Source organism: Enterobacter cloacae complex sp. BZL2005, from assembly GCF_049238885.1.
GTDB lineage: Bacteria > Pseudomonadota > Gammaproteobacteria > Enterobacterales > Enterobacteriaceae > Enterobacter > Enterobacter roggenkampii.
Genome location: NZ_JBMKGI010000014.1, coordinates 1 through 57,671, shown reverse-complemented (window position 1 = coordinate 57,671; position 57,671 = coordinate 1). Strand labels below are relative to the sequence as shown.

The following is a 57,671-nucleotide window of genomic DNA, read 5'->3' as shown; positions in this document are numbered from 1 at the left end:
GACGCGCTGATCGCGGCAAGAGAAAACCTCTCCGTTACAGCGACATCGTTGCTTAACGACGCCTCAACCATTCAGGCCGGTAGCCTGACGCTCGATCGCGTCAGCACCGTCGATAACCTTAACGCCGCCACGCTGTATGCCAGCAAGACGCTGCAACTTACCCATCTCAACACGCTGAATAACACCGGCAGTTTTGTGATTTCTGACGGCACGCTGTCACTGTCCGATGTGAACACCCTCAATAACACTGAAGGTGCAACGCTATTCGGTGCTGGAAATACCACGCTGAGAAACGTAGGTACCCTTAATAACAGCGGCGCATCGATGATTAAATCGGATAATGCGCTCTCGATCGCGACGACCACGACGCTTAATAACAGCAGCGATGCAGTGATTGCCTCTGAGGGCAATCTGAATATCAGCGGCGTGAAGACGTTAAACAACCGCTCGGTGATCATCGGCAATGGCAATATCGCGATCGATGCCGTTGAGGAGCTGAAAAACGACGGTGTGGTTCAGGCAGGTCTGGATCTGATTATTCGCAACGTCAAAAACCTGGCCAACACAGGTGAAGGGCATGTTTTAGCTGCACTGCGTAACCTGACGATTGAAGACGTTGAGTCGCTCATCAACAGCGACGGCGCGGTCATCTCCGCCAATATGCAGACGGTGCTGAACGCCATCGGCGTTCTGACCAACCGCACGGCCGGTGTCATTCAGGCTGTAAACGGCCCGCTGGAGATTGTCGCCAACACGTTGAGCAACATTGGCAGCCTCACCGCAGAGGACGGGCAGCAGTCGGTGTCCACTCTCGTGGCGGGCGGCGACATTACGATCAATGCGCAAAACATGCTTAACACCGAACAGGCGGTGATTGTGTCGACGCAGAGCGATCTGTCAGTTAATGTCGCTAATAATCTGATCAACGCCAATGCAGCGGTACTATCGGGTGCCAACAATACGAACCTTAACGTAGCGGGCGGGACGATTAGCAACGAAAAAAATGCCCTGATCGCCGGGAATAACATCACGATTAATGCCTCGCAGCTGAATAATCATGATTCCGGCACGACCTCTGCCAGAAACGACCTCAACATCCATACCGGTTCATTCAATAACATCAATGGCATCCTCGAAGCGGGTCATGATTTATTGCTCAAGGTAAAAGACTCCATCGCGCTGAATGACAATAACCGCAGTATTCGTGCAGGTCATGATATGACGCTCAGCACGGAAGGTACGCTGTACAACAACACCATGATGGAAGCCATCGGCAACCTGACGCTCCAGGCAGACGGTAAAGTGATCAACAGCAAGTCTGTGGTCACGGGGGGTGATTTACACATCAACGCTAATGAGGTAATGAACAACAGCAACAGCCTGCTCTGGTCGTTAGGGAAGATGGATATTAATGCCCACGACGGTGCCTTTGTTAATGACTATAACGGTAACGTGCTGAGCATGGGTGACATGTCGCTCATCGCGAAAACGATTATCAACTCCGCCGGGATCATTCGCTCCGAACAGAACATCAATATTGATGCGGCCTCTCTGGAAAACCAGAGCACCTATACGGGTGGCACCATTTCGCAAACCCAAACGCAGGATGCCGTGGGTCAATGGGCCGGTATTGATAATGTGATGACGCAGGTCAGGATTACCACGGTTCTGCACATCCCGGTTCTGGCGTCAGATATCGCTATGAGTAAGCTCGGCGAAATCAGCGCCGGGAAAGATATTAATATTAACCAGCGCGGCATTTTCGACGAAAAAGAGGTTAAAAATAACGGCGGCCTGATCCAGGCGGGACGTGATATCACCATCACGGGTAATCTGCTGAACTCGCCAACCTATACCTCCGAATCCATGTATGACTATCTGAATCTCATCCTTGAGCAACCGATAGTACTGACCGACTACTGGAAGGTGGCAGCAGAGCACTACACGACGCTGACCTTCAACTCGCTCTATCAATACCTTGATTTCATCTTTGGTGACGGCGCACCTGCAACCAAAAGCGGTACCCAGGATCCAAACAGAGAGCGTAGCTATAAATCGCTTCTCGACGCCGCGAATGACTCAACCCAGCTCAACTACGTCATGAGCAAAGTGTTTGGTGAAACGTGGAATTCGCAAGATTACGCGACCCTGAACACGGCATGGCATAACCTGGTAAGCAATGACACCAGCATTACCCCTCTGAAGACGAATATGATCTACTTCGTGCCTTCAGAAAAAGGTGAAATCACGGCGGGTCGTAACTTTACGCACAATGGCGGCACGCTGGATAACGGCCTGGCTAACGCTGGCACAATCAAAGAAAACGCCAAAATTGAGAATATCGACGTGGGTGACTACACCATCGACACCGCCGTCGCGGGCTATGATGTTGCCATCAATACCAAAAAGCTGAATGAACTGGCCATGGGGATCAGCCCACTGCCGACCATCAAGGATTTGGTCTCTCTGCCGGGCATGTTTGAAGTCACTGACGAATTCAAAAAAGCCTCTGAGGCGGCGAAAAACGGTACCGAATACAGCGGCCCGGCCAACCACATCATTCCGATTTTCGAAACGCGCCCGGAAATGATCGATCAGAGCAAGTACAGCGGCTCTGACTACTATTTCGACAAGGTGGATTACACTACCACCGAAACCGTTAACGTCATTGGCGATAACTACTTTATCTCCGAACTGATTCGTCGAGAGATCAGCCGCTCCGTAGGCAGCATGTTTGCGATACGAGACGGTCTTGAAGGCGATGCGCTGGTACAAAACCTGATGGATAACGCCGGTATTGCGGCGAAAAACAGCGATCTAAATCTGGTGGTGGGGCAGCCTCTGAGCGAAGAGCAGCGCAATGGGCTAACCCAGGATATCGTCTGGTTCGTGAGCCAGAACATCAAAGGGACGGAAGTGCTGGTGCCGGTGGTCTACCTTTGCCCTGAAACCCTTAGCCAGCTGGCTAACGGTGATATCAGTAAAGGCACAGCGTCCATTGCAGCCGGAAATAGCCTTTCAGTTGATGCCACCGCCATTAACAACGTGAACGGTACCCTCTCCTCTAAGGGTGACGTCACGCTGAAATCCAAAGGGGATATTAACAACATCAGCAATGCGACAGATGCTGGCATCTCGGCGGGCGGTAACGTCTCAATGACGTCGGAAAATGGCAGCATTGCCTCAAACGGCGCGGCAGTGAACGCCGGTGGCGACATTGACATGAAGGCTGAAAAGGGCGACATCACCCTGACCGCATCTGTCGGACACGGCGAAGACGGCAAGCAGAAGATTCATGCGCACGATGATGGCGTCACCGCAGGCGGCAGTATCAACATGCAGGCGAAAACCATCACTTCCAACGCGGCTGATATTACGGCAGGCCAGGACGTGAATATGAAGGCGAGCGAAGGTGACGTCACCTTCAACGACCTGCATCAGATTGATTCTAACCGTACCATCAATACCGAGATCAACGGTCTGTCCAGCTATACCACCACCGACACCAAAACGGTGACCGGCGAAGCTATCGGCGCAACCGTCAAGGCTGGCGGCAATGTGCAGATTGATGCCAGCAAGAATGTGGTCATCGAAGGCGGCAGCATTGACGCGAAAAGCGGCTCCATCAACGCGGCAGAAAACGTTGAGATAAAGACGTCTGAAAACGTGTCCGCTGAGGAACACACCACACAGTCTCGCCAGTTTGTTGCTGAGGCCGGCATCAGCGGCGCCGGTAAATCCGCCTCGGCTTCCTACGGCAAAAACGACGGCACCACAAAAAATACCACCTCTGGCGACTACACCAGCGCAGGCGGTAATTCTGAAACCTCCGCGATTGGTGCCAAACCGGGCCGCGCACCGATCACCGATACTGCCGGTTTCAGGGTGGGTATGGAAGACACAACCGATACCGTGTCGACCCAGAGCAAGCAGAACACCAACGCGTCCATTAATTTTACCGATTCCGGCTCCGTAAATGCAGGAAAAACGGCGGATATTGGCGGCGCTGACCTCTCCGCCGGAGATAAGCTCAGCATTAACGCGAAGGATGTCGCAAGCACCAAATACGAGGATGAAACCAAAACCACCGTCGCACATAAAGACCGCTTTGTCGGTGTTTCAGGTGAGGCCCACAGTGCGGTAGTTGATGCGATCGACAAAACCGGGAATCTCATTGATAAATCGCAGCAAGGCCAGTCGATTAACAGCGGAACCACGACGGCGGAAGTGCTGGGCGATGTGTCCAACATCATGCTAAACGATCTTGCTGGCGGCTCCGTCACTTTCGGCGGGAACACGACAAAAACGAAAGAAACGCGCACCGCAACGGCGGAAAATACCACCAATATTAATGCTAAAAACGTCAGCATTAATTCGACCAACGATACCACGCTCAACGGCGTGAACGTGAACTCGCAGAATACGGAGATCAATGCGGGTGGTAATGTGGACATTAACGCAGCGAAATCAACGACCTCTTACACCAATGAAACCGAAAAACACAAAGGCGGTCTTACCGCAGGCGTGGGAGTGGATATAACCGGCGCAAGCGGCGGTATTTCAGTCGATTACAACGGCAGTACGGAACACGGCTCGGGTAACTCTACGTCGTATAAGAACAGTACTATCAACGGCAACACGGTGACAGTGAACGCTGGCGGTGATATGAACATGAAGGGCGCTAACATCGATGCAGAAAAAGCGGATGTTAACGTTGCAGGCGATATGAATATCACCTCCGTGCAGAATCCCGAGCACACCGAAAGCAGCCGCGGTAACTGGGGCGCTTCTGTGGGCATCTCCGTCTCGGCAGCGGGCATCATCCCGAACGCGTCCGTCAACGGGGGCGGCGGCTCTGAAAGTTACGATTCGTCTAAAACAGCGAAGCAATCCGGTATCAATACCAGCGGCGAGCTGAATGTGAAAACCGGAGGCGACCTCAATATGACCGGGGCTAATCTGGTATCTCAGGATGGCACCGGATCGGTGAACGTTGCGGGTGATATCAATGCGAAAACGCTGGAAGACCACGTTGAGCAGGATGGTCTGTACGGCGGTGGCGGCATTGGCCTGAGCAATGGCGTAGTGCCTTCCGGTAACATCTACGTCGACACCGTGGATGAAATTCACTACAACGAAACGCAGAAATCCACTATCGCCGTGGGTGACACCACCAGTGCGGCAGTGAATGGCGATCTCAATACCAATAAAGATGAAATGTCGGTTGTCACGCGTGATGAGAAAGAAGCAGGAAATAACATTTCCTACACGCTTGCCGATCCGGGGATTCGTAAGAAGAAGAAAAGCGGCGCTGACGCAGACAGCGATACTCCAGCGAAGCCGGATGACGGCCATACGGACGATGGCGGCTGCCCTCAGAAGTGTACGCCGACTAAGCCAGGCTCAACGCAGCAGCAGACGACAACCACGACGCGTACAACGTCTGATTCTCAGCATATGACGATTGAGAAAACGACGGCGACAACGACCTCCACGTCCGCCTCTTCGGTGGTCCATAAGGAGGCCGTCGCGTCTGAAACCGCACGCAGTGAAGCCGTGCCAAACGTTGCGCCGTCAACGTCCCAGCCGCTGACGCCAAAAGCGAAACCAGAGGCCGCAACGGTTACACCAAAAGCGAAACCAGAAGCCACAACGGTTACGCCAGTGAAGAAATGGGCCGTACCGGAAACTAACTATCCGGTGCTCTCTCCTGGCTCTGCAACGGGTAAAACCGGTAAAGACATGCCGAAAACACCGGACCACAGGAAGTGGAATGGCGACATGACCAACGGCGTTGCGCCATCCAGCAACACCAAAGGCGATGACGTCAAGCTCTCGCCGGGTTCGTCCACCGGTCAGACCGGGATGGATATGCCGAAAACGCCGGAACACAAGCAGTGGAATGGCGACATGACCAACGGCGTTGCGCCATCCAGCAACACCAAAGGGAATGACGTTAAGCTTTCTCCGGGGTCGTCCACCGGTCAGACCGGGATGGACATGCCGAAAACGCCGGAACACAAGAAGTGGAATGGCGACATGAGCAAAGATGCGATGAACGCGCGTCCACAGTGGAAGGCGTTGCAAATCGATCGACCGATTGATATCTATGCTCCGGTAACCATTACCTTCACCGACGAGCAGTACAGCTAAAACAAAAGGGTCTGACTTTCGTCAGACCCTTTTTTTAACGCCCCTTTCGAACGTTATTCGTCTTCCAGATACGTATATCCGTACAGACCCGCTTCAAACTCTTCCAGGAACTGCTGCTGCAGCGCATCGTCCAGCCCGGTGTTTTTCACCTGGTCGCGGAACTGCGTGAGCAGGGTTTTCGGATCCAGCTGAACGTATTCCAGCATGTCCGCCACGGTATCCCCTTCGTCAGACAGCTCAACTTCCACGCTGCCGTCAGGGAAGACAAACACGTCAACCGCCTCGGTATCGCCGAACAGGTTGTGCATGTTGCCGAGGATCTCCTGATACGCGCCGACCATAAAGAAGCCCAGCATTGGCGGGTTCTCCGGGTCGTATTCTGGCATTGGCATCGTCGTGGCGATACCGTCGCCGTCCACGTAGTGGTCGATGGCGCCGTCAGAGTCGCAGGTGATGTCCAGCAGCACCGCGCGACGTTCCGGGGCATGATTCAATCCTTCCAGCGGCAGAACCGGGAACAGCTGATCGATACCCCAGGCATCCGGCATCGACTGGAACAGCGAGAAGTTGACGTAAATCTTATCCGCCATACGCTCCTGCAGCTCGTCGATTATCGGACGGTGGGCGCGGTTGCTCGGGTCGAGCTGCTTCTGCACTTCATGGCACATATTCAAATAGAGCTGCTCTGCCCACGCGCGCTCCTGCAGGCTGAAGGTGCCTGAAGAGTAGCCGACGTGAATGTCGTGCAGATCCATCTGGCTGTCGTGCAGCCATTCGCGCAGGGAACGACGCGTGCCCGGCTCGTGCATCTCCTGCCAGGTTTCCCACATGCTTTGCAGGGAACGCGGGGCATCGTCTGCCGGCGGCGTCGCTTCGGTGGTTTCGCTGCGCTCAACGCCGATAATGTTAGAGACCAGCACCGTATGGTGCGCGGTCACCGCGCGACCGGATTCGGTAATCACCGTCGGGTGCGGCAGGCCGTTCTCTTCACAGGCGTCGCCGATCGCCCAGATGATGTTGTTCGCGTATTCGTTCAGGCCATAGTTCACGGAACAATCAGATTGTGAGCGGGTCCCTTCATAGTCCACGCCCAGGCCGCCGCCCACGTCGAAGCACTGAATATTCACGCCAAGCTTGTGCAGCTCAACGTAGAAACGCGCCGACTCTCGCACGCCGGTGGCGATATCGCGAATGTTGGCCATCTGCGAGCCGAGGTGGAAGTGCAGCAGCTGAATGCTGTCCAGACGACCACGCTCGCGCAGAATTTCTACCAGCTGCAGCACCTGGTTGGCCGCCAGGCCGAACTTGGATTTTTCACCGCCGGAGGACTGCCATTTTCCGGAACCCTGTGACGCCAGACGCGCACGCACGCCAAGGCGCGGCACCACGTTCAGACGCTCGGCCTCTTCCAGCACGATGGCGATTTCAGTCATCTTCTCGATAACCAGATAGACCTTGTGGCCCATCTTCTCGCCAATCAGCGCCAGACGAATGTATTCGCGGTCTTTATAGCCGTTACAGACGATCACTGAACGGGTCATCCCCGCATGCGCCAGCACGGCCATCAGTTCGGCTTTTGAACCTGCCTCCAGCCCCAGCGGCTCGCCGGAGTGGATCAGCGATTCAATCACGCGGCGGTGCTGGTTTACCTTGATCGGGTAAACCAGGAAGTAGTCGCCTTTATAGCCGTAGGATTCACGCGCGCGTTTGAACGCGGCGTTAATCGAACGCAGGCGATGTTGCAGGATCTGCGGGAAGCAGAACAGTGCAGGCAAACGCTGGCCCTGAGCCTCACGGGCTTTCACCAGTTTGGCGAGATCCACGCGCGCTTCAGGGACGTCGGGATCCGGGCAGACGCTGATGTGGCCCAGTTCGTTGACGTCGTAGTAGTTATTGCCCCACCAGGCAATATTGTAAGTGCGCAGCATCTTGCTGGCTTCCTCGGAGCTCATCGCAACCTCCTGCATAGAACGTAGTACACCCTGTTCGCCCGCTGACGAAGGCGAAAAAGAAGACATGTCGTCAGACATAGCGAACCTCAACTCTTTGTATTAAGTGTAAAACAGTTGACTACTATCGCAGCGTTATACGGCGATAACAACCCATAAACGGCTCCGTTTCCCAGCAGAGTATGCTGAAATCCAGACCGTGCGACCGGTTTCTTATTCATATCATTGTAAAACACGTATCCGAACTCTGTATGACAAGGTTCGGCGAAACCACGAGAAAACTCTTGTATTAACAAGAGCGCCCTTGTTCAGTTTTCACAAAGCGTGACCGGCCCTGGAATCCTGAGAAGCGCCGAGATGGGTATAACATCGGCAGGTTTGCAGACTAGAAATGCGGGTTGCGGGAATCAAATGCGCGCCAGAACGGCTGCGCTGAATTAGCGGAAAACGATGGTTCATTATCTCGTATCACCTCCACGGCCGCCTCTGCTGAAACGGACCCCAAGCCAAAGCTAAAAGTTCACTGCTTTACCCGGCTGGAAGTGGCGACACGATGAGTTCATCGAGCGCTTATTTTATATGAGCCGCGCGCCGCGTTTTATACCGAGAAGGGGGCTAAAAAGCAAAACAAAAATGCGCGTGTTGCCAGCACCGTCAGGAATTTTTGCCAGCAGCAATTTCAACTGAGTGAGAGATGAGTCAAAAAAAACTGGAAATCGGGTGAAGAAGTGACCTAAAATAGCCATCCAGATGTTAATCCATCTATACTGATTAACACTCATACTGCCAGTGTCAAAAACCTGCAGGCCTTGGTAGAATTATCTCCTTTGGCTATTCCACACAGCAGCTTGAGCTAACCAAATTCCTCTTAGGTGAAATAAAACATGGCAAAACACCTGTTTACGTCCGAGTCCGTATCAGAAGGACATCCTGATAAAATTGCTGACCAAATCTCCGATGCGGTGCTGGATGCGATCCTCGCGCAGGATCCAAAAGCACGCGTCGCGTGTGAAACCTATGTCAAAACCGGCATGGTTCTGGTTGGCGGTGAGATCACCACCAGCGCATGGGTTGATATCGAAGAGATCACCCGTAACACGGTGCGTGAGATCGGTTATGTGCATTCTGATATGGGCTTTGATGCCAACTCCTGCGCGGTACTGAGCGCAATTGGCAAACAGTCTCCAGACATCAACCAGGGCGTTGACCGTGCCGATCCGCTGGAACAGGGCGCGGGCGACCAGGGCCTGATGTTCGGCTATGCAACCAACGAAACCGACGTGCTGATGCCAGCACCGGTCACCTACGCACACCGTCTGGTGCAGCGTCAGGCTGAAGTGCGTAAGAACGGCACCCTGCCGTGGCTGCGCCCGGATGCGAAGAGCCAGGTCACCTTCCAGTACGACGACGGTAAAATTGTCGGTATTGACGCGGTGGTTCTGTCTACCCAGCATGCCGAAGATATCGATCAGAAATCCCTGCAGGAAGCGGTGATGGAAGAGATCATCAAGCCGGTTCTGCCAACCGAATGGCTGAGCAGCGCCACCAAATTCTTCATCAACCCGACCGGACGCTTTGTTATCGGCGGCCCAATGGGTGACTGCGGCCTGACCGGTCGTAAAATCATCGTTGATACCTACGGCGGCATGGCGCGTCACGGTGGCGGTGCATTCTCCGGTAAAGATCCATCAAAAGTGGACCGTTCTGCAGCGTACGCGGCACGTTATGTGGCGAAAAACATCGTGGCTGCCGGCCTGGCTGACCGCTGTGAGATTCAGGTTTCCTATGCTATCGGCGTGGCTGAGCCCACCTCCATCATGGTGGAAACCTTTGGTACCGAGAAAGTGCCTTCAGAACAGCTGACCCTGCTGGTGCGCGAGTTCTTCGACCTGCGTCCATACGGCCTGATTCAGATGCTGGATCTGCTGCACCCAATCTACAAAGAAACCGCTGCATACGGTCACTTTGGTCGTGAACATTTCCCATGGGAAAAAACCGACAAAGCCGCCCTGCTGCGTGAAGCTGCCGGTCTGAAGTAATCGACTGACATCGCTTTTAAAAGGCCAGCCTTCGGGCTGGCCTTTTGCATTTGTGCGATCATCCTTGCCCGGCGGCGCTTCGCTTGCACGGGCCTACGAGTTTTGGGCATTTGTAGGCCGGGTAAAGCGCAGCCGCCACCCGGCTGAAAGGCGCACTATTTGGAACCGATTACACCGCACCGGCAGCTCTCCGCTTTCAGACTATTCTCTTTGCATGATCGCCATTCTTCTGCTGTTACATTCCCTTTCAGTTAAGTCTGAAATATCTCCTTTCGCGATGCGCCTCACTTCATTTACCTCTATATTTTCAAAGCTTTAATTTTATTTACGGTTGCACACGAGTGTAACCGATTACACCTATGTGATTAATCTCACATATTTTTACGGGTCGCTCACCTACCCTTACCATCAATAAAACTGATAACCCAACTGGAGGGCATAATGCCTGACAATAAAAAACAGGGGCGTACGTCCAACAAGGCGATGACATTCTTCGTCTGTTTCCTCGCCGCCCTGGCAGGATTACTTTTTGGCCTGGATATCGGCGTGATTGCCGGTGCATTACCTTTCATCACTGACGAGTTTCAGATTAGCGCTCACACCCAGGAATGGGTGGTCAGCTCCATGATGTTCGGTGCGGCCGTTGGGGCCGTCGGCAGCGGCTGGCTCTCCTTCAAACTCGGACGTAAAAAGAGCCTGATGATTGGCGCGATCCTTTTCGTGGCCGGCTCACTCTTCTCCGCTGCTGCACCTAACGTTGAGGTCCTGCTGGTTTCCCGCGTGCTGCTCGGTCTGGCCGTGGGCGTGGCGTCCTATACCGCCCCGCTCTACCTGTCTGAAATCGCGCCGGAGAAAATCCGCGGCAGTATGATTTCGATGTACCAGCTCATGATCACCATCGGTATTCTCGGTGCATACCTTTCCGATACCGCGTTTAGCTACAGCGGCGCATGGCGCTGGATGCTCGGCGTGATCATCATCCCTGCGGTTCTGCTGCTGATTGGCGTCTTCTTCCTGCCGGACAGCCCGCGCTGGTTTGCTGCAAAACGTCGCTTCCACGATGCCGAACGCGTGCTGATGCGCCTGCGCGATACCAGCGCGGAAGCGAAAAACGAGCTGGAAGAGATCCGCGAAAGCCTGAAGGTCAAACAGTCCGGCTGGGCGCTGTTTAAAGAGAACAGCAACTTCCGTCGCGCCGTTTTCCTCGGCGTACTGCTGCAGGTGATGCAGCAGTTCACGGGGATGAACGTCATCATGTACTACGCGCCCAAAATCTTTGAGCTGGCGGGTTATACCAACACCACCGAGCAGATGTGGGGGACCGTCATCGTGGGTCTGACCAACGTGCTGGCGACCTTTATCGCCATCGGTCTGGTGGACCGCTGGGGACGTAAGCCAACCCTGACGCTGGGCTTCCTGGTGATGGCGGCCGGTATGGGCGTCCTCGGTACCATGATGCATGTGGGCATTCACTCCCCAACCGCCCAGTACTTTGCGGTAGGCATGCTGCTGATGTTTATCGTCGGGTTTGCGATGAGCGCCGGGCCGCTGATCTGGGTGCTGTGCTCTGAGATCCAGCCGCTGAAAGGGCGTGATTTTGGTATCACCTGCTCTACCGCAACGAACTGGATTGCCAACATGATCGTCGGCGCAACGTTCCTGACCATGCTCAACACTCTGGGTAATGCCAATACCTTCTGGGTCTACGCCGGTCTGAACATCTTCTTCATTGTGCTGACTATCTGGCTGGTTCCAGAAACCAAACACGTGTCTCTGGAACATATTGAACGTAACCTGATGAAAGGTCGCCCGCTGCGCGAAATCGGCGCCCACGACTGATCCTCTTACGGGAGGCGCCTCTTGCGCCTCCCCGCTTCCCGCTTTATGCTCTGCCCCTATGAAAGCTCCCCGTCTCCCCATCGCCATTCAGCAAGCCGTTATGCGCAGCCTGCGGGAAAAACTCGCGCAGGCGAACCTGAAGCTTGGTCGCAATTACCCTGAACCCAAACTCGTCTACCAGCAGCGTGGCACCTCGGCCGGTACCGCCTGGCTGGAATCCTATGAGATCCGCCTGAACCCGGTTCTGATGATGGAAAACCAGCAGGCGTTTATTGATGAAGTGGTGCCGCACGAGCTGGCGCACCTGCTGGTGTGGAAACACTTCGGACGCGTCGCCCCCCACGGCAAGGAGTGGAAGTGGATGATGGAAGCGGTGCTCGGCGTTCCGGCGCGCAGAACCCATCAGTTCGAGCTGGAATCGGTGCGCCGCAATACCTTCCCCTACCGCTGCCAGTGTCAGCAACATCAGCTTACCGTCCGCCGCCATAATCGCGTGGTGCGCGGCGAGGCAACCTACCGCTGCGTGAAATGCTGCGAGCCGCTGGTGGCGGAATAATTGTCTGAACGTTCAGGAACTTTCCTGATCTGACTGATTGCATACAGGAAAAACATTCGTTACGTTGCGGGCTCGTTTTGACACGGAGTGTAAGATGTCCCGTAATTTTTCTCTCGCGGTCGCCTTTCTGACGACGGCGCTCTCAGGCCACGCCCTGGCCGACGGTATCAACAGTTTCTCTCAGGCCAAAGCGGCCGGTGTAAAGGTCAACGCTGACGTACCGGGCGATTTCTACTGCGGCTGTAAAATTAACTGGCAGGGTAAAAAAGGGGTCGTTGACCTTGAGTCCTGCGGCTACAAGGTGCGTAAAAACGAAAACCGCGCCAGCCGTATTGAATGGGAACATGTCGTTCCGGCATGGCAGTTTGGCCACCAGCGCCAGTGCTGGCAGGATGGCGGACGTAAAAACTGCGCCAAAGATCCGGTATACCGCCAGATGGAAAGCGACATGCATAACCTGCAGCCCGCGGTGGGCGAAGTGAACGGCGATCGCGGCAACTTCATGTACAGCCAGTGGAACGGTGGCGAAGGTCAGTACGGCCAGTGCGGTATGAAGATTGATTTTAAAGAGAAAGTCGCCGAGCCCCCTGCCCGCGCGCGCGGCAGCATTGCCCGCACCTATTTCTATATGCGTGACCGTTACGATCTCAACCTCTCCCGCCAGCAGACCCAGTTGTTCAACGCCTGGGACAAGCAGTACCCGGTGACGGAGTGGGAATGCCAGCGCGACGAGCGTATCGCCAGAGTCCAGGGGAATCACAACCCTTACGTCCAGCGGGCTTGCCAGGCGCAAAAGAGCTAACCTACACTACGGCAATTCGCTTATATCGCATGACACATGGAATTTCTGACTATGCGCATTCCCCGCATTTACCATCCTGAACTGATTACCGCAGGCCGCGAAATCGCCCTGTCTGATGACGCCGCTAACCACGTTGGCCGCGTGCTGCGCATGGGCGCCGGCCAGGCAATACAATTGTTCGACGGCTCTAACCAGGTTTTCGACGCGGAAATCACGCGGGCGGATAAAAAAAGCGTACACGTGAACGTCCTGCGTGGTGAAGTGGATGACCGGGAATCACCGCTGCATATCCATCTGGGCCAGGTGATGTCGCGCGGCGAGAAAATGGAGTTTACGATTCAGAAATCCATTGAACTGGGTGTAAGCCTCATTACGCCACTTTTTTCTGAGCGCTGTGGCGTTAAACTGGATGCGGAACGTCTGAACAAAAAGATCCAGCAGTGGCAGAAAATTGCCATCGCGGCTTGCGAACAGAGTGGCCGCAACCGTATTCCGGAGATCCGCCCGGCGATGGATCTGGAGGAGTGGTGTGCAGAAGAGGACAGTGGGCTGAAGCTCAATCTTCATCCGCGCGCCAGCGCCAGCATCAATACGCTGCCGCTGCCCGTTGAGCGCGTTCGCCTGCTGATTGGCCCCGAAGGCGGCCTGTCGGCGGACGAAATTGCGATGACGGCACGTTACCAGTTTACTGATATTCTGTTGGGACCTCGCGTTCTGCGCACTGAGACAACGGCACTCACGGCCATTACCGCGCTACAGGTACGGTTTGGCGATCTGGGTTGACGCATTATTGGAGAGAAAGATGATCAAGCTCGGCATCGTGATGGACCCCATCGCAAACATCAACATCAAGAAAGATTCCAGCTTCGCCATGCTGCTGGAAGCGCAGCGTCGCGGCTATGAACTCCACTATATGGAGATGAACGATCTTTACCTGATCAACGGTGAAGCCCGCGCGCGCACCCGCATCGTTAACGTCGAGCAGAACTACGACAAATGGTATGAATTTGGCACAGAGCAGGACATTGCCCTGGCCGATCTCAACGTCATTCTGATGCGTAAAGATCCGCCGTTCGACACCGAGTATATCTACTGCACCTATATCCTTGAACGTGCAGAAGAGAAAGGCACGCTGATCGTCAACAAGCCGCAGAGCCTGCGCGACTGTAACGAGAAGCTCTATACCGCCTGGTTCTCTGACCTGACCCCGGAAACCCTGGTGACCCGCAGCAAAGCGCAGTTGAAGGCATTCTGGCAGAAGCACGGCGACATCATCATGAAGCCGCTGGACGGGATGGGCGGCGCGTCGATTTTCCGCGTGAAAGAAGGCGACCCGAACATTGGCGTGATTGTCGAAACCCTGACCGAACTGGGCACCCGTTACTGCATGGCCCAGAACTATATTCCGGCGATCAAGGACGGCGACAAACGCGTGCTGGTGGTGGATGGCGAACCGGTCCCTTACTGCCTGGCGCGTATCCCGCAGGGTGGCGAAACCCGTGGTAACCTGGCGGCCGGCGGTCGCGGTGAGCCGCGCCCGTTGACCGAAAGCGACTGGGAAATTGCCCGCCGCGTCGGCCCGACGCTGAAAGCCAAAGGCCTGATCTTCGTCGGACTGGATATCATCGGCGATCGTCTGACCGAAGTGAACGTCACCAGCCCGACCTGCATTCGTGAAATTGAAGCGGAATTCCCGGTCTCGATCACCGGAATGCTGATGGACGCCATCGAAAAACGCCTGCAGAAATAACCCACCAATGAGTGACAGCGCCCGGGTTTCTCCGCATACTGGTCGCTGTCGCTTTTTAAACCAGGAAACAGTACCTCTGACAATGAATTTACAGCATCACTTTCTTATTGCCATGCCTGCTCTCCAGGACCCGATTTTTCGCCGCGCCGTGGTTTATATTTGTGAATACAATGAAGACGGCGCGATGGGTATTATCATTAATAAACCGCTGGAAAATCTTCAGGTTGAAGGGATTCTGGACAAGCTGAAAATCCCGGCTGAAGCGCGACTGCCGGAGATCCGGCTTGATAAGCCCGTGATGCTGGGTGGACCTCTTGCAGAAGATCGCGGCTTTATCCTGCATACGCCGCCGGTGTTCTCTTCCAGTATTCGAATTTCGGATAACACCGTCATCACCACCTCACGTGACGTGCTCGAAACGCTGGGCACCGCAGAGCAGCCTTCTGAAGTGCTGGTGGCGCTGGGCTATTCGTCGTGGGAGAAAGGCCAGCTTGAGCAGGAGATCCTCGATAACGCCTGGCTCACCGCCCCTGCGGACATGAATATCCTGTTTAAAACGCCGATTGCCGATCGCTGGCGCGACGCGGCGAAGTTGATTGGCATTGATATCCTGACCATGCCTGGCGTAGCGGGGCACGCCTGATGAGCGGAACGCTTCTGGCCTTCGATTTTGGCACTAAAAGCATTGGCGTCGCCGTGGGGCAGCGCATCACCGGTACCGCGCGTCCGCTTACCGCCCTGAAGGCCAACGACGGTACGCCGGACTGGAACCTCATTGAGCGTCTGCTCAAAGAGTGGCAGCCGGATGACGTGATTGTCGGATTACCGCTCAACATGGACGGTACCGAACAGCCGCTGACTGCCCGGGCGCGTAAGTTCGCCAATAAAATCCATGGCCGCTTTGGCGTCTCCGTGAAGCTGCACGACGAGCGTCTCAGCACCGTCGAAGCGCGTGCGGGTCTGTTTGAGCACGGTGGCTTCCGGGCGCTGAACAAAGGCAGCGTGGACTCCGCTTCTGCCGTCATCATCCTCGAAAGCTATTTCGAGCAGGGCTTTTAAGCACAGGGGCCTAGAGCCGCCCCTGCACCCGTCTCTCCGCCTGGCTCTGGTCAAAGTTCTGCATGCCTGCCTGCTGACCGGTTTGAATGATACCGGGCAGCTGCCACGTTTTTCCCTCGCGAATGAGATTCGCCGCCGCCGCGGTATTCACCAGCAGCTCATACAGCGCGACGCGCCCGTCCTGTAAGTCAGGCACCAGCTTCTGCGCCAGCACCGCCCGCAGGCTGCCGGCCAGCTGGTTACGCACCGGATCTTTCTCCTGCGCCGGGAACGTATCGACCAGCCGCTCAATCGCCTGCGATGCCCCGCGCGTATGCAGCGTCGCCAGCACCAGATGCCCGGTCTCCGCTGCCGTTAACGCCAGGCGGATCGTTTCGCTGTCGCGCAGCTCTCCCAGCAAAATCACGTCCGGATCCTGGCGTAAGGCACTGCGCAGCGCGTCGGCAAATGACGGGCTATGCTGGCCGATCTCCCGCTGCTGGATCAGGCAACGCTCGCTCTGATAGATAAACTCCACCGGATCTTCGAGCGTGAGAATATGGCCGTCAGTATGGTGGTTGAGAAAATCGACCATCGCCGCCAGCGTCGTGGATTTGCCGCTGCCGGTCGCCCCCGTCACCAGAATCAACCCGGACGCATTGGTTAACAGTTCCGGGATTGCCCTCGGCGCGCCCAGCGAAGCGAGCTGCGGACAGGTACGCGGCAACAGCCGCAGCGTCACAGAGACTCCGCGCATCTGCTTAAAGGCACTGCCGCGCAGGCGCTGGCCTCCCGCCACCGTCGCGGCAAAATCCACCTGCCCGTTGGCCCACCATATCCCCTGCTGCTCATCGTTGAGCCACGCTTTTAACAACGCCCCGAGGTCCGGAGAGGGAAACGGTGCCGGTTCAAGGCGGCCCGTTCTGCGCCAGCGAGGTGGCGAATCACTGCACAGGTGTAGATCGGAGACGTTATGCTTTACACTAAGGGCCACAATTTCTTCCACATCCATAGACTACTCCTCGGAAAATGAACGACATTGCGCATAACCTGGCACAGGTCCGGGACAAAATCTCAGCCGCCGCAACGCGTTGCGGCCGGGCTTCAGAAGAAATTACGCTACTTGCAGTCAGCAAAACCAAGCCTGCGAGCGCCATCGCAGAAGCCATTGACGCAGGCCAGCGGGCGTTTGGTGAAAACTACGTCCAGGAAGGCGTGGATAAAATTCGCTACTTCCAGGAACAGGGGAAGACGGATCTGCAGTGGCACTTTATCGGCCCACTGCAGTCGAACAAAAGCCGTCTGGTGGCGGAGCACTTCGACTGGTGCCATACCGTTGACCGTCTGCGCATTGCGACACGCCTGAACGACCAGCGTCCGGCAGAGATGCCAGCGCTTAACGTGCTGATTCAAATCAACATCAGCGATGAAAACAGCAAGTCCGGTATTGCGCTGAGCGAGCTGGATGCGCTGGCAGCCGAGGTGGCCGAACTGCCGCGCTTAAGCCTGCGTGGTTTGATGGCAATCCCGGCGCCTGAGTCAAGTTATGAAAGGCAGTTTGCCGTGGCACAGCAAATGGCTGTAGCATTTGAGGCGCTTAAAGCGCGCTATAACACGGTAGACACGCTTTCTCTGGGCATGTCGGATGATATGGAAGCCGCCATTGCGGCAGGCAGCACGATGGTGCGCATCGGCACGGCAATTTTCGGTGCGCGCGACTACTCAAAATAATAAGGAAACCTGAGGAACGCCATGAAGACGTTGACTTTCCTGCTCTCAACGGTCATTGAGCTGTACACGATGGCGCTTTTGCTGCGCGTCTGGATGCAGTGGGCCCGCTGTGATTTTTACAATCCGTTCTCGCAGTTTGTCGTGAAAATCACGCAGCCTGTTGTCGGACCGCTGCGCCGTATTATCCCGGCCATGGGGCCCATCGACAGTTCGTCTCTGCTGGTGGCGTTTATTCTGAGCGTTATCAAAGCGATTGTGCTGTTTATGGTCTTCACCTTCCAGCCGATTATCTGGATTGTCGCCGTCCTGATTTTGATCAAAACCATCGGTCTGCTGATCTTCTGGGTGCTGCTGGTCATGGCGATCATGAGCTGGGTGAGCCAGGGCCGTAGCCCGGTGGAGTACGCCTTGATTCAGCTGACCGAGCCGCTGCTGCGCCCGATCCGTAACCTGCTTCCGTCTATGGGCGGCATCGATTTTTCGCCGATGATCCTGGTTCTGCTGCTCTATGTGATCAACATGGGGGTCGCTGAACTGCTGCAGTCCACGGGCGATATGCTGCTGCCGGGGCTGTGGATGGCGCTATGAGTGCCGTAAGCACCTGCGCTGACGGGCTGGTTTTACGGCTGTATATTCAGCCGAAAGCCAGCCGTGACGGTATTGTTGGACTGCATGGCGACGAGTTAAAAGTCGCCATCACTGCCCCGCCGGTTGACGGCCAGGCGAACGCGCATCTGACCAAATATCTGGCAAAACAGTTTCGCGTCGCCAAAAGCCAGGTCATCATTGAAAAAGGCGAACTGGGGCGACATAAACAGGTAAAAATCCTTAATCCGCAATCTATCCCGACGGAAGTCGCGGCTCTGACAGAACAGGACTAAACCATGCAGAAAGTTGTTCTCGCGACCGGCAACGCCGGTAAAGTGCGCGAGCTGGCCTCGCTATTAAATGATTTTGGTCTGGACGTGGTCGCCCAGACCGATCTTGGCGTGGATTCCGCCGAAGAGACGGGGCTGACGTTTATCGAAAACGCGATCATTAAAGCGCGCCACGCTGCGCAGGTAACTGGCCTCCCCGCGATTGCCGACGACTCCGGCCTGGCCGTAGACGCCCTCGGCGGCGCGCCGGGGATCTACTCTGCCCGCTATTCCGGCGTTGACGCTACCGACCAGCAGAATCTGGAAAAGCTGCTTGTCGCCCTGAAAGACGTCCCGGACGAGCAGCGCACCGCGCAGTTCCACTGCGTGCTGGTCTATCTGCGTCACGCGGAAGACCCGACGCCGATCGTCTGCCACGGCAGCTGGCCGGGCGTGATTACCCGTGAAGCAGCTGGCAAAGGCGGCTTTGGCTATGACCCGATTTTCTTTGTCCCTTCCGAGGGCAAAACCGCTGCGGAACTGACCCGCGAAGAAAAAAGTGCGATATCCCACCGCGGACGCGCGCTGAAACTGTTACTGGAAGCACTGCGTAATGGCTAATTTGCCACCTCTGAGTCTGTATATTCACATCCCGTGGTGCGTGCAAAAATGCCCGTACTGCGATTTCAACTCGCACGCGCTGAAGGGCGAAGTGCCGCACGATGACTACGTTGCGCATCTGCTGGCCGACCTGGATGCCGATGTACCTTACGCACAGGGACGTGAAGTTAAGACCATTTTCATTGGTGGCGGTACGCCGAGCCTGCTGTCAGGCCCGGCGATGCAAACGCTGCTGGACGGCGTGCGCGCGCGCCTGAACCTGGCAGCGGATGCTGAAATTACGATGGAAGCCAACCCCGGCACCGTTGAAGCCGACCGTTTTGTCGACTATCAGCGCGCGGGCGTGAACCGCATCTCCATCGGCGTGCAGAGCTTTAGCGAGCCGAAGCTGAAGCGCCTGGGGCGTATTCACGGCCCGGAAGAGGCGAAGCGCGCGGCAAACCTGGCGACCGGCCTTAATCTTCGCAGCTTTAACCTGGATCTGATGCACGGCCTGCCGGATCAGTCTCTGGAAGAGGCGCTGGACGATTTGCGCCAGGCCATTGCGCTGAATCCCCCTCATCTGTCGTGGTATCAGCTCACCATCGAGCCCAACACCCTGTTTGGCTCGCGTCCGCCGGTGCTGCCGGATGACGACGCGCTGTGGGATATCTTCGAGCAGGGTCACCAGCTGTTAACCGCTGCGGGCTATCAGCAGTACGAAACGTCGGCCTATGCGAAGCCGGGCTATCAGTGTCAGCACAACCTGAACTACTGGCGCTTTGGCGACTATCTGGGCATTGGCTGCGGCGCGCACGGCAAGGTGACCTTCCCGGACGGGCGTATTCTGCGTACTGCCAAAACCCGCCACCCGCGCGGGTATATGGAAGGCCGCTACCTGGAGCGTCAGCACGACGTCGAGGCGGCGGATAAGCCGTTTGAGTTCTTTATGAACCGCTTCCGTCTGCTGGAAGCCGCGCCGCGCGCTGAGTTTGCGCTGTACACCGGGCTGCCAGAGTCGGTGATTCGCCCGCAGATCGACGAAGCGCTGGCGCAGGGGTATCTCACGGAATGTGCGGAATACTGGCAGATCACCGAGCACGGCAAACTGTTCCTCAATTCCCTTCTTGAGCTGTTCCTCGCCGAAGAAGCTGAAGGCTGATTCAGGATTTTGCATCCCGTTCTGCCGGCTGAGGGAAAGGCTGGCAGAGTGTGGAGATGATCGACCTGAAGAAACAGTCGATCACCATGGGTAAAGGATGTTAAAAAGTGTTCACCATGTCCCCGAACACCTGTCTACCATGTCCCCGAACCGTACACCCTAAAAGGGAGAGGGTTAGGGGACCTTACTTCAGCGTCCCCACCAGCGCCTTCCGGCTATCTTCCAGCGACACCACGCGCTTACACACGTCTTTGCCGAACTGCTGGAAATCATCTTCCTGGTTTTTCCACTCGTTCTGAATGGAAGTTTGCAGGCCGCCCAGACTGCCCAGCACGCCCTGCAGCGGATTACCGCCGCCTTTCAGCACCGCTTTGGCACCCATCTCGTTGATGCTGTCCTGCAGGATGCCGCCCATCGCCTGGTTCACCAGCTGCTGCCCGTCAGCACGAACCTGATCGATCGCCTTGTAGTGGAACGTCAGGCCGTCGGAGCGCGTCTCGATAATGCGGTTCATCTGTTCTTTAAGCTGCTTGTCCAGCTTCGTCAGGCGGGTGCGCATGTTACTGCTCTCACCCACCTCTTTGGTGATGATCTTATCCAGCGCCACGCGGCTCTTTTCGACGCGCGTCAGGGCACCTTCATTAATCCACGGTAGCGCGGTACGCAATTCGGACTGGTAGTCTTTCGCCTGCTCGCGCTGTGCGGCAGTCAGGTTGTACTGTTTGCCGTTATAGGTGACGTTCCCTTCTGGCGTAATTACCAGATTGCCGTTCTCGCCTTTGACCTGCACGGTTTGCGGGCTTAACACCACGTCATCACGCGGGGTGACGCTACATTGATAATCCGCATGGGCGGTGAATCCGGTTGCCATCAAAGCAACAGCCAGCAACGTTTTGCGCATCTTAAACACTCCCTCAGACAAAATGGGCCAGCTAATGCTGGCCCTTGACTGCTTTATTAGTCCCACCAAACGTCGAAAAGTTCGCTGACGCGGACATCTTCGAGCTTGTGATCTTCAAGCCATTTACGGACCAGAGCCTGATGTTCTTCGGTGCATTTACCCACTTCCTGGGTGCAGATCAGACCTTCCCAGGCCAGATAGCCGCTACCGTCGAAGGCCAGTTTGTTTGGCTCGATCACCTCGTTGATGAACGCATCCACGTCCTGATCGATCTGCTCAACGCTGGTGCCTTCCGGGAAACGCCACGCAACGGAGAAGCCCACTTCCTGGAATTCTTCGATGTGCATCTTTTTACGCAGACGACGGCTACGATTCTTTGCCATTATTTCACCCTCTCGAACATTAAGTCCCATACACCGTGACCAAGACGATGGCCACGCTGTTCAAATTTCGTTACCGGACGCGATTCCGGACGCGGTACATAGTCGTTATTCGCAGACTGGTTTTTATAACCGTCGAGCGACGACATCACTTCCAGCATATGTTCCGCATACGGTTCCCAGTCGGTCGCCATATGGAAGACACCGCCCAGCTTCAGCTTGCTTTTAACCAGCTCGGCAAACGGCGCCTGAACGATACGGCGTTTATTATGACGCGCTTTATGCCACGGGTCAGGGAAAAAGAGCTGAACCATGGTTAAAGAATTGTCAGGAATCATTTTGTGCAGCACTTCCACCGCGTCGTGACACATCACGCGCAGGTTCTCAACGCCCTCTTCATGGGCCGTTGCCAGACACGCACCGACGCCCGGGGAGTGGACTTCGATACCGAGGAAGTTCTGCTCCGGGCGCGCTTTCGCCATGGTCACCAGCGAGGCGCCCATACCGAAGCCAATTTCCAGCGTGACCGGCGCGTCGCGGCCAAACAGCTCGCTGAAATCCAGAGGCTGCTCGCTGAACTCAACGCCCATCACCGGCCAGTAGTTGTCCAGCGCGTGTTGCTGACCTTTTGTCAGGCGGCCCTGACGACGGACAAAGCTGCGAATACGGCGCAGCGGGCGACCGTTTTCATCAAATTCCGGTGAAATGACGTCGTTTTTCATAAAAGAGTTGTCTGCTTGTGAGAATGTTCGGGAAACGGGCATTATCCAAAGTTAAGGCTTCTATGCAAGCATGGGAAAGATCCGGTTTACAGCAGATTGACGCTGTGCTGCAATCTGCGTCCCTGATTATGCGAATCGATGACCATGCAAGCCTCTCAATTTTCAGCCCAGGTGCTGGACTGGTACGACAAATACGGGCGTAAAACCCTGCCCTGGCAAATTGAAAAAACGCCGTACAAAGTATGGCTCTCCGAGGTGATGTTGCAACAAACGCAGGTCGCCACAGTAATCCCTTACTTCGAGCGTTTTATGGCGCGCTTCCCGACGGTCACCGATCTGGCGAACGCCCCGCTTGACGAGGTGCTGCACCTGTGGACCGGGCTGGGCTATTACGCCCGCGCGCGCAACCTGCACAAGGCCGCTCAGCAGGTTGCGACGCGCCACAACGGTAAATTCCCGGAAACTTTCGACGAGGTGGCGGACTTACCCGGCGTCGGGCGTTCGACCGCAGGCGCTATTCTCTCCCTGTCTTTAGGCAAGCATTTCCCGATCCTCGACGGCAACGTCAAGCGCGTGCTGGCACGCTGCTATGCCGTTGACGGCTGGCCGGGGAAGAAGGATGTTGAAAAACGCCTTTGGGAAATCAGTGAAGCGGTTACCCCAGCCAACGGCGTCGAGCGTTTCAACCAGGCGATGATGGATCTCGGCGCCATGGTCTGCACGCGCTCAAAACCCAAATGCGAACTCTGCCCGGTGAATAACCTCTGCGTGGCGTATGCCAACCATTCCTGGGCGCAGTATCCGGGCAAGAAACCCAAACAGACGCTGCCGGAGCGCACCGGCTATATGCTGCTGATGCAGCACGGCGATGAGGTCTTCCTCGCCCAGCGTCCGCCGAGCGGTCTGTGGGGTGGTCTATACTGCTTCCCACAGTTTGAAGATGAAGACTTGCTGCGTGAATGGCTTAAACAGCGCGGGATTGCTGCCGATAACCTGACGCAGCTGACCGCGTTTCGCCACACCTTCAGCCATTTCCATCTGGATATTGTGCCGATGTGGCTTCCCGTGTCCTCCTTCGCCTCGTGCATGGATGAAGGCACCGCTCTCTGGTATAACTTAGCGCAACCGCCATCAGTCGGACTGGCGGCTCCCGTGGAGCGCCTGTTACAGCAATTACGTGCCGGTGCAATGGTTTAGCATCGACAAGAAAAAGAGGAATGAGTATGGCCAGAACGATTTTTTGTACTTTCCTGCAGCGTGACGCTGAGGGCCAGGATTTCCAGCTTTATCCGGGAGAGCTGGGTAAACGCATCTACAATGAAATCTCCAAAGAAGCCTGGGGACAGTGGCAGAAAAAGCAGACCATGCTGATTAACGAGAAGAAACTCAGCATGATGAACCCGGAACACCGCAAGCTGCTGGAGCAGGAGATGGTGAGCTTCCTGTTCGAAGGTAAAGACGTGCACATCGAAGGCTATACGCCACCGGAAAAATAACATCGAGCGGCTGTTGCCCGGCGGCGCTTCGCTTGCACGGGCCTACGGTTTTGTAGGCCGGGTAAGCGCAGCGCCACCCGGCGAAAGCAACGACTAAGCAAACACCACACGCACTCCCGGAATGATGAAAAAACTTTTAGCGCTAGCCCTTGTTGCGCCGTTGCTTGTCTCGTGTTCGTCAAAAAAAGGCGATGATTACAACGAAGCCTGGATCAAGGACACCAACGGTTTTGACATTTTGATGGGGCAGTTTGCCCACAACATCGAGAACATATGGGGATTTAACGAAGTTCTTATTGCCGGACCTAAGGACTACGTTAAGTACACCGACGCCTATCTGACCCGTAGCCACATCAACTTTGATGAGGGGACGATCACGATTGAGACCATCGCAGGCACAGACCCTGCGGCTCGACTCCGTCAGGCCATTATCAAAACCCTGCTGATGGGTGACGATCCGGGCTCAATCGATCTCTACTCCGATGCCGACGATATCACCATCTCGAAAGAGCCGTTCCTGTACGGTCAGGTCGTCGATCAGACCGGCCAGCCGATCCGCTGGGAAGGTCGCGCCACGAAATTTGCCGACTACCTGCTGCAGACGCGCCTGAAAAGCCGCTCGAACGGTCTGAAGATTATCTACAGCGTCACCATCAACCTCGTCCCGAACCACCTCGACAAGCGTGCGCATAAGTATCTGGGCATGGTGCGTCAGGCCTCGCGTAAGTACGGCGTGGATGAGTCGCTGATCCTGGCGATTATGCAGACCGAATCCTCGTTTAACCCGTACGCAGTGAGCCGTTCCGACGCCCTGGGGCTGATGCAGGTGGTGCAGCACAGCGCCGGTAAAGACGTGTTCCGCGCGCAGGGGAAATCCGGCACGCCGAGCCGCAGCTATCTGTTCGACCCGCAGAGCAACATTGATACCGGCACGGCCTATCTGGCGATGCTGAACAATGTCTACCTCGGCGGCATCGACAACCCGACGTCGCGTCGCTATGCGGTGATCACCGCCTATAACGGCGGCGCGGGCAGCGTGCTGCGCGTCTTCTCAAATGACAAAGTGCAGGCCGCAAACATCATCAACAGCATGGCGCCGGGGGATGTCTACGCCACCCTGACCACCCGCCACCCGTCCGCGGAATCCCGTCGTTATCTGTATAAGGTGAATACGGCGCAGAAGAATTACCGTCGCCGGTGATCCGCACACCTTCTCCTGCAAGGAGAAGGTGTTCTGCTTCCCCCCACCCATACGAAAATGTTATTTGCATCACAATCCAAACTGCAAATTAATGTGGATTGCATTTTTTTGCGGGAGGTAACAAAACATATCGTTGCCAACTGATAGAATTGCATCAAATAACAACCCTGAATGTTTCTATAACAACATATCTCCCGCTCACTTGTGAGGAAAGTAACATGAACCTTAAGCTGCAGCTTAAAATATTGTCGTTTCTGCAGTTCTGCCTGTGGGGTAGCTGGCTGACTACACTCGGCTCCTATATGTTTGTGACGCTCAAGTTCGATGGTGCGTCAATCGGTGCCGTCTACAGCTCGCTCGGTATTGCGGCTGTCTTCATGCCAACGCTGCTGGGGATCGTGGCGGATAAATGGTTAAGCGCCAAATGGCTGTACATGCTTTGCCACCTGGTGGGCGCGGGGACGCTGTTTATGGCAGCCCAGGTGACCACGCCGGGGGCGATGTTCATGGTGATCCTGCTTAACTCGCTGGCCTATATGCCAACGCTTGGGCTGATCAACACCATCTCCTACTACCGCCTGAAGTCCGCGGATATGGATATCGTGACCGATTTCCCGCCAATCCGTATCTGGGGCACCATCGGCTTTATCATGGCGATGTGGGGCGTGAGCTTCGCGGGCTTCGAACTGAGCCATATGCAGCTCTATATCGGTGCGGCGCTCTCCGTATTGCTGGCGATCTTCACCCTGACGCTGCCAACCATTCCGGTGTCTAACCAGCAGAAAAACCAGAGCTGGAGCACCATGCTCGGCCTGGATGCCTTCGCGCTGTTCAAAAACAAACGCATGGCGATCTTTTTCATCTTCTCCATGCTGCTGGGCGCGGAGCTGCAGATCACCAACATGTTCGGCAACACCTTCCTGCACAGCTTCGATAACAACCCGCTGTTCTCCGGCAGCTTTATCGTTGAGCATGCGTCGGTGATGATGTCCATCTCTCAGATCTCTGAGACGCTGTTCATCCTGACCATCCCGTTCTTCCTGAGCCGCTACGGCATCAAGAACGTCATGCTGATCAGTATCGCGGCGTGGATGCTGCGCTTCGGTCTGTTCGCCTACGGCGACCCAAGCCCGTTCGGCACCGTGCTGCTGGTGCTGTCGATGATTGTTTACGGCTGCGCCTTCGACTTCTTCAACATCTCCGGCTCGGTGTTTGTGGAAAAAGAGGTTAAACCTGAAATCCGCGCCAGCGCGCAGGGTATGTTCCTGATGATGACCAACGGCTTCGGCTGTATTCTGGGCGGCGTGGTGAGCGGTAAAGTGGTTGAGATGTACACCACCAACGGCATCACCAACTGGCAGCCGGTGTGGCTGATCTTCGCGGCGTACTCGCTGGTGCTGTTCTTCGCGTTCATCGCACTGTTCAAGTACAAGCACGTGCGTGAGCCGCACGGTGCGCAGCCGATCGCGCATTGATTGTTGTGCCCGGTGGCGCTGCGCTTACCGGGCCTACAAAACCAGACCGTAGGCCGGGTAAGGCGAAGCCGCCACCCGGCTATTTTATTGCAGAAAGCATCCCCCCCACCGACAATAAATCCGCGCTGCCGCCCGGGCTCAGGTTCCGTTCAATCAGTGCGTTATCCATTCTGATCAACGCCTCGCGGTCCCAGCCGTTATCCAGCAGTTCCCGCGCGTAGCCCTGAACGTAGCGCAGCCCTTCCATGCCGCCGCGCGACACGAGATTACTGTCCTGATTGACCGCCATCAGGCGCAACAGCAGGCCGTGAAGCGACTGTCCGTTCCACGAATCCAAAGCCTTACGCACCGTCGCAAAGCCGCTCTCCGCCTCACCGCGCGCGCCGGTTAAGCCGTACTGCTTAAACTGCCGCTCGCCCGCCGTCGCCTGTCCGCTGCGTGCGGCCAGCTCCCGCGACACCAGCCCGCGGCATATGTTACTCACCTCACAGCAGAGGCTCTCTGCGGAGACATTTTTCACACGCCCGGCGGCGAAGCACAGTAAACCCAGGGCAAAAATCCCGCCCTTGTGGGTGTTCACTCCGTTCGTCGCGGCATACATCGCCTGCTCGCAGGCCAGCCCCATCGGGCGGAGAAGGCGTAGCTGTTCCCCAGCCGGTTTATCCGCATGCGCGCTGCCCAGCTCGGCAAAGCGCGAAAGCCACGGCGTAATCGCCATAATGCTGCGAACGAACAGCGCGTGGTCCATATCGCGATGGGAACCGTTGTTAAGCTTGTCCACCAACCCCGGCTTGGGCGTCAGCTCCACCTCCTGCCACAGCGCCGCTTCGGCAAGCGCGGGCACGTCAGCCGGGCGCGGTTTAGTCGCGAGCAAACCAGTCATCGATCGTCTTCTCCACGCGGGAAACCACCTGCTCAACGGGGTGGTTGCGCGAACGGGAACAGGCGTGGGCGGGCGCGTCGCAGATCAGGCAGCGCCTGAGATTCGCCCCCAGCGACTGACGCCCGACGTGGCCGTGCTGAGGGCAAATCACGTCCAGATCCCACAGCCTGCCGAGCGGGTGCGTCTGCTCCAGATCCGCACAGTGCGCTTTGATTTCCACCGCCGGATGGGACACGCACCACAGGGCTTCGGGCCCGGTCGGGAGCCACAGCACCTGGCGGTCCAGCACCTGCCAGCGGTTTTCCCACAGCAGCTGGTCGCACATCTGCAGCGCCACGCCCATGGTATTGCGGTAGCGCAGGCTGTCCTTGATTTCCCCCGGCGTGACCAGCGTGAGGGAGATCACCGGTTGTTGATAGTGCTCAAGCATGTCAGCCTGGCGCGCTGCGCGGCGCTCTTTCGCCGCCAGCAGTTCGTCAAGGCTGACACCCGCCCGCACGGGTGTCGCTAAAGTCATACGTCCTCCTTCACCTGTCGCACGGTGTCGATCACGCTGCCGTCGCGGTAGCGGATCACCCCGACGATTTTGTCGGTGAACTCAATCGGTTTCGGGACGCCGGTCAGGGAGATCGCCCGTTCATACAGCGCGTTGATATCCACAACCTTCAGCCCGGCTTCCAGCAGCCGCTCGCGGATTTCGGGGCGCGCCGGGTTGACCGCGATGCCGTGATCGGTAACCAGGACATCGATGCTCTCCCCCGGCGTAAGGCGCGTGGTAACCCGCTTCACCACCGTCGGAATGCGGCTGCGTAGCAGCGGCGCGACCACAATGGTCAGGTTCGCCGCGGCGGCCACGTCGCAGTGCCCGCCGGACGCGCCGCGCATCACGCCGTCGGATCCGGTGATGACGTTGACGTTGAACTCGACGTCGATCTCCAGGGCGCTGAGGATCACCACGTCGAGCTGGTCGCAGCTTGCCGCCTTGCTGCCGGGGTTGGCGTAGACGTTGGTGGAGATCTCCACGTGGTTCGGGTTACGCGCCAGCGAGGCCGCCGCCTGACCGTCAAAGCACTGGGTATCGAGCAGCTTTTCGATGAGCCCCTTCTCGTGCAGATCCACCAGGCTGCCGGTGATGCCGCCGAGCGCAAAGCGCGCCTTCACGCCGCTGCGCTCCATCTTCTCTTCCATAAAGCGGGTGCAGGCGGTGGCCGCCGCGCCGGAGCCGGTCTGCATCGAGAAGCCCGGTTTGAAGTAGCCGGAATGCTCGATCACATCCGCCGCATAGCGGGCAATCATCAGCTCGCGCGGGTTGCTGGTGACGCGCGCCGCGCCGACGCTGATTTTCGCCGGGTCGCCCACGCTCTCCACCTGCACGATGTAGTCCACCTGGTCCTGCACCAGGCTGGCGGGCATATTGGGGAACGGCACCAGCTCTTCGGTCAGCAGCACTACCTTGCGGGCAAAGTGGGCGTCCACCATGGCGTAGCCCAGCGAGCCGCAGCACGATTTTCCGTGCGTCCCGTTGGCGTTGCCAAACTCATCGCTGCACGGCACGCCGAGAAACGCCACGTCGATATTCAGCTCACCGTCCTGGAGCAGCTTCACGCGCCCGCCGTGGGAGTGAATTTGCACCGGCTCGTCCATCAGCCCGTGGGAGATGGCGTCTGCCAGCCTGCCGCGCATGCCGGAGGTGTAAATCCGGGTGATGACGCCGCTTTCGATATGCTCGATCAGCGCGTCGTTGCAGGTCATCAGCGAGCTGGAGGCCAGCGTCAGGTTTTTGAAGCCCATCCGCGCCAGCAGCGCCACGACGGTGTTAATCACCCGGTCGCCTTCGCGAAACGCATGGTGGAAGGAGATGGTCATCCCGTCCTGCAGGCCGCAGCGTTTAACCGCCTCTTCAATGGAGGCACACAGCTTGCGGCTGTGCTTCGCATCGCTGTCCGCCAGCCACGGCGTGGCGCTGTGGGCGGTATCAAACGGTTTTAAGTCCCGCAGATGGGGAAAATTCACGTGAAGAAGTTCAGTCTGATTCATTGTCTTATCCTTACCGACGCACGCCGGAGGCCGCCGCGCGCTCCAGCACCACCTGCGCGTGGTTAATAATCGGTGCATCCACCATTTTGCCGTTGAGCGACACCACGCCCAGGCCGTTACGCTCGCCCTCTTCTGCCGCCTCAATCACCCTTCTGGCGTGATCCACCTCTTCCTGCGTCGGGGCGTAGGCGTTGTGCAGCAGGTCAATCTGGCGCGGGTTAATCAGCGATTTGCCGTTGAAGCCCATCTTGCGGATCAGATCGACCTCGCGCAGGAACCCGGCCTCGTCGTTAACGTCTGACCACACCACGTCGAAGGCGTCGATACCCGCCGCGCGGGCGGCGTGCAGCACGGCACAGCGGGCGTAGAACAGCTCGGTGCCGTCGCCGCGCTCGGTCTGCATATCCATCACGTAGTCAAAGGCGGCCAGCGCAATGCCGATGAGGCGCGGAGAGCTGCGGGCAATCGCCACGGCGTTGATGACGCCAATGGCCGATTCAATCGCCGCCATCACGCGGGTGGAGCCGACCTCGCGGCCGCACGCCTGCTCGATGCGCTCGAGGTGGCCCTCCAGCTCGTAAATGTCGTCTGGGGTATCGGTTTTCGGCAGACGGATCACGTCCACGCCGGCCCGCACGGCGGCTTCCAGATCCAGCAGACCAAACGGCGTGCTCAGCGGGTTAATGCGCACCACGGTTTCGATATCCTGATACATCGGGTGCTGCAACGCGTGGAACACCAGCATGCGCGCCGTATCCTTCTCGCGCAGGGCAACGGCGTCCTCAAGGTCAAACATGATAGAGTCGGGACGGTATATAAAGGCGGTGGAGAGCATGGCGGCGTTAGCGCCCGGCAGGAACAGCATACTGCGGCGGAGTTTGCTCATTTCAGCGCCCCCCAGTTGATGGCCTGTTCATCGGCGGCACGTATCAGCGCGCTTTGCAGACGGGCGCGGATCACACAGTCCAGCGCCCCTTTGTCTTCAATAATGATTAATCCCTGGTGCACGTTCATGGCGCGCAATGTGTCGTTGACCACCTGGCGAATTTGTTCGCCAAACTGCTTAATCACTTCGCTGTGGATGACGATCTCCAGCTCGCCGTGAGCGGGAGCAATTTTCACCATCAGGTCGCTGGACTCCTGCGTTCCGGCCAGCGCCTCCCTTACAATTTTCATGATAAATTCCTGGTAGTTAAGCGACTTCGGCACTCGCACGGTAATGCGTTTCGAGGTGCGCGAAGGTGGAGTCCGGGACAATCTCCCGGATCCGGGAAAACTGCTGTGTCTTCAGTAAGCGGCGCACTTCGGACGCCGATATGGCGTTACCGGTGGCCTTGATGCGCGGCATTTCCACCACCTCGATATGCGAGGCCAGCAGGTCGTGCAGCGTCTGGTTGTACTGGCGGGTGATGTCGCAGAACGGCTCCGAGCCGATGAAGCGGTGCGTGATGCCGAGCGCCGGGGCGATGAAGTCCCGGAAGATCAGCACGTCGATCTCGCTCCACGCCTGCTGCACCTTGCCGGTCTCCTTCAGGAAGTAGGCCGGAAACGTGGCGCGGGAAATGATGTACTGCGAGCCTTCATGCACCACCACGTTCGGCAGATGCGCCACGCCCGCGCGCACCATCTCGAGCCGCGCGCTGAACGGGAAGAACGATGCGTCTTCAAGCACCACGAACAGATGCAGGGCATCGCACCGCTGCGCCGCCTGCTCCACCAGATGGCGGTGGCCGAGGGTGAACGGATTGGCGTTCATCACGATGGCGCCAATGTTCTCCCCGCACTTGCGGCTCGCGCTCAGGGAACGGCAGTAGCGCGCGAGCCCCTGCGGCGTGTTTTCCATCAGCACGGCGTTGTTCCCGCTCTGGGCAATCGGCCAGAAGCCGCTGCGGGCAAAGCGCTCCCGGTTGCACGGCCGGGTGCAGAGGAAGAGGTGAAAATGGCCGCGCTCCAGCGCCGCATTTTGCACCTCCGCCAGCAGCCGTGCGCTGAGGTTCTCGCCGCGAAGCTGCTCGTTGACCGCCACGCACTTGATGACGTTGGCGGCAAGCCCTGCGCACCCCACCAGCTGCGGGCCGGACCAGGCTTCGACGAACAGCGTGATGTCGTTGTCCAGGCCAAGGCCGCTGTCTGCCAGCAGGTAACGGATCTGACTCAAGCGTTCCGGGTGTTTCGCCACCAGCGTGTGGCGAAAATCGATGGGTTGCGAATGCATGCTGCCGCCTTACTTAATGTGCTGCCGCAAGCCCGACGGCAGGCGCTTCCACGATCACGTTGCTGAGATGACCGATATGCTCGATCTCCACCTCAATGCGATCCCCCTCTTTCATAAACAGCGGCGGATTGCGCTTTTTACCCACCCCGCCAGGGGATCCGGTGATGATCACATCGCCAGGACTCAAGCGGGTGAAGGTGCTGATGTACTCGATCAGCTCCGCCACCTTGTGGATCATGCTGCTGGTGTTGTCTTCCTGCACCATGCGGCCGTTCAGCCAGGTGCGGATTGCCAGTTGGTGCGGATCCGGGATCTCGTCCGCCGTCGCCATCCACGGGCCAAACGCGCCGGTTTTGCGCCAGTTTTTACCGGCGGTAAACCAGGTGTGCTGCCAGTCGCGGGCGGAGCCGTCCATGTAGCAGCTGTAGCCGGCCACGTGGCGCAGGGCGTCGTCGCGGCTGATGTTCTCCCCGCCTTTACCGATGATCACCGCCAGCTCGCCTTCGTAGTCGAATTCGCTGGAGTGGCGCGGCTTCAGCACCGGCTCGTTGTGGCCGGTCTGTGATCCGGGAAGCGAACAAACAGCGTCGGGGCCGGATTGTGCTGGTCAAACTCCTTGCGCTTGTCGGCGTAGTTCATGCCCACGCAGAGGATTTTTTCCGGCTGCTCAATCACCGGTAAGAAGGTGATGGCGCTCATCGGCACGTCCACGGCATCGTTCAGGTAGCGGGTGGCCTGCGCCAGCCCGTTGCCCTGCAGCAGCGCTTTAAGGTCGCTGTAGCGGTCGCCCAGACGGCGGCCTAAATCAATCACGCCGTCGGCCTGGACGATGCCGTAGCTGCGTTTTCCCTGGTATAAAAAGCTTGCGAGTTTCATTGTTCTTTCCTGAAAACTTAAACGAGGAAGTTGCCCAGAATCAGCAGTGAGATGGAGACGTTAATCGCCCCGCCGATACGGGTAGCAATCTGGGCGAACGGCATCAGGCTCATGCGGTTGCCTGCGGTCAGGATCGCCACGTCGCCGGTACCGCCCTGGCCGCTCTGGCAGCAGGAGACGATGGCGACATCAATCGGGTGCATGCCAATCTTTTTGCCGACGAAGAACCCGGTCGCCACGAGCGCGGAGACGGTGCTGATAATCACCAGCAGGTTGGTCAGCGTGAAGGCGGCCACCAGTTCATGCCATGGGGTGATGGCCACGCCAACGGCAAAGAGAATCGGGTAGGTCACGGAGGTCTGGAAGAACTTGTACACCACCTGCGAGCCTTCCAGCAGACGTGGAGAAGCACCGTTGCAGAGCTTCACCAGCACCGCCATAAACAGCATGCCGACCGGCGCAGGCAGGCCGATCAGCTTGTGGCCGAGCATGCCCAGCATGTAGAGCAGCACCGCCAGCAGCGCGCCGGAGGCGATCGTGGTCACGTCCGCCTTGCCGGAGAACGCAGGCTGAGAAACGGTGGCATCGGCATTGGCGCGGTTAGGCATCAGCTGGCCTTCACCGGTCAGGTGCGGGTAGCGTTTACCCAGCTGGTTCAGGCAGCCGGAGATGATGATGGCGGTCAGACCGCCGAGCATGACCATCGGCAGCACGCGACCGAGCGCCACGCCCTGATCCATGTGCAGCAGGGTGGCATAGCCGATGGAAAGCGGGATTGCCCCTTCGCCCACGCCGCCCGCCATAATCGGCAGAATGATAAAGAAGAAGATCTGGAATGGCTCAAGACCCAGCGCCAGGCCGACGCCCATCCCCACGAGCATGCCGACGATTTCGCCGCACAGCATCGGGAAGAAGATGCGCAGGAAGCCCTGAATCAGCACCGTGCGGTTCATGCTCATGATGCTGCCGACAATAATGCAGCAGATATAGAGGTAGAGAATGTTGGTGGATTTGTAGAACTTGGTCGTAGACTCGACCACCACGTCCGGCAGCAGGCCATAATAGACCAGCGCGGAAGGGATAAAGGTGGCGCAAATCGCCGCCGCGCCGAGCTTGCCGACAATCGGCAGGCGTTTGCCAAACTCACCGCAGGCAAAGCCGAAGAAGGCCAGCGTCGCCACCATCACCACGATATCGCTCGGCAGTTTTCCGCCCAGGCAATCAATGGCGATCAGCGCGCCCGCCAGAACGAACAGCGGCAGAGGAATAATCCCGATTTTCCAGGTATCCATAATATGCCACCAGCGCTCTTTGAGTGAAGGCCGCTGAATTTCAATCGGGTCGTGGGTAACAGAGAAAGAATCGTCAGTTGTGCTCATAATAAGCCCCTTGGTTATTTTGTGCGTTCAGCTTAGAGTCACAAAGGCTTACTTTATGTGAGGAATGGCATATTAAAAGCGAAGTTTTAATGGCAGCTATGGTTTTAATGGTTTCTTTTATTTAATGTGATTTACGCCTTATTTATGGCCGTGGTTTTTATGGTTTCTTTTCTGAATTGAACAAACAAATAACATTTATTCGTGCAGCCAGAGGCCCCCCGTCTTTGGGATAACGCTTTTACAACGCCCGCTGTGCAAGGGATCACAAGTTTTCGGCAAAGCGGACGTCCGCGCGAAAAAAGATGATATATTGGCGTTCTTTGTCGCTACCTTGCGTGAGAGTTATGAAAGTCTCTTTCCAGATAAAGCTGTTTATTTCACTGGTTGCCTTTTTCTCAGTGCTTTTTGCGTTACTGGGCGGATATTATTATGCCGATGTCGGGAAACAGCTTTATCAGGAAATGAGTACGCGCGCCAAAATACAGGCTGAAGAGATTGCGCTTATTCCAACATTGCGACATGAAGTTGAACAAAAGAATATCGCCGCCATCCATGATTTTATGCAGAAGATTTCTGCGCACAGTGACGCCAGCTTTATTGTGATTGGTGATAATAAGGGCCAGCATCTTTTTCACTCCGTCTTCGCCGACAGAGTGGGCACCACGCTGGTAGGCGGTGACAACGAAGCCGTATTGCAGGGTAAAAGCACCACCACCATCCGCAAAGGCGGGTTGGGTATTTCGCTGCGCAGTAAGGCCCCCATCTTCAACGCTGCCGGACAGGTGGTCGGCATTGTTTCGGTCGGCTATCTCACCAGCTACCTGGACACCATTACCGTCAGTAAAGTGGTCAATATCCTGATTGCCGCGGTGCTGCTGCTGATTGCTCTCTTTATCTTCTCCTGGTTCTTTACCCGCAGTATTAAGAAGCAGATCTTCTCCCTCGAGCCGCGCGAGATCGGCCTGCTGGTGCGCCAGCAGAAGGCGTTGATGGAGTCTATTTATGAAGGCGTAATTGCCATTGACGATCAAAGGCGGATTGAAGTCATCAACCAGGCGGCGCGCAAGCTGCTGGGGCTGAGCCAGCCGGCCCGCGAGCTGCGCGGGCAGCTGATAAGCCAGGTGATCGATCCGGTCCCGTTCTTCGACACGCAGACGATGCTGGCGAAAGATACCCATGATGAGATTTGCCGTTTTAACGATCTCACGGTGATTGCCAGCCGGGTCCACATCATGCTTGAGGGGTCGCTGCAGGGCTGGGTGATCACCTTCCGCGATCGCAACGAGATCGACTCGCTGAGCGCCCAGCTCAGCCAGGTCAAACGCTACGTCGATAACCTTCGCATCATGCGTCATGAGCAGTTAAACCGGATGACCACCCTCTCCGGTCTGCTGCATATGGGCCGCTATGAGGAGGCGATTGGCTACATTCAGGCGCAGTCTGAACACGCTCAGGAGCTGCTGGACTTTATCTCTTCGCGCTTCAGCTCCCCGACCCTGTGCGGCCTGCTGCTGGGGAAAGCCGCCCGCGCGCGGGAGAAAGGGGTCGAGCTGAGTTTCGACCCGGCCTGTCGGCTGGACAAGCCGTTCCTGCCGTTGGGGGAGCAAGAGCTGATTTCGATTATTGGCAACCTGCTGGATAACGCTATCGAAGCGACGCAGCGGTCGCCGCTTCCCCACGCGCCGGTGGAGGTGCTGATAAAGCTCAGCGAACAGGAGCTGATTATTGAAGTGGCCGACCAGGGCGTTGGCATCAAGCCGGAGATCCGTGAGCGGATCTTTGAGCGCGGCATCACCACCAAAACGCGCGGCGATCATGGGATTGGTCTGTATCTGATCGAAAGCTATGTCACACAGGCTGGCGGCGCGATAGAAGTTGCCGATAATATCCCGCGCGGCGCCATTTTCTCCCTGTTTATCCCGGTCACGGGAACCGCCCGGCAACTGGAAGACACCGACTATGCAACATGAACTTATCGACGTACTGATTGTTGAAGACGAGAACGAGCTGGCGCAACTGCACGCGGAGCTGATAAGCAAGCATCCGCGTCTGAGGCTGGTGGGCATTGCCTCGTCGCTGGCTGCGGCCCAGGCAGAGCTTGCAAGCAAACAGCCGCAGCTGGTGCTGCTGGATAACTATCTGCCGGACGGCAAAGGGATCTCGCTGATCAATAACCCCATGCTGGCCCGCGCCAACTGCTCGGTCATTTTTATTACTGCCGCCAGCGATATGGACACCTGCAGCCAGGCGATCCGCAACGGCGCGTTCGACTACATCCTCAAACCCGTCTCCTGGAAGCGGCTCAGCCAGTCGCTGGAGCGGTTTGTGCAGTTTGCCGAACAGCAGCGCGTCTGGAAGATTGTCGACCAGCAGAACGTCGATTCGCTCTATCAGCTTCAGGCGAAAAACTACCGCCAGGACAACGGCAGCAAGGGCATTGAGGAAAATACCCTGGCGCGGGTGCAGTCGCTGTTTAACGACAAGGCAACGCACTGCTTTACCGTGGATGAGGTGGTGAGCGAGACGGGATTGAGTAAAACCACCACCCGTCGCTATCTGGAGCACTGCGTGGAGAACGGGTTTCTCAGCGTGGAGATGCTGTACGGCAAGATTGGGCATCCGAGAAGGATGTACCGGCGCGCAGAAGCCTGAAGCGATATTGTAGGCCCGGTAAGCTTGCGCCACCGGGCAAATCGCCGGGTGGCGCTAACGCTTACCCGGCCTACGTTCGGGCAAGAGTCTACTTCAACACATACCCATACAGCCGCTTAATCCCGTCGGCATCCTTCTCGCTGTAAACGCCCTGCAGTTCCGGCGAAAAGCCCGGCAGCAGGTTGATGCCCTCCTCCAGAGCCAGGAAGTAACGCTGTACCGCCCCGCCCCAGACTTCACCCGGCACCACGCACAGCACGCCCGGCGGATAGGGCAGTGCCCCTTCGGCAGCAATCCGTCCTTCGGCATCCCGTATGCGAACCAGCTCCACCTCTCCGCGAATATACGCCTGATTGGCATCCTGCGGGTTCATCACCACCTCCGGCAGGCTCTCCTTGCGGAACATCGCCTTCTGCAGATCCTTGACGTCAAAGCTGACGTAGAGATCGTGCATCTCCTGACACAGCTGGCGAAGGGTATAATCCCGGTAGCGCACCGGGTATTTCTGGAAGATCGTCGGCAGCACGTCGGCCAGCGGGGTGTCGTCTTCAATATGCTGTTCAAACTGCCCCAGCATTGCCACCAGCTGAGCCAGCTTGTCGCTGCTTTCGGCAGGCGTCAGCAGGAACAGGATCGAGTTAAGGTCGCATTTTTCCGGCACGATGCCGTTTTCACGCAGGTAGTGCGCCAGAATCGTCGCCGGGATCCCGAAATCAGTGTACTCCCCGGTTTCGGCATCAATGCCCGGCGTGGTCAGCAGCAGCTTGCACGGGTCAACAAAGTACTGCTCGCTTGCATAGCCCTCAAATCCGTGCCATTTGGCCCCCGGCTCGAAGCTGAAGAAGCGCAGCTCGCTGGCAATGGCGTGCGTCGGATGATCCTGCCACGGCCGCCCCGCCACCACCGGTGGGATAAACGGCTTGATCATATGGCAGTTGGCGATGATGGCCTTGCGCGCCTCAATGCCCAGCTCCACACACTCGGCCCACAGCCTGCGCCCGCTTTCCCCTTCGTGGATTTTCGCATTGACATCCAGCGCCGCGAACAGCGGGTAAAACGGGCTGGTGGAGGCATGCAGCATAAAGGCGTTGTTCAGCCGCTTGTGCGGGCAGAAACGCGCCTGACCGCGGATGTGGTTATCCTTTTTATGGATCTGCGAGGTTTGCGAGAACCCGGCCTGCTGTTTGTGCACCGACTGGGTCACGAAAATGCCCGGATCGTTCTCGTTCAGTTCCAGCAACAGCGGGGACGTTTCCGCCATCATCGGAATAAACTGCTCGTAGCCTACCCAGGCGGAGTCAAAGAGAATGTAGTCGCACAGATGGCCGATCTTGTCGATCACCTGACGGGCGTTGTAGATCGTCCCGTCATAGGTGCCAAGCTGAATGATCGCCAGGCGGAAGGGACGCGGCTCGTCGGCTTTCTCCGGCGCCGCCTCGCGGATCAGGTCCCGCAGATACGCGTCGTCAAAGCAATGCTCGTCAATCCCGCCAATAAAGCCAAACGGGTTACGTGCGGCCTCAAGGTAAACCGGCGTGGCGCCCGCCTGGATCAGCGCCCCGTGGTGGTTAGATTTATGGTTGTTGCGGTCGAACAGCACCAGATCGCCGCGGGTGAGCAGCGCGTTGGTCACCACCTTGTTGGCCGCCGACGTGCCGTTCAGCACGAAGTAGGTTTTATCCGCGTTGAAGACCTTCGCCGCAAACTTTTGCGCATGCTTGGCGGACCCTTCGTGGATCAGCAGATCGCCCAGCTTCACGTCGGCATTGCACATGTCGGCGCGGAACACGTTCTCACCGAAGAAATCATAGAACTGCCGCCCTGCCGGATGCTTTTTGAAAAACGCGCCGTGCTGGTGGCCCGGACAGGCGAAAGTGCTGTTGCCCATCTCCACATACTGACTCAGGGTGTCGAAAAACGGCGGCAGCAGGTTCTCTTCGTAACGGCTGGCAGCAGTCTCCAGTTCCAGAAACTCCTGAGCTTTACCCGAGATGACCGCGGTGGCGCCGTCAGGCACCTCCGTCGGCTCCTGAGAGAAAATAAACACCGGTAAATGAAAGCCCGTGCGTTTCAGCAAGGCAAGGATGCCGCTGCGACTCTCTGTCGTCGTCATGACGACGGCTGCCACATCGGTGAAATCCGTGCTGTCCAGCGTCACCTTTTCGCGATGCGTAGACACCGTTGAGAGCAGCTCGCGGCTGACGGCGATTTTCATGGTTTTCATAAGCGCAATTACCCTCACCGAACGGTGAGACAGGGAGGAGAAAATTCGCGCAATAATGTCACCTTTTATTTTGAGGTGCAAGAAGGAATCAGTATGCACTTATATCACCCAAAGCTAAGGCCCGCGCAGCGCTGACGTGCCATAATAATGCAATATCAATGATTAAATAACAGGAGTTAAGCGTGGTTATCGGGCCATTTATCAACGCAGGAGCCGTATTGCTGGGCGGCGTACTCGGCGCAGTGCTGAGCCAGCGGCTGCCGGAGCGTATCCGCTCATCCATGCCCTCGATATTCGGCCTGGCCTCGTTAGGGATCGGTATTCTGCTAGTGGTCAAATGCGCCAACCTGCCGGTGATGGTGTTGGCCACCCTGCTCGGCGCGCTGATTGGCGAGTTTTGCTATCTGGAAAAAGGCATCAATAATGCGGTAGGCAAAGCCAAAAACCTGATAGCCCGACCGGGCAAGGCGAAGCACGGCACGCACGAGACGTTTATTCAGAACTACGTCGCCATCATTATTCTGTTTTGCGCCAGCGGCACCGGGATTTTCGGTTCGATGCAGGAAGGGATGACGGGCGACCCGAGCATTTTGATTGCAAAAGCGTTTCTGGATTTCTTCACCGCCACCATTTTTGCCACCACGCTCGGCATTGCCGTCGCGGCGATTTGCGTGCCGATGCTGCTTATCCAGCTGGCACTGGCTACCTGCGCCACGTTAATTCTCCCGCTCACTACGCCGGCGATGATGGCAGACTTTACCGCCGTCGGCGGCCTGCTGCTGCTGGCAACAGGGCTGCGCATCTGTGGGATCAAGATGTTTGCCGTGGTGAACATGCTGCCCGCGCTGCTGCTCGCCATGCCGCTCTCCGCGCTCTGGACGCACTTTTTCGCTTAAGGATGCGGCGAAATGGTGAGAGATTGCGCAGTCCGTAACGAAAACAACATTTTTCGTTGACGCCACCGGGCAGATCGGGTTTAATGCGCCCCGTTGCCCGGATAGCTCAGTCGGTAGAGCAGGGGATTGAAAATCCCCGTGTCCTTGGTTCGATTCCGAGTCCGGGCACCACTATTCATAAGGCCTTGCTGAAAAGCGAGGCTTTTTTCGTTTCTGGCTACGGTAGATTTCTGGTAGTTACAGAACGTTATTTGTTTGCTGGATTCTTCGTCGTTTTCTTAGTTGTTCTTTGCTTTTAAAAACATCTATACCCTCTAATGTGTCTATATCTTGCCCCCGGCTACGGTCTCTCTACGGTCAGTTACGGTTTCTCTTCTCTCTGGTTGTTCATAATGATTCAAAAACGCGGGGGAAATGGGGGAATCGGTATTTAGCCTTAATCTACTGGTCTTTAAGGGTTTCTGATACGGGGAAAACAGTGGGGGACTCCCCTTCTGCACTCGGGGGCAATCTGATCACATACATTTCCCACCTGTTGTTCGGGGAAAACCACCTTTCCGCCCACTAGAATAAAAGTCTATTTTCCTTTTAAGTCATATGATCATGACACTTCCCCGTTTCCCCCGTCAAAATAAAACCATTCCAGTGAGATGTAATACGAACTGACTCAGACACATATTATTTCTTTGAGTACCTTCCCACGGCATCTTTACCCTTCAGACCAGATCAGGACCGTAAAGCCTGTATCGTCTGCTTTTCACGTCTTTATTCCTCTTCTGTGGCACCTGCATACCCTTCGCCACAACAGTAAATCCACTCTGTCATAAACACTGCCGTACCAGGGATGGCTCAACCCTGACGTTCTTTACGCCAATCAAGGAGCTAATATGTGCAGCCTGACACGCTTTCGTTTTACTAATCAGCTCATCAAATGCCTTCCCCCTAATCCACCTGAGTCACGCAGCACCGATGCTGAGTACAGTGATACCGAGATTTCTGGTCTCAAATGTCTGGTAAGCAAAGGAGAAGGTCGTAAAAAGTTTTTGCTCCGCTATCTCTATCATGGGAGAAAACGCGCTATAGCTATTGGTCACTGGCCTGAGGTGGATGTCACCTTTGCCCGCCGCGTTGCCATGGAACATAAACGCTCTCTTGCCACCGGCACTGACCCAAAGCAGGAACGTGAAAACAAGCGTAAGGAGATGACGTTTGATGAACTCTTTAGTCAGCATTATCTACAATGGGCTATGTCTGCCAAACGTAGCTGGGGGAAGGATGTTCAGCGCTACAGAGATTATATCCGCCCCGCTATAGGTCACACGTTACTCAGTGATATCACCCCTGCCAGTATTCTTCGCCTTCAGCAGACGTTATGCACTTCTCTTTCTGCTGCAACCTGTAACCGCATCATCGTACTGATTAAAGCTGTCTTTACATGGGCCGGAAGGCAAAGCATCACATCGGCTCACCCGGCACGGGTTGTACAGTTACTGAGGGAAAATAACGCCCGACAGCGCTATTTCACCGAGGATGAAATTCGTCGTATTTTTCTCTCTGCTGATAAGGATACCAACTCCGTTGCTGCCCGCTATGTCAAGCTGCTGCTACTGACAGGGCTTCGCCGCGATGAACTGCGTCTGGCAAAGTGGGAGCATGTTGACCCGGTAAAACGTACATTATGGCTTCCGGAAACCAAGAATGGTTATGGTCGCATTGTTCACCTTAATTCACTGGCTATGGACGTTATCAGAGCGCTGCCAACGCAGCGGGGAAATCCGTGGTTGTTTATCGGCAAAAAGCAGGGAATGCCGCTGAATAACCCGGTTAAGGCTTTTCAGCGTATCGTTCTTAGGGCGGGTATTTTCGATAAAGAAGTGTGTATTCATACCTGTCGTCATTCAGTTGCCGCCCTGATTGTTTCCTACGGCGGAACACTGTATGACGTTCAGGCCCAACTGGGGCATCGCAGCAGTCATTCTTCCCAACGGTATGCGCATCTTCACCCACAGCGTTTGCAGAATACCAGTCAGTTACTTGCCGAGCGGATCAGTGCTCAGTTACCTTCATTGATATAAAAAAAGGCAGAGGAGATCCTCTGCCTGACATGTCACTGATGAAATTAAAAATCGGTCGCAATGTTACAGCCAAGAAATACACTCGTTATCAAATAAAAGGGTTGTTTAATTCCCTTCTGAGGGCGCTTCTTGTAATGACCCTGACTTTCTGGTTTGAGATAATTTTTTTGTGCCAGCGCCTTTGCCACATCAACAGGCTTGAGGCCTTTTTGGATACACCAGTCTTCAAAAACAGGAACGAAAATCATCATGTCATCATTCTTATCAATGAATCCCCAGTGGTTTGACGGGGTATACGCATCTTCATCAAGCAATGGCATAAAATGGGCTGTTCTGGTTTTGATGAGATCTAACTGAATGGCAGTCAGCACCTGCTTCAGCGGGCTGTACTGGTTTGGCTTATCATCCAGCCAGCGACGAGCAGCACTCATTATCGCCTCCGAGATATCCTCCTCACTGAACGGAGCGATACCCCATTCTCTTGCCATCAACCCGGCGAACCAGCATAAGGCAAAACGTTTTAAGGCACGCTTCTGAATATCACTGAGGGAATAGCCTTCTTCTTGCAGGTCGCTGACCAGAATGCTGAAGCAGTCATTTGTTGCATCCCGGACAAATTCACACATTTCATGCCAGGACAGCGGTTCACCCTCATCGTCGTCCATCGTCAACAAGTTAGCGATAAACGCCTTACCCGCTACGCCATAAATATCACCCAGACCATTTTTCAGGCCCTCAGCACGACAACGAACCTCTTCCGCTGATTCGCCCTTTTTACGGGCATCTTCAGGCAAAATATTAATACTGATGGCGCGATGCTCCTGCCCGCCCTGAATCTGCTCTTTCTGTGTGGCAAGCTTTTCGGGGATAGACATTTCACCTGATGAAAGAATAAACATTTCCCATGTATAAGCCTCCCGTACGTCCAGGTTCTTGTCCATCCGGCTTTTGCCCTGTCCGGCGGTAATGTTGTACAGGAGTGAGGCGAAGTCTTTCTGTTTGTACGCTCCCAGTTCGTCAATACAGGCTAACAGCCCGGAGAATAAACTCAGACTTTTCTCCAGCGCATTCGCCGTTGTATTCCAGCGGAGAATGTTAACACCCGATGCACTTCCCGGCTCACCGCCATGACCATGAACCGACATGGCTAACTGAAGAAGAATGGTCTTTCCGGTCGTTGACCCGCCATAAAAGTGAAACAGCGCGACATCCATTTTGTACAATTTCACCAGCATAGAAGCAAAGGATGCACACAATGCAAAAACCTGCGGCCATCCATGAGCATACGTCTCCACTAGAGACTTCCAGTCATTCAGCTTACCGGATTCAACGAGTCCTGTCGGTACACGCACACCAGGAACCAGATAATCAAACCCGCTAACACTTTGCGCAATGGGCATTGCGCCATGTAAAAATGCTTTTTTGCCTGGTACAAACCCCATCGCATCTGCGACAAGATAAGTGGGCAACGCCAGCGATTTCTTCATACAGGCCTGTAAAAAATACGCCAGTAGATCTTTAGCCCTTATCGTCGAGGAAATACCAAAGCCCTTGCCTGCAAGATATGCAATCACATTATCGGGATTTACCGTCACATCACTCAATGAGATCTCAGCGCAGACGAACTCTCCGGCATGGTTAATTGTCATCAACTCAATGCCCATATTGCGCGTTTTACAATCAGAGTAACGCCTGTTAACAGGAACAATGGGCGTCGAACTGAACTGTGTCAGTTTCTTGCCATTGTCATAAAAAAGTCCTGTTGACGTATTCACAAAATCATCTGGCAGACCATCACGGCATCCATTTTCAGCAATGTCATCAGCCCCAATATTGATAGCAGCCGCTTTGTTAAGACTTTTTTGTGCATTAGCCAGATGTAACGCACGGCGGGCGAGAAATGCGTTCAGTTTCAGGCAGGTAAAAAGAGCCGGGGCCATTGTAGTCAAAGGGGACAGCGTTGTTGTTTTGTTCATTTATCTGGTCCTTTAAAAGGGGGGATACAGGCAGGAGAACGCAGAATGCTCCAGCCTGAATAAAATTCTGCTTATGCCGGAAAACTGTTCATCGCCCGATTAACGGCTTCGTGATAACGCGCAGGGCTCGAATGCAAATATATTTCGGTTACTTTGATAGTGCTGTGACCCAGTAAGTCTTTGATGGTGTGAATGTCGGCCCCGCTCTCAATGAGCTTTGTCGCAAAGGTATGACGCATCTCATGGATGGTGAACGGTGGAATACCCGCAGCCTCACAAAGCCGTTTTTGCAGGCGACGCGGCTCAGAAACCGGGTTATCAGTCCCTTTTCCTGGGAATACCCAGCCTTTATCACCCAGATGCTGACGCTGTTCCGTCAGAAGAACGAAGGCTTTATCACATACCGGTACACGACGGAGTTTGCCGTTTTTGGTCTGGCGAAGGGTGATAACCTTGCGACTCCAGTCCACATCCTCAAGAAGAAGATGCCGTGTTTCCCCCAGACGCAGGCCCGTCAGGGCAAGGAACATGAGCAGAGCAAGGGCTTCATGATCGGGTTTACCATTACGCCAGCGCTCACAGACTTCCATCCAGCGCTGAAGCTGGGAGTCATCCATGGCGCGGCGATCTGACGTCACTTCAGGCAGCGCCTTGATATAAAGCGCCGGAGAGCGGCTGATGTATCCCATGCGTATAGCCCAGGTAAACACCGCTTTAATGAGCGCCAGATGGCGGTTGCGGGTGGCTGGCTTGAGATCGAGATCATGCAGATAGGCCAAAATGTGTGCCTCCGTCATACCTGCCAGCTTTTTGTCCCCGAGAAGAGGGCGCAGGTATTTACGGATCTTAGAAAGGTCGGTATTAGCTGAACGCTTAACGCCCGAGCTGAGTACGCATTTCACATACTCATCCACAAGCTCATTAAACGATATTTTGCTGTGCGTAAGAAAACGCTCACCATAAGTCTCAACGGCAGCCTTAAGCTCCTGAATTATTTTAAAGGCATGTTCTCTTGCGTTATTAATGGAAAATTCCGGGTAACTTCCTACGGCAACGTAAACATTCTTTCCGCGAATACTTTTGCGGACAATAAACTTAATGCGTCCGGATGAATGGAATATAGCCTTAAGCCCGGTACATTTTGTATCGCTGGCTTCGATAGTCCGGCCAGTTTGTATTGCACGGGTTTTACACTCATCAAAAAAAGCTTTAGTGAATGCCTCTCTTTGATTCTTTGGGCTGCGATGTCGGGCCATTGGTTCAACACAGCAATCATCAACGTCAACGCTGGTTTTGATGTTTTGCGCTGACTTACAAAAGCGACCATCCACAGAATCAACATCATTCTGTTTCATTGTCAGCGTTATTAGGTTTAAAGAACTATCGAGTTTCATAATGCATACATCTCGCTCAATTAATACAAATTAAGGGTATTGAGTTAGATGCTGGCCAGCACATGAAGCGAATAGTATTGGCAGAAATACTGAAGTGCAAATCACCGACTCTGACATTTTGGTGAGAAAAGCACGCGTTAAAGAGGCCTGTTTGCCCCCTTAATCTCCTGAAAGTGCCACTCCCCCACTTTCAGGCCTGAACGTCGTTTCTCTCCATAAATAATATCAATTATGGGGTATTGCTTGTTTTTTGAACTATTTAAGGCGTTTTGTGATTGAGAAAATAAGTAAGAAAATCAATAGCAATTGTGCGCAAGCCTTCTCTCATTTTCAGTTAAAACAGCACATGCTAATTTCTTTATAAAACGCTTAAAATCTAAAAAAAACGGGATTTAATGCCAGCTTAGAGCTAAATTTAAGGGCATAATCCAGAAAAAGCAAACAACGTAAATAAAATGTAACTAAAAGTCATTTGAAAACATATTATCAATATGAATCAATCATTTATGGAGATAATCATGTTTAAACTCACGACCCCCACCAGTCTTCCCCTTCTCAACCTGCCCGCCTCCGCACTGGTGGCCCTCAGCAATGAAATCCTTGGCCCTGTCGATGATATCGACCTGTTTACCGCCTTCTGGAACGAAACGGGAACCCTGCTCTGGCATCTCAACCACGATGACACACTCCCCGAAGACCCGCTGCTGGCAGTGGCACTGGCTAACCCGGAATACGTCACCGCACTTGATGATGGCTGGTATCTCCTGCTCGGTATCGTCTGCGATAACGGACAGGGTATCTATCTGGTGTTCCCGGACACGACAGTTATCACTCAACTCCAGAACCTGATTGAGGCGCTGAACCATGAGTAAGAAAAAAGTCGCTACCGAAGCCGCCGTCACCGAAAGCTATACCGTGTTCTACAGGGGTGAAGCCGAGAAAATCAGCCCCCACAGCAAGGGACTGCTGACGTATGAGCTGGGTAAAGAGGGTGAAACCGGGAGTCTTGCCCTGCGCTTAACCGCCAATGGCGAAGGGGGCCTGTTCTCCCGTGAATGGATAGCGCTTGATGCGATTCACGCCATTCTGGAACAGCAGCCAGACAGCTTTCCATCCCGTGTATTTCGCCCACTGTTTGGTCAGGGCAGCACCAATAACGCCGGGTTTCTTGCTGCTGTGCTCAGAAGTCCGGATATCTGCCTTATCGAAGCGGACAGCAGCAGACTCTTTATGCACCGCTGCTATGCCGACTGGCAGCATCGTATGACGCAGCTTGCTACGCTCAGCCAGGACTAACCCCACTTTTTCTGTGTTCTGTTAACCAAAAATCAGGAAATTCACTATGTCATCACCCGTAATATTGCAGGGCGGCTATGTGCTGCCTCTCTCCCGGTCGTTTACCCAACTGCTTCTGGATATCGTCGCGCAAAAACCGCCCCATCGTCACCCCATCACCGGATTAACCATTAACTTTCGTGACCCTGAATACTCACCGGAAACGGGTGGATGGCATCCGGTCGAAATACGCCTCATCCCTGCCGGAGAAGACTGGCAGCTCGATTACGTCACCGATTTTCACTATGCAGGACATCCATGGCCTGAGCTTGAAAAAGATGTCGATGTGAGCTGGACGCAACAATACACGTGGCTTTCCCGCTGTGGCGATATCTCTCATGTCGACGCCCGTGAGTTCTGGTCGCTATGGGAAAGTAACTTTATGGCTTACCACGATATGGGGGTTTTCACGGTCCGTACGTTGTGGGAAAGCTGAGTGTTCACAACGTTTCCCCCGCATCCCCCCTCTCCCCCGTAGTAAGGAACTGAATGTTATGTACCGGCTTCTGCTGCTGAACTTCGTGGATTCATTTATCGATAACTGCATTCTCTCCTGCGTCGATGAACCGGCTTACGGTGGTATCGTGCAGTGCGAACTGCTTTTTGGCCTTGCCGCACACAGCGGTATTTATGTGGGTAACGGCGATATTGTTCATCTTGATGGCGATGGAACCGTTATCAAAAGTAAGGCTAAAGGGTTTCTTGACCGGCTCGATGGCTGGAACTCCGCTATCTCGGTGTATACCGACTGTATGGATTTGACGCCTCAGGGTTGTGCGCGGGCCGCTGAACGGGCAAAGGCGGCAGTGGGTCAGCGCTATCCTTATAGCCTGCTCGACTTTAACTGCCACCGGTTTACTGCCCGCTGCGTTACCGGCGATTCGTGCCCTGATATCTGGCTTGCCAGACACCTCGATTCTTTTCAGAAAGGGGACCGATGGCGCGTATGGAAACGATGAAAGCCAGCCGTTGCAGGCAACGTGTCACCGGACAGGGAGAACGGCTTATCCGGCTTACCATGGCCCTGTTTTATGGTCAGACAATATCTGTTCGCTACATCATCCGGCAGTTTGACGTATCTCCCCGGACCGCAAGACGGGACCTCGCTCAACTGGCCTTTGTGCTCGAATCCGCTGGCCCTCACCGCTGGCGACTGGCTCCCTCGCTGAAACCCTGACTTTTTTCTCTGCTGGACATCTCCTGACCACCCCGTATGGCAGGCTGTCTCCGCTTTTCAATCCATAAGGGAACATGATGAAAATTTTAAAACTGTTAACCGCCACAATTCTGCTTTCCGCCTTCAGCCACAGCGCGTTCGCCGACGAGCAGGCTGACGCTCAGATGATAACCAACTCGACCTTCTGCGCGATGTACTCCACCCGCCTGACCCAGACCAGTGACAGCGGCCTTCAGGTAAAAGGCGTTAATCTTAATGCCCGCTTCAACGGACCGGTATTCAACAGGGTACTTCAGGTGATGAACAAAACCTATGGCAGAACCTGGCTCGAATCAAATGCCCGTAACGGCAGCATGACCGCCATGCAGCTTTCGCAGTCGGAGCTGCTCTATAACCCGGAATATGCCCGGCAGTGCGATGCCTTTGCGGATAAAGTGGAAAAGGAATGGCGCGGAAAGTAATCCCGACGCGTTATACCTCCATCCGGTGAACAGAAACCTGCTTTCGGGCAGGTTTTTTTTTACTTTTTTGTTTTTCAGGCGGACAAACCCTGTCCGGGGGCTTCCTTAAACTGTCAGGTCCAATATCTGCAATGAGGTGAAATATGGCTACCTACCGACACGACCCCGACCTTGAGTTTCTGCGCCACTGCCATCGTGACGATCTGGATTTACTGGTTTCTGTGCTTATCTGCGATCCGAAAGACGGACTGGCACGCATCACGGAAACGCTGACCTATGATCCTCAGTATAAAAAACACAAGCCCAACCACCCGCGCTACTGGGATGCCATTGCCGCCGAGGTTCAGACGTTTGGGGCGAACAGCTTTGCCACGCTGCTCCGCTGGGGTAAAGGGGTGCTGTACCGGGAAATTCTTACCGATGCCTGCGATAAAATGAAGGTGAACTACAACAGCAAATCCAGTGTTGAAACCATTGAAATGAATCTGCTGATGAAGATTCTGGAGAAAAGTCTTGAGAAGATGACGCCCGACCAGCTAAAGACTGTGGCGGAAGAATTGCAGACAGGCTACAGCAATCCCACACCGGAGCTGCTGACCATGGCAATCCAGGCGGGGATAAAAACATCCGGATTTGCGGCCTATCAGATGGCACTTGTTGTCACAAATGGTGTGGCGAAAGCCCTGTTAGGCAGAGGGCTGACCGTTGCAGGAAATGCCATGCTGACGCGTACCATGGGCGCTTTTGCCGGTCCCGTGGGCTGGGTGCTCAGTTCTCTCTGGCTGCTGATTGATTTAGCCGGTCCCGCATACCGGGTGACGCTACCATCCTGCATTTTTATTGCCTACATGCGCCAGAAGCATCTTTATTCACCTGAGAATACTGACGTTTAGCACTTACATTTAAGGTATTCAGACTTTAAAAAACTTCAGAAGGCGGACAAATCCTGTCCGCTACTGCTGGCATTATTTCCCGGCTAAATTCGGAAATGATGTATGACGCTGATAACACAAGAAAACGAACATGACAGACTGGCAACCCGCCTTTCCATCATCCTGAGCCGTTTGTTTCAGGGTGAAAAGCTGCATATCGGGACGCTGGCAGAGGAATTTGGAGTGACGACGCGAACGCTGCGACGGGATTTCAACGTCCGTCTGACGTACCTTGATATTGAACAGAGCAACGGCGTGTATCAGCTTGCTTCGCATTACTTTCGTCGCCGCACGGAACGGGATATGAAGATACTGGCGAGACTGCTGCATCTTGACCGTCTGTTACCCGCGATGGACGCCAAACTGCTGAGCCTGATGCTTGACGGGGAACGCCCCTCGCCCTACAGGATTATGCTTCCGGAGCCGCGCCAGAAACCCACGCTGTTCGGTGATTTCAGCAGACTAACGCTCGCCATACTTAACCAGACCCAGGTGCGTATCAGAACCGACGAAAACGTCAGCCATACCGTTCATCCCTACCGTCTGCTTTGCAGCCATGCGGAGTGGTTTCTTGCCGGATGTACGTCATCGGGCGTGTTCGTTATTTCCCTGTCCCGAATCAGGCTGGTTGAGGTATTACCGGATACAACGTTTGAGATCGATAACACACTCATTTCGCTGATTGAACAGTCTGACTTTATGGAAGCCTTACCCTACATGAACATTATTCATCAGATAATGCATTACGGGAGTAAACAGACGAATAATCGTAATTAAAATCACAACATATTATTAGTGATGATTAAATCACATTAGCATGATAAGTGAGAAAGTTATGATTATCGATAAAGAATACGCACTTGTAGATGCGACCGCAAGACTTAACACTGACCTGAGGGATTATGAATATGAAATAAACAACGCCGCCATCATAACATTTGGCAATGACCTCATTGAGGTAATCGTATATCAGTTCAGCTTTGTCATCAAAGTCAGAACGAATAGTGAAAAAATCAAGCATGGTCTTCTTGTTAACTTTGGTAAAAATATAGCAAGGCAAGTTTCATCCCTTTGTGCATCCGCAATGCGAGTCTACCCTAACGAAAAACACAAACCGAGCCGTCAGCTTTTCCACTGCATAAATTGGTAATGGTGCCAACTTACTGATTTAGTGTACAATGGTGTTTTTGAGGTGCTTACGTGGCTTCAATTCCCATCAGTTGTCCCACCTGTTCAGCTACCGAAGGCGTGGTGCGTAACGGTAAAAGTACTGCCGGACATCAGCGCTATCTCTGCTCTCACTGCCGTAAAACATGGCAGCTACAGTTCACTTACACCGCCTCTCAGCCCGGTACACACCAGAAAATTATTGATATGGCCATGAATGGCGTCGGATGTCGCGCCAGTGCACGCATTATGGGCGTTGGCCTCAACACGATTTTACGACGCTTAAAAAACTCAGGCCGCAGTCGGTAAACTCACGCATACAACCGGGCAGTGACGTCATTGTTTGCGCGGAAATGGACGAACAGTGGGGTTACGTCGGCGCTAAATCACGCCAGCGCTGGTTGTTTTACGCGTATGACAGGATACGGAGGACGGTTGTGGCGCAAGTATTCGGTGAACGCACGTTGGCCACGCTGGAGCGTCTACTGAGCCTGCTGTCGGCCTTTGAGGTCGTGGTATGGATGACGGATGGCTGGCCGCTGTATGAATCACGCCTGAAGGGAGAACTGCACGTTATCAGCAAGTGATATACGCAGCGCATTGAGCGGCATAACCTGAATCTGAGGCAGCATCCGGCAAGGCTGGGCATGTCGTTCTCAAAATCGGTGGAGCTGCATGACAAAGTCATCGGGCATTATCTGAACATAAAACACTATCAGTAAGTTGGAGTCATTACCGTTTTTCGCTCTTAGCGGACATTAGCATAGGCTATTTACCATAAGGCCTCTACGCGTACCGCTGAAACGCTCTCAGGCCTTCTGAGCGGTGCGCGTAGAGGCCTTATGGTTAATAACAACACCTGCACAGGTGTTAGCGAACCTGCGTATTATGCATAGCACCACTTTAAATGCCCCCTTCCGGGAAGACAAAAAAAACGGGCGGAGCCGCCCGTAAAACTACACTATCAGGAATTTCAGGTATCTGACGGCATACCCGATGCCGCCCGGCAAATGGCTGCCTGCTATGATTATGGCAGGGAAACGAATATTTTCCAGAAAACGAGACTACAGATGTAAAAAACCCGGCAAAGGCACCGGGAAGGATGTAGAGAAACGTTAGCATTTAGACCCGCTCATGAGGCGGTTCCCTGTTTATCGGCGAAATACGCTCGAAGGTCAATGCTTTTTCTGGCAGGTGACACCCATACCAGAGTGTGCACCTCATCCTGAAAAAGGAGGGCCGAAGCCCTCCCGTCATTCGATGGACCGTCACGTCAGAAGCTGTATTTACCCCCCAGCATCGCGGACGTGTCGCTGTAACCCTTATCACCCACCTGCTGCGCCACGTTACCCCACAGACCAAAGCGCTTGCTCAGCTGGCCCTCCACACCCACCTTCATCTCGCCAATGCTCGCCGCGCCATCCTGTTTCACCAGGACACCGTTCAGCTGGCTGCCAAAGTCCTGCGTGTTATGCACCCAGTTCACCTCCACAAACGGCTGGAAGGTACGGTCTCTGCCCTCATCCAGCTTACTGTGACCGTTGATGTATGCTTTCACGCCCAGGCGGGTCTGTACGTTGCCGTCACCGTCACCGGAGACCACCGTGCCGTCAGACTCCGTATGCGTGTCAGCTTTCACGCCCATCCAGGTGACCTGGGCTTTCGGCTGAATGAAGTACGTCTGGGTGCCGGCCGCGTTCTGTCCCAGAAGGAAGGTGTAGCCACTCTCAATGGACGCCGTCACGCCTTCTGAATCATACTTCTCACCGCTCAGACCTTCGCCGTTAACGGTGTTCTTAAACCAGCTGTACTGGGCCCAGCTGTCCACATACAGCCCGGTTTTGTCCGTATCGTTCTGATACCAGGTACCGTACAGACCGGCGCTGTAACCTTCCACCGCTCCACGGGAATGGTAACCGCTGAGGTTTGAAAGCGTATTACTCTTATTGTAGCCATACCCCCCCATGATACCCAGGTGGTAGCGGTCGCTGCCGTCTGAGCTCCATTGCGCTAAGTCCCCACCGAGCTGGGCAACGTAACGGTTGGCCTGGGTACTGAGCTGACCGCTGCTGTCGCGTGAACGGGTATGGCCACCCTCGTTGCGCAACCACATGCTGGTCACCTTCTTCTCACCGGTCAGAACATCCGTGTACTGTGTCTCACCCAGACGGTCGTGCAGACGGGTAGTAAACAGGTTGTTGGCCGCCGCCAGGTTCGCCGCATAGGAGCCGCCTTCAGGACGCAGCAGAGACTCTGTAGGTGTTGTAGGTGTTGTAGGTGTTGTAGGTGTTGTAGGTGTTGTAGGTGTTGTAGGTGTTGTAGGTGTTGTAGGTGTTGTAGGTGTTGTAGGTGTTGTATTACTCAGATACCAGTTACTGCTGTTGCTGCCAGTACCGCGCACCAGAGAGTAATCATAGGCACCTGCCGCAATACGACCCGACTGTACAAACGCATCATCAGTCGAACTTCCGGTGGTAATGAGTTCAATACCGTTCAGCGTCCGGGCCCCTGTTCCGCCTTCGTTGGTGACTTTGACATAGGTCGTGCCGGTGGCACTGCCGCTGACGACCAGCTTATCAGTTGGTGAGGAATCATCACCTAATACCGTATCGAGAAACAGATTCCCGTTATTGCCCACGTAACTGCCCTGGATGGTGAGAACGTCGCCGACTTTGCCATCCGTGAGGTTGAGAGTCGAACCGGTAGAAGTAACGTTGCCCTTGAGGATGAACTTTGCCGGTGACGTGCTCTGCGTGGTGCCGTTCAGAGTTGAGCCACCGTTCATTGCCAGCGTATCGAAGGCCGAGGTTGCCACAGTGCCTGTCGCCTTCTCTGCGAGGTTCCAAGTCGAGCCGTTGTTCAGGTTAATGTTCAGTGTCGAGTTGGCATACGCCTTGTTCGTCAGCCCCGTCATGGTGCTGCCGTTGTCGAGTGTTAGCTTCAACGAACTGGCTGTTGTTGAGTTCCGGTACTTGATGATGTCGACCAGATAACCATCACTCGCGGCAGTGAGATTTGAGTGTCGATCAAACAGAACCCCCACATCCTGCTGACCACTGTCGACTAGTAGTAACGGTGCGGTAATCGACTGGGTCTTGATGGTGGCGTTGCCAAAGCTCGCTTTGATGCCTGTCGAATCGACGCTCGTCCCCCAATCGTCTATACCGATGGCTAGGACCGAGCGGGAGGCGTTGATGTAGGTAGAGCTGTTAGGTTCGTTAGCCTGCAGCTCCGAGCCGCTGACAGCCATCTTGATGGCAGAGCTCATGTAAGCCGAGCTACCACCAAAATTGGGGTCCATGTCGATATTCAATGCACCGTTGGAAACGATGAGGCCTTTGCCGCTTCCGACGGTTCGGGACTTGCCTATCTTGATTGCGCTGCTATCGTAAGACTGCGTACCACTTTTCACCATTTTGAGCGTTGTGTTGTTTAGAACTACCTGCGATATTGCTTCGGCCCCCTCACTATCCGACGCTGCCCCTGAGACATAGATTCCTTCGATGCGCGCACCAGTGAGTATCATGTCCAGCGTGCCCTTGATTTCAATCTTGCCCGAACTGCCGTTACCAGAGTTGCCACTTGCGCCTTGGATAGCACGCAGACCTGCGTTCAACACGGGTATAGTAAATCCACCGCTAGTGCTCTGTCGGATGGTTGCGTTGTTGAGTGTGATGGTCGAAAACTTGCCATTGTTGGCAACAATGGCTTCACCTGAATCCACCGAAGAGCCAGCGAGGATGGCGTAAGAGCCAACGCCTCCACTCGAATTTAAGCCGACGTAACTGCTATTCGTCGTTAGGGTGAAGTTGTTCCCGTTTATCGGCACGGTGTTGTGTGTGCTTAGGCCTTTGATGCCGCCGCCTCTGCCACTGTTGGTCAGCGTAGCAGTCACGTCCGTGAAGTTGATGCTTCCGTGTGTCAGGTACTGGTTACCGATTAAGCTGAAGCTGTTGGTGCCCAAGTATGATATATTTGTTGCTCCGATCGTAATGACATCGGCACCGACGGTAAGATTACTGCCGGCGAGGACATACCAGCTTGCGTTGCTATTCAGTACTGTCGGTGATCCTGTCGTAGCGGGGACTTCGTTGCATCCCACTCCATAGGTAGCGTTGATCCATCCTGTACGGTACGACCCATTAACGTCAGCCGGGCAGGTAACAGCCCAAGCGCCATGAGTACTTGCCATCACCAGTGCGATAGTAGTCACTGAGGTGCGTACCACCGGCGAGAAAATTCCCGACAGTGCGCGTAGCAAACGTGTAGTGTATCGTTCAAAAAAGAGCATTTTTGTTTTTTTATGTGTTCGGCAGAACTCGCCGGCGACAACCCATGCCTGTTGTGTGGCATTCCAGACCAACCGGTAGATACGATTCATCATTTTCAGCTCTAGAGAGACATCCCGGAGAAGGATTCCTGCCGGGCAATAAAAACATTATCTGTTACACTCCCCGATTGCTGATTTGACTTAAATCACATTTTTAGCTTACTTATTGAATCGCCACGGGTTTAACAGACACCTCAGAGTCATTTAAGATGGCTTAAAGAGAGGTGCCCATGAGCTGTAAGCGTTATCCCGAAGAGTTTAAAACTGAAGCAGTCAAACAGGTTGTTGATCGCGGTTATTCTGTTGCCAGCGTTGCAACACGTCTCGATATCACCACCCACAGCCTTTATGCCTGGATAAAGAAGTACGGTCCGGATTCTTCCACTAATAAAGAACAGTCAGATGCTCAGGCCGAGATCCGCCGTCTCCAGAAAGAGCTGAAACGGGTTACCGACGAACGGGACATATTAAAAAAAGCCGCGTACTTCGCAAAGCTGTCCGACTGAGGTACGCCTTTATCCATGACAACTCCTGTTGCTGGCCTGTTCGCCTGCTCTGTCGGGTGCTGGATGTTCATCCCAGTGGTTTTTACGCCTGGCTTCAGCAGCCGCATTCACAACGCCATCAGGCAGACCTGAGACTGACAGGACAGATTAAACAGTTCTGGCTGGAATCGGGATGCGTCTATGGTTATCGCAAAATCCATCTGGATCTGCGTGACAGCGGGCAACAGTGCGGAGTAAACAGAGTCTGGAGACTGATGAAACGTGTCGGAATAAAGGCTCAGGTCGGATACCGAAGCCCGCGGGCACGTAAAGGCGAGGCCAGTATCGTGTCACCCAACAGGCTCCAGCGACAGTTCAATCCGGATGCTCCTGATGAGCGTTGGGTAACGGACATAACCTACATCAGGACCCACGAAGGCTGGCTGTATCTTGCCGTTGTTGTTGATCTGTTCTCACGCAAAATTATCGGCTGGTCCATGCAATCCCGGATGACAAAGGACATTGTCCTGAACGCACTGCTGATGGCTGTATGGCGGCGTAATCCCCAAAAACAGGTGCTGGTTCATTCGGATCAGGGCAGTCAGTACACAAGCCATGAGTGGCAGTCGTTCCTGAAATCACACGGCCTGGAGGGTAGCATGAGCCGTCGCGGTAACTGCCATGATAATGCGGTTGCAGAAAGTTTTTTCCAGTTGTTGAAACGTGAACGGATAAAGAAAAAGATCTACGGAACGCGGGAAGAAGCCCGCAGTGATATTTTTGATTACATCGAAATGTTTTATAACAGTAAGCGTCGGCATGGTTCTAGCGAACAGATGTCACCGACAGAATATGAAAACCAGTATTATCAACGGCTCGGAAGTGTCTAGATTATCCGTGGCGATTCATATTGCAGATTGCATCAAGAGGAGATAACCACCGTGATAAGCATAGGTAGTGCCGCTATGTTACCTCTTACAAGGTAGAATTCTGGTAAGTTTAATTTGATTACTTTGCAACCGATTATGAAATGATGCCCCTGTGAGAACATTTTTTTGATAAGGTAATCCAATGAATCTATCTTTTACATACGCAGAGGAAAGCAGTTCATAGGCACTTTTAAAGGGATTGAAAATCCCCGTGTCCTTGGTTCGATTCCGAGTCCGGGCACCACTATTTAAAGAACCCGCCCTCGTGGCGGGTTTTTGCTTTCTGAGTCAACAACTTGTTGGTTTATCAGTAGTTACCCCTCTTATCTTTCCTCCGGCCCCGCTTCCCGGTGGTACAAAATGGGCATTATGATAAAGCCTACCAAAGACCGAAACGGCACCTACTATACAGTGGACACATGCCGGATTGCCCAGGGCCTCCGAAAACGTCCAGTCGTGCTGCACATCCGGCCTGATTGATGGTGAAATTCCCGACAAAAACGGCTGGCTTTCCGCTGGTGTTGCCCTTTCCCTACTACAGCGGCCACTCAAGCGAGAACGGGCTTCTCATTGATGCCATTGAGCAAAAATCTGGCCTGATACTTTCGGTGATGCCCGGTGAAAGCCGTCTAGTAGGCCGAGGTGTGTAGCTGCAAAAAGCGACTTCTGCTTCAGACCCCGTAACCACATTGCTACTATATTGTGCATGCGTTGGCACGCATGGCAGTCAGAGGGAGCCGTTTATCAGTCTAAACAGACGCCGGTAAAGCAATTGAGAGGAATTACAATGGATGCAGCATTGCTTAACATGATGCAATCAGGTGGAAGAAATAAAGCCTGGGCGGAAACGATGGTGAATATGGAAGCCAGGAAACTGGTAAATACAGCCAACACTCTGTCGGCTTTTCATCTCAGCGATGGTCTGACTCGAATGAAGTTCATTCAGGAAATTCGGGACCTCATAGAACAACAGTTTACGCTAGCTCGTCAGGCTAAATCAGATAAAGAATGCATGGACTGCGTTAAAATACTTCGAGAAGAAAACTATAACCTCCTGGAACAAGCTCGTTTATTACGAACGAAGGCAGCGAAGCTTTACGCGAAAGTCGAGTTCATCCGAGAGAATAACAAAATTGTTGGGTATGTTATCTCGGCAGTTAGTGTTGTCCTGGCCGGTGCTGAAATAGCCGCAGGATTTACACTGATTGGCACGATGACCCCTCTCGGAGTTCTTGCTGGTGCGATTCTGGTTACTGACGGGGCAAACAGCATCAGTAAAGAAGTGGCTCGCTACGCAACGAACAACACTACCAGTGAAGGGCTGGTCGCGAATGCCGCGATGTCTACAGCTGAGTTTATGGGCTTTAGTCGTGAGAATGGTTTAGGTGTCTACAAATCAATCTCACTGGCCGCTAATGCGTATACCATTTTTGGCTTGTTACGGCGACCTGGTACCTGGCGACTGTTTCGTTATCTACCCACAGACTATTACCGAAAGGTGATGACCTGCCCCCACGATTAGATACAACACTCAGTTAGTAACGTCGGAATCTTCATTCTCAGAATGACCCTTTCTCCAGCCCGCTGCAAATTCAGA

General features: G+C 54.8%; 52 protein-coding genes, 1 tRNA gene and 2 pseudogenes (1 of these 55 running past the window's edge). 35 read left to right on the top strand and 20 right to left on the bottom strand.

All coding sequences use genetic code 11. The annotated features are described in order from the left end of the window. Window positions 1-6,153, top strand: partial view of a hemagglutinin repeat-containing protein gene (locus ACOTXI_RS19540; protein WP_058653977.1) — the 3' portion only. It extends 2,106 nt beyond the left edge of the window; only the last 6,153 of its 8,259 coding nucleotides appear in the window; its start codon lies off the left edge, out of view; the stop codon is at window positions 6,151-6,153. A gap of 53 nt (window positions 6,154-6,206) precedes the next feature. Here the strand turns inward: ACOTXI_RS19540 and speA are convergent, their stop codons facing one another. From speA to ACOTXI_RS19520, 4 genes are all read right to left on the bottom strand, one after another. Further along, entirely contained in the window at window positions 6,207-8,183 is a 1,977-nt protein-coding gene (speA, locus tag ACOTXI_RS19535) for a biosynthetic arginine decarboxylase (RefSeq protein WP_008499744.1), read from the bottom strand. 8 nt (window positions 8,184-8,191) lie between these two features. Beyond that, window positions 8,192-8,323, bottom strand: a complete 132-nt coding sequence (gene yqgB, locus ACOTXI_RS19530) for an acid stress response protein YqgB (RefSeq protein ID WP_127312443.1) — start codon at window positions 8,321-8,323, stop codon at window positions 8,192-8,194. A gap of 94 nt (window positions 8,324-8,417) precedes the next feature. Continuing rightward, window positions 8,418-8,561 carry a hypothetical protein gene (locus tag ACOTXI_RS19525; RefSeq protein ID WP_418250466.1) on the bottom strand — a complete coding sequence of 48 codons (144 nt, stop codon included), beginning with the start codon at window positions 8,559-8,561 and terminating at the stop codon, window positions 8,418-8,420. Between the two features lie 116 nt (window positions 8,562-8,677). Next, entirely contained in the window at window positions 8,678-8,848 is a 171-nt protein-coding gene (locus tag ACOTXI_RS19520) for a hypothetical protein (RefSeq protein WP_045335271.1), read from the bottom strand. A gap of 138 nt (window positions 8,849-8,986) precedes the next feature. Here ACOTXI_RS19520 and metK point away from each other — a divergent pair, with 138 nt between their 5' ends. The 8 genes from metK (at window position 8,987) to ruvX (ending at window position 16,147) form a co-directional block, all read left to right on the top strand. Further along, window positions 8,987-10,141 carry a methionine adenosyltransferase gene (metK, locus tag ACOTXI_RS19515; RefSeq protein ID WP_008499745.1) on the top strand — a complete coding sequence of 385 codons (1,155 nt, stop codon included), beginning with the start codon at window positions 8,987-8,989 and terminating at the stop codon, window positions 10,139-10,141. A gap of 441 nt (window positions 10,142-10,582) precedes the next feature. Further along, on the top strand, window positions 10,583-11,980 hold the full coding sequence (gene galP, locus ACOTXI_RS19510; RefSeq protein WP_008499747.1) for a galactose/proton symporter: 1,398 nt from the start codon (window positions 10,583-10,585) through the stop codon (window positions 11,978-11,980). 58 nt (window positions 11,981-12,038) lie between these two features. Further along, on the top strand, window positions 12,039-12,536 hold the full coding sequence (locus tag ACOTXI_RS19505; RefSeq protein ID WP_058653978.1) for a SprT family zinc-dependent metalloprotease: 498 nt from the start codon (window positions 12,039-12,041) through the stop codon (window positions 12,534-12,536). 94 nt (window positions 12,537-12,630) lie between these two features. Further along, window positions 12,631-13,338 (top strand): deoxyribonuclease I, encoded by a 708-nt coding sequence (gene endA, locus ACOTXI_RS19500; RefSeq protein ID WP_021242074.1) that lies wholly within the window; start codon window positions 12,631-12,633, stop codon window positions 13,336-13,338. 51 nt (window positions 13,339-13,389) lie between these two features. Continuing rightward, window positions 13,390-14,121, top strand: a complete 732-nt coding sequence (gene rsmE, locus ACOTXI_RS19495) for a 16S rRNA (uracil(1498)-N(3))-methyltransferase (protein WP_021242075.1) — start codon at window positions 13,390-13,392, stop codon at window positions 14,119-14,121. 19 nt (window positions 14,122-14,140) lie between these two features. Continuing rightward, on the top strand, window positions 14,141-15,088 hold the full coding sequence (gshB, locus tag ACOTXI_RS19490) for a glutathione synthase (protein WP_058653979.1): 948 nt from the start codon (window positions 14,141-14,143) through the stop codon (window positions 15,086-15,088). Between the two features lie 82 nt (window positions 15,089-15,170). After that, entirely contained in the window at window positions 15,171-15,731 is a 561-nt protein-coding gene (locus ACOTXI_RS19485; protein WP_008499752.1) for a YqgE/AlgH family protein, read from the top strand. Beyond that, window positions 15,731-16,147 (top strand): Holliday junction resolvase RuvX, encoded by a 417-nt coding sequence (ruvX, locus tag ACOTXI_RS19480; RefSeq protein WP_021242076.1) that lies wholly within the window; start codon window positions 15,731-15,733, stop codon window positions 16,145-16,147. The genes ACOTXI_RS19485 and ruvX overlap by 1 nt, the downstream gene beginning before the upstream one ends. A gap of 10 nt (window positions 16,148-16,157) precedes the next feature. On the opposite strand, the gene ACOTXI_RS19475 is transcribed toward ruvX, so the two are convergent. Further along, entirely contained in the window at window positions 16,158-17,138 is a 981-nt protein-coding gene (locus ACOTXI_RS19475; protein WP_421633959.1) for a type IV pilus twitching motility protein PilT, read from the bottom strand. Between the two features lie 17 nt (window positions 17,139-17,155). Here ACOTXI_RS19475 and ACOTXI_RS19470 point away from each other — a divergent pair, with 17 nt between their 5' ends. The 5 genes from ACOTXI_RS19470 to hemW are packed head-to-tail and all read left to right on the top strand — an operon-like array spanning window position 17,156 to window position 20,476. Further along, a complete protein-coding gene (locus ACOTXI_RS19470; RefSeq protein WP_008499756.1) occupies window positions 17,156-17,857 on the top strand; it encodes a YggS family pyridoxal phosphate-dependent enzyme in 702 nt (233 codons plus the stop codon). 21 nt (window positions 17,858-17,878) lie between these two features. Further along, window positions 17,879-18,445: a YggT family protein gene (locus ACOTXI_RS19465; RefSeq protein ID WP_008499757.1), complete on the top strand. Its 567-nt coding sequence runs from the start codon at window positions 17,879-17,881 to the stop codon at window positions 18,443-18,445. Next, complete coding sequence (gene yggU, locus ACOTXI_RS19460) at window positions 18,442-18,738, top strand: DUF167 family protein YggU (RefSeq protein WP_008499758.1); 297 nt, start codon at window positions 18,442-18,444, stop codon at window positions 18,736-18,738. Before ACOTXI_RS19465 ends, yggU begins: the two co-directional genes overlap by 4 nt. A gap of 3 nt (window positions 18,739-18,741) precedes the next feature. Next, on the top strand, window positions 18,742-19,335 hold the full coding sequence (locus ACOTXI_RS19455; RefSeq protein ID WP_032653325.1) for an XTP/dITP diphosphatase: 594 nt from the start codon (window positions 18,742-18,744) through the stop codon (window positions 19,333-19,335). Beyond that, window positions 19,328-20,476, top strand: a complete 1,149-nt coding sequence (gene hemW / locus ACOTXI_RS19450; RefSeq protein WP_045416357.1) for a radical SAM family heme chaperone HemW — start codon at window positions 19,328-19,330, stop codon at window positions 20,474-20,476. Before ACOTXI_RS19455 ends, hemW begins: the two co-directional genes overlap by 8 nt. A 184-nt stretch (window positions 20,477-20,660) precedes the next feature. Here hemW and ACOTXI_RS19445 read toward each other — a convergent pair whose 3' ends face one another. Genes ACOTXI_RS19445 through trmB form a run of 3 tightly spaced genes read right to left on the bottom strand, consistent with a single transcriptional unit; the run spans window position 20,661 to window position 22,479 of the window. Next, window positions 20,661-21,377, bottom strand: a complete 717-nt coding sequence (locus tag ACOTXI_RS19445) for a DUF2884 domain-containing protein (RefSeq protein ID WP_008499762.1) — start codon at window positions 21,375-21,377, stop codon at window positions 20,661-20,663. 56 nt (window positions 21,378-21,433) lie between these two features. After that, window positions 21,434-21,760 (bottom strand): YggL family protein, encoded by a 327-nt coding sequence (locus tag ACOTXI_RS19440; RefSeq protein WP_003862421.1) that lies wholly within the window; start codon window positions 21,758-21,760, stop codon window positions 21,434-21,436. Beyond that, on the bottom strand, window positions 21,760-22,479 hold the full coding sequence (gene trmB / locus ACOTXI_RS19435; protein ID WP_023294526.1) for a tRNA (guanosine(46)-N7)-methyltransferase TrmB: 720 nt from the start codon (window positions 22,477-22,479) through the stop codon (window positions 21,760-21,762). The genes ACOTXI_RS19440 and trmB overlap by 1 nt, the downstream gene beginning before the upstream one ends. A gap of 144 nt (window positions 22,480-22,623) precedes the next feature. Here trmB and mutY point away from each other — a divergent pair, with 144 nt between their 5' ends. From mutY to ACOTXI_RS19415, 4 genes are all read left to right on the top strand, one after another. Continuing rightward, complete coding sequence (gene mutY / locus ACOTXI_RS19430) at window positions 22,624-23,676, top strand: A/G-specific adenine glycosylase (protein ID WP_170226944.1); 1,053 nt, start codon at window positions 22,624-22,626, stop codon at window positions 23,674-23,676. 26 nt (window positions 23,677-23,702) lie between these two features. Then, complete coding sequence (locus tag ACOTXI_RS19425) at window positions 23,703-23,975, top strand: oxidative damage protection protein (protein ID WP_008499765.1); 273 nt, start codon at window positions 23,703-23,705, stop codon at window positions 23,973-23,975. A 124-nt stretch (window positions 23,976-24,099) separates the two neighbouring features. Next, window positions 24,100-25,176, top strand: coding sequence for a membrane-bound lytic murein transglycosylase MltC (gene mltC / locus ACOTXI_RS19420; RefSeq protein WP_021242082.1), 1,077 nt, complete (start codon window positions 24,100-24,102; stop codon window positions 25,174-25,176). Window positions 25,177-25,394: 218 nt separating this feature from the next. Continuing rightward, on the top strand, window positions 25,395-26,651 hold the full coding sequence (locus ACOTXI_RS19415) for a nucleoside permease (protein WP_008499767.1): 1,257 nt from the start codon (window positions 25,395-25,397) through the stop codon (window positions 26,649-26,651). A 79-nt stretch (window positions 26,652-26,730) separates the two neighbouring features. On the opposite strand, the gene citG is transcribed toward ACOTXI_RS19415, so the two are convergent. The 8 genes and pseudogenes from citG to ACOTXI_RS19375 form a co-directional block, all read right to left on the bottom strand. Next, window positions 26,731-27,534 (bottom strand): triphosphoribosyl-dephospho-CoA synthase CitG, encoded by an 804-nt coding sequence (citG, locus tag ACOTXI_RS19410; protein WP_058653981.1) that lies wholly within the window; start codon window positions 27,532-27,534, stop codon window positions 26,731-26,733. Continuing rightward, window positions 27,512-28,051 (bottom strand): citrate lyase holo-[acyl-carrier protein] synthase, encoded by a 540-nt coding sequence (citX, locus tag ACOTXI_RS19405; RefSeq protein ID WP_045371290.1) that lies wholly within the window; start codon window positions 28,049-28,051, stop codon window positions 27,512-27,514. The genes citG and citX overlap by 23 nt, the downstream gene beginning before the upstream one ends. Continuing rightward, a complete protein-coding gene (gene citF, locus ACOTXI_RS19400) occupies window positions 28,048-29,571 on the bottom strand; it encodes a citrate lyase subunit alpha (RefSeq protein WP_045371292.1) in 1,524 nt (507 codons plus the stop codon). Before citF ends, citX begins: the two co-directional genes overlap by 4 nt. Before the next feature lie 10 nt (window positions 29,572-29,581). Next, window positions 29,582-30,457, bottom strand: coding sequence for a citrate (pro-3S)-lyase subunit beta (gene citE, locus ACOTXI_RS19395; protein WP_023326048.1), 876 nt, complete (start codon window positions 30,455-30,457; stop codon window positions 29,582-29,584). Then, complete coding sequence (citD, locus tag ACOTXI_RS19390) at window positions 30,454-30,747, bottom strand: citrate lyase acyl carrier protein (protein ID WP_058653982.1); 294 nt, start codon at window positions 30,745-30,747, stop codon at window positions 30,454-30,456. Before citD ends, citE begins: the two co-directional genes overlap by 4 nt. A gap of 16 nt (window positions 30,748-30,763) precedes the next feature. Continuing rightward, window positions 30,764-31,786 (bottom strand): [citrate (pro-3S)-lyase] ligase, encoded by a 1,023-nt coding sequence (gene citC, locus ACOTXI_RS19385; protein WP_058653983.1) that lies wholly within the window; start codon window positions 31,784-31,786, stop codon window positions 30,764-30,766. 13 nt (window positions 31,787-31,799) lie between these two features. After that, window positions 31,800-32,662: pseudogene (locus tag ACOTXI_RS19380) on the bottom strand (fumarylacetoacetate hydrolase family protein). A 17-nt stretch (window positions 32,663-32,679) separates the two neighbouring features. Next, window positions 32,680-34,041 (bottom strand): 2-hydroxycarboxylate transporter family protein, encoded by a 1,362-nt coding sequence (locus tag ACOTXI_RS19375; RefSeq protein WP_021242090.1) that lies wholly within the window; start codon window positions 34,039-34,041, stop codon window positions 32,680-32,682. Window positions 34,042-34,385: 344 nt separating this feature from the next. Here ACOTXI_RS19375 and ACOTXI_RS19370 point away from each other — a divergent pair, with 344 nt between their 5' ends. Both ACOTXI_RS19370 and ACOTXI_RS19365 read left to right on the top strand, forming a co-directional pair. Further along, window positions 34,386-36,011: an ATP-binding protein gene (locus tag ACOTXI_RS19370; RefSeq protein ID WP_058653984.1), complete on the top strand. Its 1,626-nt coding sequence runs from the start codon at window positions 34,386-34,388 to the stop codon at window positions 36,009-36,011. Further along, the gene (locus ACOTXI_RS19365; RefSeq protein WP_023326051.1) at window positions 36,001-36,693 is read left to right on the top strand and encodes a response regulator; all 693 of its coding nucleotides are present in this window, start codon (window positions 36,001-36,003) and stop codon (window positions 36,691-36,693) included. Before ACOTXI_RS19370 ends, ACOTXI_RS19365 begins: the two co-directional genes overlap by 11 nt. 88 nt (window positions 36,694-36,781) lie before the next feature. Here the strand turns inward: ACOTXI_RS19365 and ACOTXI_RS19360 are convergent, their stop codons facing one another. Beyond that, complete coding sequence (locus ACOTXI_RS19360; protein WP_058653985.1) at window positions 36,782-38,917, bottom strand: ornithine decarboxylase; 2,136 nt, start codon at window positions 38,915-38,917, stop codon at window positions 36,782-36,784. Window positions 38,918-39,099: 182 nt separating this feature from the next. On the opposite strand from ACOTXI_RS19360, the gene ACOTXI_RS19355 reads away from it, so the two are divergent. The 3 genes from ACOTXI_RS19355 (at window position 39,100) to ACOTXI_RS19345 (ending at window position 41,888) form a co-directional block, all read left to right on the top strand. Then, the gene (locus tag ACOTXI_RS19355; RefSeq protein WP_008499781.1) at window positions 39,100-39,813 is read left to right on the top strand and encodes a DUF554 domain-containing protein; all 714 of its coding nucleotides are present in this window, start codon (window positions 39,100-39,102) and stop codon (window positions 39,811-39,813) included. Window positions 39,814-39,908: 95 nt separating this feature from the next. Beyond that, window positions 39,909-39,984: transfer RNA gene (locus tag ACOTXI_RS19350), tRNA-Phe, on the top strand. A gap of 716 nt (window positions 39,985-40,700) precedes the next feature. Continuing rightward, window positions 40,701-41,888: a site-specific integrase gene (locus tag ACOTXI_RS19345; protein WP_104457553.1), complete on the top strand. Its 1,188-nt coding sequence runs from the start codon at window positions 40,701-40,703 to the stop codon at window positions 41,886-41,888. Between the two features lie 44 nt (window positions 41,889-41,932). Here the strand turns inward: ACOTXI_RS19345 and ACOTXI_RS19340 are convergent, their stop codons facing one another. Beyond that, on the bottom strand, window positions 41,933-43,864 hold the full coding sequence (locus tag ACOTXI_RS19340; protein WP_123282586.1) for a DUF927 domain-containing protein: 1,932 nt from the start codon (window positions 43,862-43,864) through the stop codon (window positions 41,933-41,935). A gap of 71 nt (window positions 43,865-43,935) precedes the next feature. Further along, complete coding sequence (locus ACOTXI_RS19335) at window positions 43,936-45,258, bottom strand: tyrosine-type recombinase/integrase (RefSeq protein ID WP_103786978.1); 1,323 nt, start codon at window positions 45,256-45,258, stop codon at window positions 43,936-43,938. A 518-nt stretch (window positions 45,259-45,776) separates the two neighbouring features. On the opposite strand from ACOTXI_RS19335, the gene ACOTXI_RS19330 reads away from it, so the two are divergent. From ACOTXI_RS19330 to ACOTXI_RS19285, 10 genes and pseudogenes are all read left to right on the top strand, one after another. Further along, window positions 45,777-46,130, top strand: coding sequence for a hypothetical protein (locus ACOTXI_RS19330; protein WP_020838591.1), 354 nt, complete (start codon window positions 45,777-45,779; stop codon window positions 46,128-46,130). Continuing rightward, window positions 46,123-46,554, top strand: a complete 432-nt coding sequence (locus tag ACOTXI_RS19325) for a hypothetical protein (RefSeq protein ID WP_000038405.1) — start codon at window positions 46,123-46,125, stop codon at window positions 46,552-46,554. Before ACOTXI_RS19330 ends, ACOTXI_RS19325 begins: the two co-directional genes overlap by 8 nt. Window positions 46,555-46,600: 46 nt before the next feature. After that, complete coding sequence (locus ACOTXI_RS19320; RefSeq protein WP_103786977.1) at window positions 46,601-47,029, top strand: DUF2787 family protein; 429 nt, start codon at window positions 46,601-46,603, stop codon at window positions 47,027-47,029. Between the two features lie 58 nt (window positions 47,030-47,087). After that, window positions 47,088-47,552: a lecithin retinol acyltransferase family protein gene (locus tag ACOTXI_RS19315; protein ID WP_103786976.1), complete on the top strand. Its 465-nt coding sequence runs from the start codon at window positions 47,088-47,090 to the stop codon at window positions 47,550-47,552. After that, window positions 47,531-47,770 carry a DeoR family transcriptional regulator gene (locus tag ACOTXI_RS19310; protein ID WP_103786975.1) on the top strand — a complete coding sequence of 80 codons (240 nt, stop codon included), beginning with the start codon at window positions 47,531-47,533 and terminating at the stop codon, window positions 47,768-47,770. Before ACOTXI_RS19315 ends, ACOTXI_RS19310 begins: the two co-directional genes overlap by 22 nt. 74 nt (window positions 47,771-47,844) lie before the next feature. Next, window positions 47,845-48,231: a hypothetical protein gene (locus tag ACOTXI_RS19305; protein WP_223349776.1), complete on the top strand. Its 387-nt coding sequence runs from the start codon at window positions 47,845-47,847 to the stop codon at window positions 48,229-48,231. A 143-nt stretch (window positions 48,232-48,374) separates the two neighbouring features. After that, on the top strand, window positions 48,375-49,124 hold the full coding sequence (locus tag ACOTXI_RS19300; RefSeq protein WP_032165641.1) for a DUF3944 domain-containing protein: 750 nt from the start codon (window positions 48,375-48,377) through the stop codon (window positions 49,122-49,124). Window positions 49,125-49,226: 102 nt separating this feature from the next. Continuing rightward, window positions 49,227-49,940, top strand: coding sequence for a helix-turn-helix transcriptional regulator (locus tag ACOTXI_RS19295; protein ID WP_103786974.1), 714 nt, complete (start codon window positions 49,227-49,229; stop codon window positions 49,938-49,940). A gap of 58 nt (window positions 49,941-49,998) precedes the next feature. Beyond that, complete coding sequence (locus ACOTXI_RS19290) at window positions 49,999-50,313, top strand: hypothetical protein (RefSeq protein WP_103786973.1); 315 nt, start codon at window positions 49,999-50,001, stop codon at window positions 50,311-50,313. 50 nt (window positions 50,314-50,363) lie between these two features. Further along, window positions 50,364-51,052: pseudogene (locus ACOTXI_RS19285) on the top strand (IS1 family transposase). 551 nt (window positions 51,053-51,603) lie between these two features. Here ACOTXI_RS19285 and ACOTXI_RS19280 read toward each other — a convergent pair. Further along, entirely contained in the window at window positions 51,604-54,714 is a 3,111-nt protein-coding gene (locus tag ACOTXI_RS19280; protein WP_421633960.1) for an autotransporter outer membrane beta-barrel domain-containing protein, read from the bottom strand. 176 nt (window positions 54,715-54,890) lie between these two features. Here ACOTXI_RS19280 and ACOTXI_RS19275 point away from each other — a divergent pair. Together ACOTXI_RS19275 and ACOTXI_RS19270 are read left to right on the top strand one after the other, a co-directional pair. Further along, a protein-coding gene (locus ACOTXI_RS19275) for an IS3 family transposase (protein WP_416172738.1) occupies window positions 54,891-56,035 on the top strand; the annotation gives its coding sequence in 2 pieces (ribosomal slippage) (window positions 54,891-55,125 and window positions 55,125-56,035; 1,146 coding nt in all). 826 nt (window positions 56,036-56,861) lie between these two features. Beyond that, the gene (locus ACOTXI_RS19270; RefSeq protein WP_255411161.1) at window positions 56,862-57,596 is read left to right on the top strand and encodes a DUF4225 domain-containing protein; all 735 of its coding nucleotides are present in this window, start codon (window positions 56,862-56,864) and stop codon (window positions 57,594-57,596) included. Window positions 57,597-57,671: the final 75 nt, after the last annotated feature.

Bases quoted from the DNA above. Each gene is read 5' to 3' on its own strand.
- ACOTXI_RS19280 (WP_421633960.1), bottom strand. From the start codon at position 54,714: ATGATGAATCGTATCTACCGGTTGGTCTGGAATGCCACACAACAGGCA.
- ACOTXI_RS19270 (WP_255411161.1), top strand. From the start codon at position 56,862: ATGGATGCAGCATTGCTTAACATGATGCAATCAGGTGGAAGAAATAAA.
- ACOTXI_RS19445 (WP_008499762.1), bottom strand. From the start codon at position 21,377: ATGCGCAAAACGTTGCTGGCTGTTGCTTTGATGGCAACCGGATTCACC.
- ACOTXI_RS19315 (WP_103786976.1), top strand. From the start codon at position 47,088: ATGTACCGGCTTCTGCTGCTGAACTTCGTGGATTCATTTATCGATAAC.
- mltC (WP_021242082.1), top strand. From the start codon at position 24,100: ATGAAAAAACTTTTAGCGCTAGCCCTTGTTGCGCCGTTGCTTGTCTCG.
- ACOTXI_RS19295 (WP_103786974.1), top strand. From the start codon at position 49,227: ATGACGCTGATAACACAAGAAAACGAACATGACAGACTGGCAACCCGC.
- yggU (WP_008499758.1), top strand. From the start codon at position 18,442: ATGAGTGCCGTAAGCACCTGCGCTGACGGGCTGGTTTTACGGCTGTAT.
- ACOTXI_RS19325 (WP_000038405.1), top strand. From the start codon at position 46,123: ATGAGTAAGAAAAAAGTCGCTACCGAAGCCGCCGTCACCGAAAGCTAT.
- ACOTXI_RS19290 (WP_103786973.1), top strand. From the start codon at position 49,999: ATGATTATCGATAAAGAATACGCACTTGTAGATGCGACCGCAAGACTT.
- yqgB (WP_127312443.1), bottom strand. From the start codon at position 8,323: ATGAATAAGAAACCGGTCGCACGGTCTGGATTTCAGCATACTCTGCTG.
- ACOTXI_RS19425 (WP_008499765.1), top strand. From the start codon at position 23,703: ATGGCCAGAACGATTTTTTGTACTTTCCTGCAGCGTGACGCTGAGGGC.
- citE (WP_023326048.1), bottom strand. From the start codon at position 30,457: ATGAGCAAACTCCGCCGCAGTATGCTGTTCCTGCCGGGCGCTAACGCC.
- citG (WP_058653981.1), bottom strand. From the start codon at position 27,534: ATGACTGGTTTGCTCGCGACTAAACCGCGCCCGGCTGACGTGCCCGCG.
- ACOTXI_RS19525 (WP_418250466.1), bottom strand. From the start codon at position 8,561: ATGAACCATCGTTTTCCGCTAATTCAGCGCAGCCGTTCTGGCGCGCAT.
- ACOTXI_RS19370 (WP_058653984.1), top strand. From the start codon at position 34,386: ATGAAAGTCTCTTTCCAGATAAAGCTGTTTATTTCACTGGTTGCCTTT.
- metK (WP_008499745.1), top strand. From the start codon at position 8,987: ATGGCAAAACACCTGTTTACGTCCGAGTCCGTATCAGAAGGACATCCT.
- ACOTXI_RS19475 (WP_421633959.1), bottom strand. From the start codon at position 17,138: ATGGATGTGGAAGAAATTGTGGCCCTTAGTGTAAAGCATAACGTCTCC.
- ACOTXI_RS19345 (WP_104457553.1), top strand. From the start codon at position 40,701: ATGTGCAGCCTGACACGCTTTCGTTTTACTAATCAGCTCATCAAATGC.
- ACOTXI_RS19455 (WP_032653325.1), top strand. From the start codon at position 18,742: ATGCAGAAAGTTGTTCTCGCGACCGGCAACGCCGGTAAAGTGCGCGAG.
- galP (WP_008499747.1), top strand. From the start codon at position 10,583: ATGCCTGACAATAAAAAACAGGGGCGTACGTCCAACAAGGCGATGACA.
- speA (WP_008499744.1), bottom strand. From the start codon at position 8,183: ATGTCTGACGACATGTCTTCTTTTTCGCCTTCGTCAGCGGGCGAACAG.
- ACOTXI_RS19330 (WP_020838591.1), top strand. From the start codon at position 45,777: ATGTTTAAACTCACGACCCCCACCAGTCTTCCCCTTCTCAACCTGCCC.
- ACOTXI_RS19505 (WP_058653978.1), top strand. From the start codon at position 12,039: ATGAAAGCTCCCCGTCTCCCCATCGCCATTCAGCAAGCCGTTATGCGC.
- ACOTXI_RS19310 (WP_103786975.1), top strand. From the start codon at position 47,531: ATGGCGCGTATGGAAACGATGAAAGCCAGCCGTTGCAGGCAACGTGTC.
- ACOTXI_RS19470 (WP_008499756.1), top strand. From the start codon at position 17,156: ATGAACGACATTGCGCATAACCTGGCACAGGTCCGGGACAAAATCTCA.
- trmB (WP_023294526.1), bottom strand. From the start codon at position 22,479: ATGAAAAACGACGTCATTTCACCGGAATTTGATGAAAACGGTCGCCCG.
- ACOTXI_RS19520 (WP_045335271.1), bottom strand. From the start codon at position 8,848: ATGGCTATTTTAGGTCACTTCTTCACCCGATTTCCAGTTTTTTTTGAC.
- endA (WP_021242074.1), top strand. From the start codon at position 12,631: ATGTCCCGTAATTTTTCTCTCGCGGTCGCCTTTCTGACGACGGCGCTC.
- ACOTXI_RS19375 (WP_021242090.1), bottom strand. From the start codon at position 34,041: ATGAGCACAACTGACGATTCTTTCTCTGTTACCCACGACCCGATTGAA.
- ACOTXI_RS19365 (WP_023326051.1), top strand. From the start codon at position 36,001: ATGCAACATGAACTTATCGACGTACTGATTGTTGAAGACGAGAACGAG.
- citD (WP_058653982.1), bottom strand. From the start codon at position 30,747: ATGAAAATTGTAAGGGAGGCGCTGGCCGGAACGCAGGAGTCCAGCGAC.
- ACOTXI_RS19305 (WP_223349776.1), top strand. From the start codon at position 47,845: ATGATGAAAATTTTAAAACTGTTAACCGCCACAATTCTGCTTTCCGCC.
- citF (WP_045371292.1), bottom strand. From the start codon at position 29,571: ATGAATCAGACTGAACTTCTTCACGTGAATTTTCCCCATCTGCGGGAC.
- ACOTXI_RS19340 (WP_123282586.1), bottom strand. From the start codon at position 43,864: ATGAACAAAACAACAACGCTGTCCCCTTTGACTACAATGGCCCCGGCT.
- ACOTXI_RS19415 (WP_008499767.1), top strand. From the start codon at position 25,395: ATGAACCTTAAGCTGCAGCTTAAAATATTGTCGTTTCTGCAGTTCTGC.
- ACOTXI_RS19465 (WP_008499757.1), top strand. From the start codon at position 17,879: ATGAAGACGTTGACTTTCCTGCTCTCAACGGTCATTGAGCTGTACACG.
- ACOTXI_RS19300 (WP_032165641.1), top strand. From the start codon at position 48,375: ATGGCTACCTACCGACACGACCCCGACCTTGAGTTTCTGCGCCACTGC.
- citC (WP_058653983.1), bottom strand. From the start codon at position 31,786: ATGCATTCGCAACCCATCGATTTTCGCCACACGCTGGTGGCGAAACAC.
- hemW (WP_045416357.1), top strand. From the start codon at position 19,328: ATGGCTAATTTGCCACCTCTGAGTCTGTATATTCACATCCCGTGGTGC.
- gshB (WP_058653979.1), top strand. From the start codon at position 14,141: ATGATCAAGCTCGGCATCGTGATGGACCCCATCGCAAACATCAACATC.
- ruvX (WP_021242076.1), top strand. From the start codon at position 15,731: ATGAGCGGAACGCTTCTGGCCTTCGATTTTGGCACTAAAAGCATTGGC.
- ACOTXI_RS19485 (WP_008499752.1), top strand. From the start codon at position 15,171: ATGAATTTACAGCATCACTTTCTTATTGCCATGCCTGCTCTCCAGGAC.
- ACOTXI_RS19335 (WP_103786978.1), bottom strand. From the start codon at position 45,258: ATGAAACTCGATAGTTCTTTAAACCTAATAACGCTGACAATGAAACAG.
- citX (WP_045371290.1), bottom strand. From the start codon at position 28,051: ATGACTTTAGCGACACCCGTGCGGGCGGGTGTCAGCCTTGACGAACTG.
- ACOTXI_RS19360 (WP_058653985.1), bottom strand. From the start codon at position 38,917: ATGAAAACCATGAAAATCGCCGTCAGCCGCGAGCTGCTCTCAACGGTG.
- ACOTXI_RS19440 (WP_003862421.1), bottom strand. From the start codon at position 21,760: ATGGCAAAGAATCGTAGCCGTCGTCTGCGTAAAAAGATGCACATCGAA.
- ACOTXI_RS19320 (WP_103786977.1), top strand. From the start codon at position 46,601: ATGTCATCACCCGTAATATTGCAGGGCGGCTATGTGCTGCCTCTCTCC.
- mutY (WP_170226944.1), top strand. From the start codon at position 22,624: ATGCAAGCCTCTCAATTTTCAGCCCAGGTGCTGGACTGGTACGACAAA.
- rsmE (WP_021242075.1), top strand. From the start codon at position 13,390: ATGCGCATTCCCCGCATTTACCATCCTGAACTGATTACCGCAGGCCGC.